The organism is Bradyrhizobium sp. S3.12.5 (genome assembly GCF_040548225.1).
Classification (GTDB): Bacteria; Pseudomonadota; Alphaproteobacteria; order Rhizobiales; family Xanthobacteraceae; genus Bradyrhizobium; species Bradyrhizobium cytisi.
In genome coordinates, this window is the sequence record NZ_JBEPRF010000004.1 from 340,013 (window position 1) to 397,683 (window position 57,671).

48 protein-coding genes (2 of these 48 running past the window's edge) are annotated in these 57,671 nt (G+C 64.3%); 27 read left to right on the forward strand and 21 right to left on the reverse strand.

Annotation, left to right across the window (positions count from 1 at the left end; translation table 11 throughout):
• From ABIC09_RS07640 to pqqA, 11 genes are all read right to left on the reverse strand, one after another.
• On the reverse strand, positions 1-777 hold the 5' portion of the coding sequence (locus tag ABIC09_RS07640) for an adenylate/guanylate cyclase domain-containing protein (RefSeq protein WP_354108886.1). Its footprint begins 555 nt before the window's first position; the window shows 777 of its 1,332 coding nt (coding positions 1-777); it begins with the start codon at positions 775-777; its stop codon lies beyond the left edge, outside the window.
• A gap of 124 nt (positions 778-901) precedes the next feature.
• A complete protein-coding gene (locus ABIC09_RS07645; RefSeq protein ID WP_354108887.1) occupies positions 902-1,957 on the reverse strand; it encodes a 2-oxoacid:ferredoxin oxidoreductase subunit beta in 1,056 nt (351 codons plus the stop codon).
• The gene (locus tag ABIC09_RS07650) at positions 1,954-3,801 is read right to left on the reverse strand and encodes a 2-oxoacid:acceptor oxidoreductase subunit alpha (protein WP_187435262.1); all 1,848 of its coding nucleotides are present in this window, start codon (positions 3,799-3,801) and stop codon (positions 1,954-1,956) included. The genes ABIC09_RS07645 and ABIC09_RS07650 overlap by 4 nt, the downstream gene beginning before the upstream one ends.
• A complete protein-coding gene (locus tag ABIC09_RS07655) occupies positions 3,771-5,570 on the reverse strand; it encodes an FAD-dependent oxidoreductase (protein ID WP_354108888.1) in 1,800 nt (599 codons plus the stop codon). The genes ABIC09_RS07650 and ABIC09_RS07655 overlap by 31 nt, the downstream gene beginning before the upstream one ends.
• A 240-nt stretch (positions 5,571-5,810) precedes the next feature.
• Positions 5,811-6,488 (reverse strand): hypothetical protein, encoded by a 678-nt coding sequence (locus ABIC09_RS07660; protein WP_354108889.1) that lies wholly within the window; start codon positions 6,486-6,488, stop codon positions 5,811-5,813.
• A 25-nt stretch (positions 6,489-6,513) separates the two neighbouring features.
• Positions 6,514-7,500: a prolyl aminopeptidase gene (pip, locus tag ABIC09_RS07665; RefSeq protein ID WP_354108890.1), complete on the reverse strand. Its 987-nt coding sequence runs from the start codon at positions 7,498-7,500 to the stop codon at positions 6,514-6,516.
• Positions 7,490-8,683, reverse strand: a complete 1,194-nt coding sequence (gene pqqE, locus ABIC09_RS07670) for a pyrroloquinoline quinone biosynthesis protein PqqE (RefSeq protein ID WP_354108891.1) — start codon at positions 8,681-8,683, stop codon at positions 7,490-7,492. Before pqqE ends, pip begins: the two co-directional genes overlap by 11 nt.
• Positions 8,680-8,991, reverse strand: coding sequence for a pyrroloquinoline quinone biosynthesis peptide chaperone PqqD (gene pqqD, locus ABIC09_RS07675; RefSeq protein WP_354108892.1), 312 nt, complete (start codon positions 8,989-8,991; stop codon positions 8,680-8,682). Before pqqD ends, pqqE begins: the two co-directional genes overlap by 4 nt.
• Positions 8,992-9,003: 12 nt before the next feature.
• Positions 9,004-9,771 (reverse strand): pyrroloquinoline-quinone synthase PqqC, encoded by a 768-nt coding sequence (gene pqqC / locus ABIC09_RS07680; RefSeq protein ID WP_430640196.1) that lies wholly within the window; start codon positions 9,769-9,771, stop codon positions 9,004-9,006.
• 20 nt (positions 9,772-9,791) lie between these two features.
• Entirely contained in the window at positions 9,792-10,721 is a 930-nt protein-coding gene (gene pqqB / locus ABIC09_RS07685; protein ID WP_354108893.1) for a pyrroloquinoline quinone biosynthesis protein PqqB, read from the reverse strand.
• Positions 10,722-10,840: 119 nt separating this feature from the next.
• Positions 10,841-10,921 carry a pyrroloquinoline quinone precursor peptide PqqA gene (gene pqqA, locus ABIC09_RS07690; RefSeq protein WP_007595659.1) on the reverse strand — a complete coding sequence of 27 codons (81 nt, stop codon included), beginning with the start codon at positions 10,919-10,921 and terminating at the stop codon, positions 10,841-10,843.
• Positions 10,922-11,184: 263 nt separating this feature from the next.
• Here pqqA and ABIC09_RS07695 point away from each other — a divergent pair, with 263 nt between their 5' ends.
• The 5 genes from ABIC09_RS07695 to ABIC09_RS07715 all read left to right on the forward strand — a co-directional run bounded on the left by ABIC09_RS07695 (position 11,185) and on the right by ABIC09_RS07715 (position 14,601).
• Positions 11,185-11,442, forward strand: coding sequence for a DUF6894 family protein (locus ABIC09_RS07695; RefSeq protein WP_187435261.1), 258 nt, complete (start codon positions 11,185-11,187; stop codon positions 11,440-11,442).
• A 179-nt stretch (positions 11,443-11,621) separates the two neighbouring features.
• On the forward strand, positions 11,622-13,022 hold the full coding sequence (locus tag ABIC09_RS07700; RefSeq protein WP_354108894.1) for an amidase family protein: 1,401 nt from the start codon (positions 11,622-11,624) through the stop codon (positions 13,020-13,022).
• Between the two features lie 2 nt (positions 13,023-13,024).
• A complete protein-coding gene (locus ABIC09_RS07705; RefSeq protein ID WP_354108895.1) occupies positions 13,025-13,501 on the forward strand; it encodes a glutathione peroxidase in 477 nt (158 codons plus the stop codon).
• The gene (locus tag ABIC09_RS07710) at positions 13,498-13,755 is read left to right on the forward strand and encodes a DUF3297 family protein (RefSeq protein WP_354108896.1); all 258 of its coding nucleotides are present in this window, start codon (positions 13,498-13,500) and stop codon (positions 13,753-13,755) included. Before ABIC09_RS07705 ends, ABIC09_RS07710 begins: the two co-directional genes overlap by 4 nt.
• A 558-nt stretch (positions 13,756-14,313) precedes the next feature.
• Positions 14,314-14,601 (forward strand): GIY-YIG nuclease family protein, encoded by a 288-nt coding sequence (locus tag ABIC09_RS07715; protein ID WP_354108897.1) that lies wholly within the window; start codon positions 14,314-14,316, stop codon positions 14,599-14,601.
• Between the two features lie 391 nt (positions 14,602-14,992).
• Here ABIC09_RS07715 and ABIC09_RS07720 read toward each other — a convergent pair whose 3' ends face one another.
• Together ABIC09_RS07720 and ABIC09_RS07725 are read right to left on the reverse strand one after the other, a co-directional pair.
• On the reverse strand, positions 14,993-16,342 hold the full coding sequence (locus ABIC09_RS07720) for a malonyl-CoA decarboxylase (protein WP_354108898.1): 1,350 nt from the start codon (positions 16,340-16,342) through the stop codon (positions 14,993-14,995).
• A 276-nt stretch (positions 16,343-16,618) separates the two neighbouring features.
• A complete protein-coding gene (locus tag ABIC09_RS07725) occupies positions 16,619-17,419 on the reverse strand; it encodes an AraC family transcriptional regulator (RefSeq protein ID WP_354108899.1) in 801 nt (266 codons plus the stop codon).
• 59 nt (positions 17,420-17,478) lie between these two features.
• Here ABIC09_RS07725 and ABIC09_RS07730 point away from each other — a divergent pair, with 59 nt between their 5' ends.
• Positions 17,479-18,651, forward strand: coding sequence for an MFS transporter (locus ABIC09_RS07730; protein WP_354108900.1), 1,173 nt, complete (start codon positions 17,479-17,481; stop codon positions 18,649-18,651).
• 410 nt (positions 18,652-19,061) lie between these two features.
• Positions 19,062-21,320, forward strand: a complete 2,259-nt coding sequence (locus ABIC09_RS07735; RefSeq protein ID WP_354108901.1) for a cation:proton antiporter domain-containing protein — start codon at positions 19,062-19,064, stop codon at positions 21,318-21,320.
• Here the strand turns inward: ABIC09_RS07735 and ABIC09_RS07740 are convergent.
• Positions 21,317-24,475 carry an efflux RND transporter permease subunit gene (locus ABIC09_RS07740; RefSeq protein ID WP_354108902.1) on the reverse strand — a complete coding sequence of 1,053 codons (3,159 nt, stop codon included), beginning with the start codon at positions 24,473-24,475 and terminating at the stop codon, positions 21,317-21,319. The two genes, ABIC09_RS07735 and ABIC09_RS07740, sit on opposite strands and share 4 nt — an antisense overlap.
• A gap of 10 nt (positions 24,476-24,485) precedes the next feature.
• On the reverse strand, positions 24,486-25,679 hold the full coding sequence (locus tag ABIC09_RS07745; protein ID WP_354108903.1) for an efflux RND transporter periplasmic adaptor subunit: 1,194 nt from the start codon (positions 25,677-25,679) through the stop codon (positions 24,486-24,488).
• Positions 25,680-25,923: 244 nt separating this feature from the next.
• Here ABIC09_RS07745 and ABIC09_RS07750 point away from each other — a divergent pair, with 244 nt between their 5' ends.
• The 5 genes from ABIC09_RS07750 (at position 25,924) to ABIC09_RS07770 (ending at position 31,356) form a co-directional block, all read left to right on the forward strand.
• Entirely contained in the window at positions 25,924-26,715 is a 792-nt protein-coding gene (locus tag ABIC09_RS07750) for an ABC transporter substrate-binding protein (RefSeq protein WP_354086185.1), read from the forward strand.
• Positions 26,716-26,755: 40 nt separating this feature from the next.
• The gene (locus tag ABIC09_RS07755) at positions 26,756-26,977 is read left to right on the forward strand and encodes a hypothetical protein (protein WP_354108904.1); all 222 of its coding nucleotides are present in this window, start codon (positions 26,756-26,758) and stop codon (positions 26,975-26,977) included.
• The gene (locus ABIC09_RS07760; RefSeq protein WP_354108905.1) at positions 26,955-28,004 is read left to right on the forward strand and encodes an alpha/beta hydrolase family protein; all 1,050 of its coding nucleotides are present in this window, start codon (positions 26,955-26,957) and stop codon (positions 28,002-28,004) included. The genes ABIC09_RS07755 and ABIC09_RS07760 overlap by 23 nt, the downstream gene beginning before the upstream one ends.
• A 266-nt stretch (positions 28,005-28,270) precedes the next feature.
• Complete coding sequence (locus tag ABIC09_RS07765; protein ID WP_354086187.1) at positions 28,271-29,983, forward strand: alkaline phosphatase family protein; 1,713 nt, start codon at positions 28,271-28,273, stop codon at positions 29,981-29,983.
• 17 nt (positions 29,984-30,000) lie between these two features.
• A complete protein-coding gene (locus tag ABIC09_RS07770; protein WP_148754625.1) occupies positions 30,001-31,356 on the forward strand; it encodes a cytochrome-c peroxidase in 1,356 nt (451 codons plus the stop codon).
• Between the two features lie 16 nt (positions 31,357-31,372).
• On the opposite strand, the gene ABIC09_RS07775 is transcribed toward ABIC09_RS07770, so the two are convergent.
• The 4 genes from ABIC09_RS07775 to ABIC09_RS07790 form a co-directional block, all read right to left on the reverse strand.
• The gene (locus ABIC09_RS07775) at positions 31,373-32,446 is read right to left on the reverse strand and encodes a hypothetical protein (RefSeq protein WP_354108906.1); all 1,074 of its coding nucleotides are present in this window, start codon (positions 32,444-32,446) and stop codon (positions 31,373-31,375) included.
• A gap of 84 nt (positions 32,447-32,530) precedes the next feature.
• A complete protein-coding gene (locus ABIC09_RS07780) occupies positions 32,531-32,980 on the reverse strand; it encodes a cupin domain-containing protein (protein WP_354035176.1) in 450 nt (149 codons plus the stop codon).
• A 69-nt stretch (positions 32,981-33,049) separates the two neighbouring features.
• Positions 33,050-34,888 (reverse strand): ATP-binding protein, encoded by a 1,839-nt coding sequence (locus ABIC09_RS07785; protein ID WP_354108907.1) that lies wholly within the window; start codon positions 34,886-34,888, stop codon positions 33,050-33,052.
• Between the two features lie 139 nt (positions 34,889-35,027).
• Complete coding sequence (locus ABIC09_RS07790) at positions 35,028-35,663, reverse strand: cupin domain-containing protein (RefSeq protein WP_354108908.1); 636 nt, start codon at positions 35,661-35,663, stop codon at positions 35,028-35,030.
• Positions 35,664-35,867: 204 nt separating this feature from the next.
• Between ABIC09_RS07790 and ABIC09_RS07795 the strand changes: the two genes are divergently transcribed.
• The 8 genes from ABIC09_RS07795 to ABIC09_RS07830 all read left to right on the forward strand — a co-directional run bounded on the left by ABIC09_RS07795 (position 35,868) and on the right by ABIC09_RS07830 (position 48,246).
• Entirely contained in the window at positions 35,868-37,559 is a 1,692-nt protein-coding gene (locus ABIC09_RS07795; protein WP_354108909.1) for a peptide ABC transporter substrate-binding protein, read from the forward strand.
• A gap of 27 nt (positions 37,560-37,586) precedes the next feature.
• Positions 37,587-38,537, forward strand: a complete 951-nt coding sequence (locus tag ABIC09_RS07800) for an ABC transporter permease (protein WP_354108910.1) — start codon at positions 37,587-37,589, stop codon at positions 38,535-38,537.
• Between the two features lie 3 nt (positions 38,538-38,540).
• Positions 38,541-39,416: an ABC transporter permease gene (locus ABIC09_RS07805; RefSeq protein WP_354108911.1), complete on the forward strand. Its 876-nt coding sequence runs from the start codon at positions 38,541-38,543 to the stop codon at positions 39,414-39,416.
• A 43-nt stretch (positions 39,417-39,459) separates the two neighbouring features.
• Positions 39,460-40,788, forward strand: a complete 1,329-nt coding sequence (locus tag ABIC09_RS07810) for an NAD(P)/FAD-dependent oxidoreductase (protein WP_354108912.1) — start codon at positions 39,460-39,462, stop codon at positions 40,786-40,788.
• A gap of 7 nt (positions 40,789-40,795) precedes the next feature.
• Positions 40,796-41,722, forward strand: coding sequence for a 2-hydroxyacid dehydrogenase (locus ABIC09_RS07815; protein ID WP_354108913.1), 927 nt, complete (start codon positions 40,796-40,798; stop codon positions 41,720-41,722).
• A gap of 9 nt (positions 41,723-41,731) precedes the next feature.
• Positions 41,732-43,600: an ABC transporter ATP-binding protein gene (locus ABIC09_RS07820; RefSeq protein ID WP_354108914.1), complete on the forward strand. Its 1,869-nt coding sequence runs from the start codon at positions 41,732-41,734 to the stop codon at positions 43,598-43,600.
• A gap of 503 nt (positions 43,601-44,103) precedes the next feature.
• Positions 44,104-44,619 (forward strand): hypothetical protein, encoded by a 516-nt coding sequence (locus ABIC09_RS07825; RefSeq protein WP_148754614.1) that lies wholly within the window; start codon positions 44,104-44,106, stop codon positions 44,617-44,619.
• 258 nt (positions 44,620-44,877) lie between these two features.
• Entirely contained in the window at positions 44,878-48,246 is a 3,369-nt protein-coding gene (locus ABIC09_RS07830) for an adenylate/guanylate cyclase domain-containing protein (RefSeq protein ID WP_354108935.1), read from the forward strand.
• Positions 48,247-48,374: 128 nt separating this feature from the next.
• Here the strand turns inward: ABIC09_RS07830 and ABIC09_RS07835 are convergent, their stop codons facing one another.
• Positions 48,375-49,598: a polyhydroxyalkanoate depolymerase gene (locus tag ABIC09_RS07835; RefSeq protein WP_354108915.1), complete on the reverse strand. Its 1,224-nt coding sequence runs from the start codon at positions 49,596-49,598 to the stop codon at positions 48,375-48,377.
• 178 nt (positions 49,599-49,776) lie between these two features.
• Here ABIC09_RS07835 and ABIC09_RS07840 point away from each other — a divergent pair, with 178 nt between their 5' ends.
• Entirely contained in the window at positions 49,777-50,433 is a 657-nt protein-coding gene (locus tag ABIC09_RS07840; RefSeq protein WP_354108916.1) for a glutathione S-transferase family protein, read from the forward strand.
• Positions 50,434-50,714: 281 nt separating this feature from the next.
• Here the strand turns inward: ABIC09_RS07840 and ABIC09_RS07845 are convergent, their stop codons facing one another.
• Positions 50,715-50,939, reverse strand: coding sequence for a hypothetical protein (locus tag ABIC09_RS07845; protein ID WP_148754610.1), 225 nt, complete (start codon positions 50,937-50,939; stop codon positions 50,715-50,717).
• A gap of 400 nt (positions 50,940-51,339) precedes the next feature.
• Here ABIC09_RS07845 and ABIC09_RS07850 point away from each other — a divergent pair, with 400 nt between their 5' ends.
• The 6 genes from ABIC09_RS07850 to ABIC09_RS07875 all read left to right on the forward strand — a co-directional run.
• Positions 51,340-52,173: an AraC family transcriptional regulator gene (locus ABIC09_RS07850; protein ID WP_187435245.1), complete on the forward strand. Its 834-nt coding sequence runs from the start codon at positions 51,340-51,342 to the stop codon at positions 52,171-52,173.
• 137 nt (positions 52,174-52,310) lie between these two features.
• On the forward strand, positions 52,311-53,237 hold the full coding sequence (locus ABIC09_RS07855; RefSeq protein WP_148754608.1) for an SMP-30/gluconolactonase/LRE family protein: 927 nt from the start codon (positions 52,311-52,313) through the stop codon (positions 53,235-53,237).
• Positions 53,238-53,346: 109 nt separating this feature from the next.
• A complete protein-coding gene (locus ABIC09_RS07860) occupies positions 53,347-53,940 on the forward strand; it encodes a GNAT family N-acetyltransferase (RefSeq protein WP_148754607.1) in 594 nt (197 codons plus the stop codon).
• Between the two features lie 14 nt (positions 53,941-53,954).
• Positions 53,955-55,601, forward strand: a complete 1,647-nt coding sequence (locus ABIC09_RS07865; protein ID WP_354108917.1) for a GMC family oxidoreductase — start codon at positions 53,955-53,957, stop codon at positions 55,599-55,601.
• 744 nt (positions 55,602-56,345) lie between these two features.
• Positions 56,346-56,900, forward strand: coding sequence for a TetR/AcrR family transcriptional regulator (locus ABIC09_RS07870; protein WP_354108918.1), 555 nt, complete (start codon positions 56,346-56,348; stop codon positions 56,898-56,900).
• A 67-nt stretch (positions 56,901-56,967) separates the two neighbouring features.
• On the forward strand, positions 56,968-57,671 hold the 5' portion of the coding sequence (locus tag ABIC09_RS07875; protein WP_354108919.1) for an MFS transporter. 490 nt of this gene lie beyond the right edge of the window; only the first 704 of its 1,194 coding nucleotides appear in the window; its start codon is at positions 56,968-56,970; its stop codon lies off the right edge, out of view.

The window sequence follows — 57,671 nt, forward strand, 5'->3', positions numbered from 1 at the left end:
GTCGTCGGCGTTCTCGCCGACATAGAAGAGGTGATCGCTCCCGGGAAATTCCGCCAGACGCGCTCCGGGAATTTTCGCGGCGACGTCGCGCCCGCCCGCGACGTTGACGACTTGGTCCCCGGTCCGGTGGATGACGAGGGTTGGCACACGAACTGCCGGCAATACGCCGCCGATCTCGATCTGGCTGTTCATGCGCATCAAGGCCGTCACTGCGGCCGGGCTGGCGCCCAGTCGCTCGTTGCGCCCCCACCAGCGCTGAAACGCGGCGTCGTTCGCCCGCGACGGCGCGAACTTCTGGATGCTGCCGCCGGTGCCCCAGGCTTTCTCGACATAGTCGAAGAATGCCGCAAGCGCCTCGTCGGTCGCAAACCAATAGGAGAAGCGCGAAAAGCTGCCGTAAAGCACGAGCGCGCGGCACCGATGCGGATAGGTGGCCGCAAACAGAATGGAGAGTGGCGCGCCCTCTGAGATCCCGAGCAGGGCAGCCTGCTCGATGCCAGCCGCGTCCATCACCGCACGCAGATCGTCCATGCGCACGTCGAGGCCCGGGAGTTCGCTGACGCGATCGGATCCGCCGGTACCTCGCTTGTCGAAGGTGACGACGCGCGCGTAGCTCGCAAGGCGGGTCAGGAAGCGAGCGAGGTCGGGTTGGTCCCAGTAGTTCTCGACGTTGGACACGAAGCCCGGCACCAGAACAAGATTGATCGGACCGTCGCCGAACGCCTGGTAGGCAACGTGGACGTCTCCGCTCCTGGCGTACTGCGTAACCGGCTGCATACGTGATCCCTGCCTGCAGGCTGACCATAGCAAACAAGATTTGCAGACGGAAAGCCGTCACTTTGGTCCAAAAGGCTAAGGCGCGCTCGGGGACGAACGCGCCTCGGAATCGCGACGCCGGTGTTTAACGCAGGCTGGCGTTGAACTTGTCCAGCGCCGCCGAGCCCGGGCAGAGCGTATCCGCTTCCAGCGTGTTGAGCGGCGTCTCGACCGTGTTGAGATGGCTGTGCAGATCTTCCGCGTCGGGATCGACGTACAGCAGCCCGGTGACGATCTGGCCCTTGGCGGCGTGCCTTGCAAGGAAGGTCTGGGCGCCGAGCCGGTCATGCGGATCGTAGTCGGCGTCGATCTTGCGCAGCGCGATCTTGCTGCCGTCATGCTGCTCGACCACCTGCACCGTGCCCGGCGCATAGTCCACTGCAATGGGATCGCGGCCGACCAGCACGTCGAGCCGGTTCACGGCGTCGTTGTGCTCGCGGACATAATCAAAGCTCTTGGTCGAGCCGGCGTGGTTGTTGAAGGCGATGCAGGGGCTGATGACGTCGATGAAGGACGCGCCCTTGTGGCCGATCGCAGCCGCGATCAGCGGCACGAGCTGGGCCTTGTCGCCGGAGAACGAGCGCGCCACGAAGGTGGCGCCGAGCTGCAGCGCGATCGCGACGAGATCAATCGCGTTGTCGGTGTTGGTGACGCCCTTCTTCGACTTCGAGCCACGGTCGGCGGTGGCCGAAAACTGGCCCTTGGTGAGGCCGTAGACGCCGTTGTTCTCGACGATATAGGTCATGTTGACGGCGCGCCGGATCGAATGCGCGAACTGGCCGAAGCCGATCGAGGCGGAATCGCCGTCGCCGGAAACGCCGAGATAGATCAGATCGCGATTGGCGAGATTGGCCCCGGTCAGCACGCTGGGCATGCGGCCGTGCACGGAGTTGAAGCCGTGCGAATTGCCGAGGAAGTAATCCGGCGTCTTCGACGAGCAGCCGATGCCGGAGATTTTTGCCACCCGATGCGGCTCGATCGAGAGCTCGTAGCAGGCTTCGATGATCGAGGCCGTGATCGAGTCATGGCCGCAGCCGGCGCACAACGTCGAGATTTTTCCTTCGTAGTCGCGATGCGTGTAGCCGAGCTCGTTCTTCTTGAGGCCCGGGTGATGAAATTTCGGCTTGGCAATATAGGTCATGACACGGCCTTGCGGAGCGGGGTCACCTTGAGGTGATCCTGGTGGTCGCCAATGGCTTTTGCGATGTAGCGGGCGGTGATCGGTGAGCCGTCGTAATGCACGATCGGCACGAGGCGGATCGGGTCGATGCCGTTCTCGTTGACGATGAGCTGACGGAGCTGGCTATCGCGGTTCTGCTCGACGACATAGACGAAATCGTGCTCGGCGAGGAAGCTCGCCACGCTCGAATGGAACGGGAAGGCGCGGATGCGCAGGCGGTCGAGCTGATGCCCGCGTGCCTCAAGCAATCCGATCGCCTCGTCCATCGCCGGCGAGGTCGAGCCGAAATAGATCACGCCATATTTGGTAGGCCGCTCCGCATTGGCCTGGAGTGGCCGCGGCACCAGGTCCTGCGCGGTCTCGAACTTGCGCACCAGACGCTGCATGTTGTCCGCATAGACCGAGCCTTCCTCGGAATAACGCGCATAGCGATCACGCGACGTGCCGCGGGTGAAATAGGAGCCCCTGGTCGGATGCGTGCCGGGATAGGTGCGGTAGGGAATGCCGTCGCCGTCGACGTCGAGGTAGCGTCCGAAGTCACGGCCTTCTTCCAGCATCTCCGCCGTCATCACCTTGCCGCGGTCATATTGCTTGGAATCGTCCCATTTCAGCGGGCGGCAGAGCCGGTGGTTCATGCCGATGTCGAGATCGAGCATCAGGAAGATCGTGGTCTGGAGCCGCTCGGCGAGATCGAACGCGGCGGCCGCGAACTCGAAGGCCTCGGCCGGATCTTCCGGGAACAGCAGCACGTGCTTGGTGTCGCCGTGCGAAGCATAGGCGCAGGCGATGATGTCGCATTGCTGGGTGCGGGTCGGCATGCCCGTGGAGGGACCGGCGCGCTGGATGTTCATGATCACGGCCGGGATCTCGGCAAAGTAGGAGAGGCCGATGAACTCGGTCATCAGGGAGATGCCGGGGCCGGATGTGGCGGTGAAGGCGCGTGCGCCATTCCAGGAGGCGCCGATGACGATTCCGATCGAGGCCAGCTCATCCTCGCCCTGCACGATCGCGTATTTCGCCTTGCCGGTCTCCGGATCGTGCCGATACTTCTTGCAATGGGCGGTGAAAGCCTCCGCCACCGACGAGGACGGCGTGATCGGATACCAGGCGCAGACCGTTGCGCCGCCATAGACGGCGCCGAGCGCGGCCGCGCTGTTGCCCTCGATGAAGATGCGGTCACCGACCGTGTCGGACTTCTTCACCCGCAGCCCGATCGGGCATTTCAAATTTTGCAGTGCCCAGTCGCGCCCCAAATGCAGCGCGTGGACGTTGGAGGAGAGCAGCTTCTCCTTGCCTTTGTATTGCTCGCCGATCAGCTGCTCGATCAGCTTCGGGTCCATGTCGAGCAGCGCCGAGAGCGCGCCCAAATAGATGATGTTCTTGAACAGCTGGCGCTGGCGCGGATCGGTATAGGTCGAGTTGGTGATCGCGGTCAGCGGCACGCCGATCACGGTGATGTCGTCGCGGAATTTGGTCGACGGCATCGGCTTGGTGGAATCGTAGAACAGATAGCCGCCGGGCTCGATGCCGGCGACGTCCTTGTCCCAGGTCTGCGGGTTCATCGCCACCATCAGGTCGACGCCGCCGCGGGCGCCGAGATGGCCCTCTTCCGTCACCCGCACCTCATACCAGGTCGGCAGGCCCTGGATGTTGGAGGGGAAGATGTTGCGTGGGCTAACCGGCACGCCATGACGCAGGATCGCGCGCGCAAACATCTCGTTGGCGCTGGCCGAGCCGGAGCCGTTGACGTTGGCGAAGCGGACGACGAAGTCGTTTACGCTGCTGATCGGCTTTTTGTCGGACATGCTGAACCTGCGTGGGTCATTTCGATGAGATATTTCTGCATGTCCCAGGCTCCGGTGGGACAACGCTCGGCACAGAGCCCGCAATGCAGGCAGACATCCTCGTCCTTCACCATCACGCGCCCGGTCTTGAGGTCGGAGGAGACGTAGAGGTCCTGGTCCGGATGCGGCGAGGGCGCCTTCAGGCGCTGGCGCAGATCGGTTTCCTCGCCATTCTCCGTGAAGGTGATGCAATCCATCGGGCAGATATCAACGCAGGCATCGCATTCGATGCAGAGCGAGGTCGAGAACACGGTCTGGACGTCGCAGTTCAGGCAGCGATGCGCCTCGCCGAGCGCGAGCTTGACGTCGTAGCCGAGCTCGACCTCGGTGCGGATGTCCTTCAGCGCGATCACCTTGTCGCGATGCGGCACCTTGAAGCGCTTGTCGTTGGAGATGTCGTTGTCATAGCTCCATTCGTGGATGCCCATCTTCTGTGACGAGACATGCACCTCCGGCAGCGGGCGCTCGGTGATGTCCTCGCCCGACAGTAGCTTGTGGATCGACAGCGCGGCGTCGTGACCCTGCGCCACCGCCCAGATGATGTTCTTGGGCCCGAACGCGGCGTCGCCGCCGAAGAACACCTTCGGGTTGGTCGAGACGAAGGTCTTCGGATCGACCTTGGGCATGTGCCATTTGTCGAACTCGATGCCGCAGTCCTGCTCGATCCAGGGGAAGGCGTTCTCCTGGCCGACCGCGACCAGCACGTCGTCGCATTCGAGGGTCTGGTCCGGCTCGCCCGAGGGGACGAGGTTGCGGCGGCCCTTGGAATCGTATTCGGCCTTCACCTTCTGGAACGTGATGCCGGTGAGCTTGCCGTTGTCGTGGATGAAGGCGACGGGGACGAGGAAGTTGAGGATCGGAATGTCCTCGTGGATCGCGTCCTCCTTCTCCCAGGGCGAGGCCTTCATCTCCTCGAAGCCGGAGCGCACGATGACCTTGACGTCCTCGCCGCCGAGGCGGCGCGCGGTGCGACAGCAATCCATCGCGGTGTTGCCGCCGCCGAGCACGATCACGCGCTTGCCGATCTTGTCGGTGTGGCCGAACGAGACCGAGGACAGCCAGTCGATGCCGATATGGACGTGAGCGGCGGCCTCTTTCCGGCCCGGAATGTCGAGCTCGCGGCCGCGCGGCGCGCCGGAGCCGACGAAGATCGCGTCGTATTTCTCCGCGAGCAGCGCCTTCATGCTCTCGATGCGGTGCCCGCCCTTGAACTCGACGCCGAGATTGAGGATGTAGCCGGTCTCCTCGTCGATGACCGAATTGGGCAGGCGGAATTTCGGGATCTGGGTCCGCATCATGCCGCCGGCTTCGGGATCGCCGTCGAACACGGTGCAGTCATAGCCGAGCGGCGCCAGATCGCGCGCCACCGTCAGCGAGGCCGGTCCGCCTCCGACGAATGCGACGCGCTTGCCGTTCTTGGCTGAAGGCTTCGGCAGGCGGTGCTTGATGTCGTCCTTGAAGTCGGCGGCAACGCGCTTGAGGCGGCAGATTGCCACCGGCGTTTCCTCGACGCGTCCGCGGCGGCACGCCGGCTCGCATGGACGATCGCAGGTGCGTCCCAGAATTCCGGGAAACACGTTCGATTTCCAATTGATCATGTAGGCGTCGCTGTAGCGGCCTTGTGCGATCAATCGGATGTATTCGGGAACCGGGGTGTGCGCAGGACAGGCCCACTGGCAATCGACCACTTTGTGAAAGTAGTCGGGGGCCGCGATATCGGTCGGTTTCATTCCTACCCTGTCCGCGCAGGCTCAAAGACCCGGCGGCCTTTTCTTGAGCTTGTCGGACGCTTAACGCGCGGCGATCTGGTTTCTGAATGACGTCATTGGGTTAGCTTATTAGAACCGGTCCGAAGTACAACGGCAAATTTGGGTGAATCACCCGCTTTCATGGGAGCTGCGCGCAGACAGCATTAATGGCCGTCCGCAGGCAATGCGGCGGTGCAATATGTTGCGCTGCATGCCGGTGCGTCAGCCGTGCGTGATGTCGCTCTTCGCGAGGTCCCACATCAGCGCATAGGTGCCGACGGAGACGGGCAGCGGGAAGGGCGCGGCCGCAGGACCGGTGAAGCGTTCGGCGATGACAGCCGAGACCGCGCCGACGCGCGTGCCGTCGATCAGCACGAACCAGTCGCGCGCGCCTTCGTTGCGCACCGCCGGAATATCCGCCGTTGCGCCCGACAATTCCGGTTCGCTCTCGAGCAGATGCATCGAGATGATGCCCTCGCGCTCTCCGGGTGCCAGCTTTTCTTGCAGTGCATCACGCCACGCGCCGGCATTGCCGGCCGTGGGGCGCAGCCGCACGAGCCCCAGCGCAGCACCGCGTCCAGTGCCCTTGCTGATGGTGATGCGCGCTACCACGCGCAGCATGTTCTTGAAATGCGCCATGGTCCGCCGCGACCATTCGGTCTGGTTGGCGAGCCGCGTCCGGTAGGCGGGACTGTCGAGCACGTCGAGCGTCGACGTCGAATACAGCGAGAGATATTTGGGATTGGCGGCGTGCGCGACATAGCGCCGCGCCTCCAGGAAACCCTCGATCGCGACGCGCTCTTCCAGATGCTCGCGATCGTACCAGCGGTTGAAATCAGGTTCATCTGCGGCGTCGATGTTCATCGACGTCAGCAGCATGCCTTTCCCGGCGAGCGGCATTTTCTTGTTGTCCTTGCTTCGCGTGTTATCGCGCGGCCTTCGACGCGAGGTCGGCGATCGACTTCATCACCGCGTCCCGCACGCCGGCATCATAGAGCGAATGTCCGGCTTCTTCCACGATCCGAATCTCGGAACCCGGCCAAACTTTCGCGAGCTGCGCGGATGTCTCAGGAGGGCACAACAGATCGTAGCGGCCCTGCACGATGATGCCGGGGATGCCGGCGAGCCGGCCGGCGTTTTGCAGCAGCTGGTTCTCGGTCATGAAGCTGTCATTGATGAAGTAATGCGCTTCCATGAACGGTGTCGCCGGCAATGTGCGCCAGACGTTCAGCGAGGCGAGGTCGATCCGCGTCTTGGCCGGCTTGTGCTCCGATAGAGCGCGTTCGGTGTCATGCCAGGCGCGCGAGGCCGGTCCGTGCACGGCCGGATCGGCATCGAGGATGCGGCGATAATAGGCGTCCACCGGTTGCGCGCGTTCCTCCGGCGGCAGCACGCTCAGAAAATCGTCGTGCAGCGCTGGATAGAATTGCGGCAGGCGCGAGGTGAAGGCCGTCGCCACCTCTGCCCGCGTGCCCAGGAAGGTTGCGCGCAGCGCAATGCCGGAGACGCGCTCGGGGTGGGCCTGCGCATAAGCCAGCGCCAGCGTCGCGCCCCAGGAGCCGCCGACCACCATCCAGCGGTCGAAGCCGAACTTTTCGCGGATCTTTTCCATGTCCGCGATCAGATGCGCCGTCGTGTTGTGCTCGCGCGAGCCCTTGGGACGGCTGCGGCCGCAGCCGCGCTGGTCGAACAGAACCGCATGCAAACGCTCGGGATCGAACAGGCGGCGATGATCCGGCTGGCAGCCGCTGCCGGGGCCGCCATGCAGATAGATCGCAGCAATGCCGCCAGCACGGCCGACGCTCTCGACACAGAGCTCGTGGCCGTCGCCGACGTCGAGCATGTCGGAGGTCAGCGGCGCAAAGGGATCGGCACGTCTGGCCGCTGCGGCCGCGTCGGCGTCAGGCATCATTCCCGGATTCCAGAGTGCCGCCGGCGAAGTTGCGATAGAGGAAGCGGTTGGTTTCGCCCTCGGCCTCGTGTTCGGCCTGCTTGAAGATGGTCTCGTGCAGCGGCGACAGCGCGCAGGCAGGGTCTGTGTTGGCGGCATCGCCCGTCAGTGCAAAGGCCTGGCAGCGGCAGCCGCCGAAATCGATCTCGCGGAACTCGCAACTCTTGCACGGCTCCTTCATCCAGCCGGTGCCGCGATAGCGGTTGAAGGCGTCCGAGTTCTGCCAGATCCAGGCGATCGAATGGTTGGAGCGCACCGATTCGAAATCGAGCCCGGTGATGCTCTCGGCGGCATGGCAGGGCAGCACCTTGCCGGCCGGCGAGATGTTGAAGAACTGCCGGCCCCAGCCGCCCATGCATTTCTTCGGCCGCAGCGCGTAGTAGTCGGGCACGACGTAGTCGATCGCGAGCGTACCCTTCAGCCGCTCGCGCGCCTCCTCGACGAGGCGGGTGCACTCATCTAATTGCGCGACCGTCGGCATCAGCGCGGCGCGGTTCTTCAGCGCCCAGCCGTAATATTGCACATTGGCGACCTCGAGCCGGTCGGCGTCGAGATCGATCGACATCTGGATGATGTCGGGGAGCTGGTGCAGGTTCTGCCGGTGCATCACCGCGTTCACGGTGAGCGGCAAATCGAGCTCGCGCGTCCACTTTGCGACCTCGAGCTTCTTGCGGTGGGCGTTCTTGTAGCCGGCGACGCGGTCGGCAAGGCCCTCCTCGACGCCCTGGAAACTGATCTGCACGTGGCACAGCCCGGCGTCGGCGAGGTCGCTCAGCCGCTCGCGCGTCAGCAGCACCGCCGAGGTGATGAGGTTGGTGTAGAGGCCGACGTCGCTGGCATGCTTGACCAGCTCGACCAGGTCCTTGCGCGCGGTCGGCTCGCCGCCGGAGAAATGCACCTGGAGCACGCCGATCTCGGCGAGCTCGCTCAGCACCTTCTTCCACTCATCCGTCGTCAACTCCTTGCCGGCGCGGTCGAGCTCGACGGGGTTGGAGCAATAGGGGCATTGCAGCGGGCAGCGATGGGTGATCTCGAGCAGCACGGCGAGCGGAATGCCAAATGTCTCCGCCGTCGAGCGGCTCTTCTCCAGCACCGCGAGGCTGTCGCTGGCATCAGGCGGGATGGTTGGGAGCACATCGCTCATGGCGTCTTCTCCCGGGCTTCGGTCAGAAAGCCCTTGTCGGCGAGATCCTGCAGCATGACGACGACGTCGGCGAGGATCGCCTCGCGCGGTGCGGCGTATTTTTCCGCCAGCAGGTCGGACACGTCGCCGACACTGCGCTTGCCGTCGCAAAGCTGCAAGACCTCGACCGCGATCTCATCAGGCGCCAGCACGCGTTCCGGCGCCAGGATCACCCAGACTTTTCGCGTCTCGTCATACTTCAGCCTGGCATGCCGCGGCAGCACGGGGCGGCTTGCCTCGCTGACGCTGATGTTCCGCGGCCCGGCCATTGCTCTCGTCCCTCAACTCGCTTTTTTAGTTTCCTGGGGCACGAACGCGCCCGGCGGAATGTTGCCCTCGACATAGGCGTGCTGGAGCGCATCGAGCTGCACCCACAAGACGTTGGTCTTGAAGATCAGCGCGTTGCACACCTGCGCGCGCTGCTCCGGCGTCGTCGCATGCGCCTTGACGTAGTCGAGCGCGAAGCCGGCATCGCGCGGCGCCTGTGCGAGGCGGCGCTTGAAATAGCTCATGATGTCAGGATTGACGAAGTCGTAATGCTCCAGCATGCCGGAGATGCGTTCCTCGTGCAGGTTCGGCGCGAACAGTTCGGTCAGCGAGGAGGCGATCGCCTCCAGCGGGCTCTTCTCGCGGCAGTAGTGGACGTAAGCCTCCACGGCGAACCGCGTCGCCGGCAGGATGCCTTCGGTGGATTCCACGTAAGATGTGTCAAGGCCGAGGCCTTCGGTCAGCTTCAGCCAGCGCTCGATGCCGCCCTCGCTGCCGACATCGCCGTCATGGTCCTCGATGCGGTGGCGCCATTCCAGCCGCGTAGCGCGGTCGCGGAAGCGCGAGATCACCACCGCGTCCTTGATCGGGATCGTGCTCTGGTAATAGTAGCGGTTCAGCGCCCAGGCCTGCACCTGGCCCTTGTTCAGCTTGCCGCCATGCAAGAGCTTATGGAACGGATGCAGGCTGTGGTAGCGCGTAGCGCCAATGTGGCGCAGCGTCGCCTCCAGCTCCGCGGCCGAATTGAGCCTGATGTCCTTGCCGACCGAGAGCGCAGTCATTCCAGTCATGGACGCGGCATTCACAGCACGATCTCCGTTCCGTCGGCAGGTATCTGCCAGCCCGCCGCTTCAGCCGTCTTGCGTTCAGGCGAGGAGGGCAGCAGCGCCGGGTTCGAGTTGTTGATATGGAGAAACATCTTCCTGTCGATAGTGAGATCGGCCAGCCGCGCGATCGCGCCATCGTCACCGGACATCGCGACATGGCCCATGCTCTTGCCGGTCTTGTGGCCGAGCCCGGCCTTGATCATCTCGTCATCCCGCCAGACCGTGCCGTCGAAGAACACCAGTGCGGCGCCGTCGATCTCGGCCTTGAGCGCGTCGGTGATTTCGGCGCAGGCGGCGATGAAGTAGAAGCATTTTCTGGTCGACTTGTCGGTGATCTTCAGACCCAGCGTATCGCCGTCGCCGCTCTCGCCGCCCGGATGCGCCTTGCCTTCGAGATACCAGGCCGATTTGCCCGGCACCGCGAAGGGCCGCACCTCTAACCCCGAGCGCGCACCATCGGTGAGACGCGGCTCGAACGGCTCACCGATACCGATCGGCTGCCGCCGCACGTTCTTTTCGTTGAGCACATTGAAGATGGTGTTGCTGTTCAGGATCGCCAGCACCTTCTCATGCGCATAGACCGTGAACGGCGAGCCCTCGCGCATCGAGAGCAGGCCCGCGACCGCATCCACTTCGCTGTTGGTCAGGATCACGCCTGCGATCGGCGTGTGGCGCAGCGCGCCTGCCTTGGGATGCAGCTGCGGCGTGGCATTCAATTGCTGGCGCAGATCAGGGGAGGCGTTGATCAGGAACCAGTGCTCGCCGTCGCCGCTGAAGGCAACCGAGGCCTGGGTCCGATAAAGCTCATGGCCGTGGTGACGCGCCGCCCGGCAGCCCTCGCAACCGCAATTCCATTGCGGGACTCCGCCGCCGGCCCCGGCGCCCAGGACGACGACGCGAAGCATGATCCGTCTCCTGGAAGCAACGTCGCCAGGTGGATCCTAGGCCAACACAGTTTCCATCGTCCGGAAACCGATCGTGACCGGCAAGACCCACCTGCGCAGAACGCCTACTCACCAACCGCTTACTTGCGGGTGGCGCTCACATACATGTTGATTTCCATGCCGCAGGGCACTTCAACGATCTTGGGGGCTTTCCAGGCCATTTTGGCGCTCCATTCTTGAGATTTCGGACGTATCCGCCCGGGGGCTAAGTTACTGCGGGCGCAAAAGTTCGCCAGTGAAATTTTCCCGAGAACGGCATGTTGCGCCGCGAAAAATGATGGTGGAACATCACTTCTGACGATGCTGCCTTGCGGCAGGCGCATTCGGTCGCGAACCCTGCCCTGATAAAGCAGTTGTGAGTGCAGTGCAGCTTTCAATCCGGTACAGGCGCCCCAAGTGGAATCGCCCCAAGTGGAATTCGGTGATGCCCAGATATTTCTTCAACACCCGTATCGGCGATGAGTTGATCGTGGATCCCGATGGCGAGGATCTGCGCAATCCCGATCGCGCCTGGGAGGTCGCCCGCCAGATGATCCTGGAGGTGCTGAAATCCGAGGGGACCCAGCCGGCGCTCATGGAGGCGGTGATCGAGGTCACCGACGTCGAAGGCGAGATCGTGCTGGAATTTCCCTTCACCGAGGCCCTGCTGGACATCCCGGACCAGTCCGCGACGCGGCATTAGGGCCCGGCTCTCTCCGCCGTCATTGCGAGAAGCCCTTGCGACGAAGCAATCCAGACCGCCCCCGCGGAGGGATTCTGGATTGCTTCGCTTCGCTCGCAATGACGGTGGTAACCCCGCGAAATCCGCATGGCTTTGCCGCGTTCCCGGCGCTAAAAGACGCCGGTTAAACGGAGCACGTCATGCAAGATCTCTGGCGCCTGTCGGCCGCCGACCTCGCCACCCTCGTCAAATCCAAAAAGGTGTCCGCCCGGGAGGCCGCCAAGGCCGGGCTCGCCCGCCTCGACGCCGTCAACCCCCAGCTCAACGCCGTGATCGACCACCGGCCCGAGGACGTGCTCAAGCAGGCCGACGCCGTCGATACCGCCATTGCCCGGGGCGAGGACCCCGGTGTGCTGGCCGGCGTGCCCGTCACCATCAAGGCAAATGTCGACCAGGAAGGCTTTGCCACCACCAACGGCCTCAAGCTCCAGCGCGACCTGATCGCGCGCGAGGACAATCCGGTGGTCGCCAATTTCCGCAAAGCGGGCGCCATTCTCCTGGGGCGCACCAATTGCCCCGCCTTCTCCTACCGCTGGTTCACCACCAACCTGGTCCATGGCGACACCAAGAACCCCCGTGACGCCTCGCTGACACCGGGCGGCTCCTCCGGCGGCGCCGGCTCGGCGGTCGCGGCGGGTATCGGCCATATCGCCCACGGCACCGACATCGCCGGCTCGATCCGCTATCCCGCCTATGCCTGCGGCGTGCACGGCCTGCGCCCGACCTTGGGCCGTATCCCCGCCTTCAACCCGGCGCTGCCGGAGCGGCCGATCGGGCCGCAGATCATGGCGGTGTCGGGCCCGCTGGCACGCACCGTGAATGACCTCCGCATTTCGCTCGCGGCGATGTCGGCCCGCGATGCGCGCGATCCCTGGTATGTGCCGGCGCCGCTCGATGGCCCGGCCGTGCCGAAGCGCGCCGCGCTCTGCCTCAATCCGGACGGTCTTGCGACCACGCCTGAGGTGAAGGCGGCCGTGACCGACGCCGGCAAGCGGCTCGAGCGGGCGGGGTGGACCGTCGATGTGATCGAGAACACCCCGCCGATGCGCGAAGCCGTCGCATGGCAGCGCAAGCTCTGGCTTGGCGATGGCTACGAGGCGCAGCTGGAAATGGCCGAGCGCGAGGGCGATCCCGGCGCGCTGGCGTGCCTGCGCGGCATCCGCGCCAAGGTCACGCCGATGGATCAGGCCAACTACGCCCAGGCGCTGACCCGCCGCGCCACGCTGACCCGCGACTGGATGCTGTTCTTCGAGAAATACGCCGTCGTGCTGACGCCGGTCTCCGGCGAGCTGTCATTCGCCGATCATCTCGACTGCAAGGACGCCGCCTCCTTCGAGCGCGTCTGGGAAGCGCAGCTGCCGCAGATCGCGATCCCGTTCATGGGACTGCCGGGCCTCGTGGTCTCGACCGGCCTCGTCGGCAAGTCCCCGGTCGGCGTGCACATCGTCTCCGGCCGCTATCGCGAGGATCTGTGCCTGCTCGCCGGCGAAGCGATTGAGGCGGGCGGCGTGCCGCCATCGCCGATCGACCCCGTGGGTTAGCGATGGCTGCGATCTACGATTTCAAGGCCAATTCGCTTGCCGGCGAGGAGGTCGCGCTGCGACAGTTCGAGGGCCAGGTGCTCTTGATCGTCAACACCGCGAGCAAATGCGGCTTCACGCCGCAATATCGCGGACTCGAGGATCTGCATCGCGATCTGGCGCCGCGCGGCTTCTCGGTGCTGGGCTTTCCCTGCAACCAGTTCGGCGCGCAGGAGCCGGGGCAGGCCGCCGAGATCCAGGCGTTCTGCTCGACCAATTACGACGTCACGTTTCCGCTGTTCGAGAAGATCGACGTCAACGGCGCCCACGCGCATCCCTTGTACGAGTACCTGAAACACCAGCAATCCGGCCTGCTGGGCGCCTCCATCAAATGGAATTTCACCAAATTCCTGGTGGACCGTGCCGGCCAGGTGATCGCGCGCTATGCGCCGACCGCGCGGCCGGAAGGATTGCGGCAGAAGATCGAGACCCTGTTATGAGCGAGACAATCATGAGCGACGAATTTCCGGACCGCCTCTCGGTCGACCCCAACAGCCCCCATTACAACGCCGACATCCTGTCGCGCGACGTCGGCATCCGCTTCAAGGGCGTCGAGAAGACCAATGTCGAGGAGTACTGCATCAGCGAAGGCTGGGTCCGCGTCACCGCGGGCAATGCCAAGGACCGCTACGGCAATCCCCTGACCATCAAGGTGCATGGTCCGGTCGAGCCGTATTTCCGGGACAAGAAGTAAGCGCGACGCGCTCTCTCCTCGTCAGCGCACTCTCTTTCCTCGTCATTGCGAGGGACGCATTCTCCCTCCTCGTCATTGCGAGGAGCCCTTGCGACGAAGCCATCCAGAGTCTTTCCGCGAGTAGCAGACTGAAAGGCGCTGGCGGAGTAGCCTCCGCTGGCGCAACCAACTCCGTCATTGCGAGCGCAGCGAAGCAATCCAGAATCTCTCCGCGTAGGCAGTCTGGATTGCTTCGTCGCAAGAGCTCCTCGCAATGACGGTGGAGAGGGCGGTGTCGGTTACCGGCGGCCCCCGTCTGCGATGCACGGTGGTACGGAATTGCGCGAGGTGCTGCCACACACTCCGTCATTGCGAGCGCAGCGAAGCAATCCAGAATCTTTCCGCGAAGGCAGTCTGGATTGCTCCGTCGCATCAGTGCAAATTGCTTCGCAATCCTGTCGCGGGCTCCTCGCAATGACGGTGTGGCGACGTCACGTTTTTTTTGCTCCTGTCTCAAGCGTCGCTCGCAATTTCCTTCAGGTTGTGTTATCGTAAAGGCTCTCCTGGCCGAGCACAATCATGAAGCAGCCCTGCGTGTACATGTTCGCCAATCGTCGTAACGGGACGATCTACACAGGCGTCACCTCGAATCCGCCGCGCCGCGCGTTCGAGCATCGCGAGGGCCTCGTGAAGGGCTTCTCGTCGCAGTACGGCTGCAAGCTCCTCGTCTGGTTCGAGCTGCCCGCGACCATGACCGACGCGATTACGCGCGAGAAGCAGATCAAGGGCGGCAGCCGGGCGAAGAAACTTGCGCTGATCGAGAGTGTCAATCCGGACTGGACCGATCTGTACGAGACGCTGATCTGATTGTCGGACGAATTTCAATCAGGCGCGAGGTGCCGCCACACACTCCGTCATTGCGAGCGCAGCGAAGCAATCCAGAGTCTCTCCGCAGAGGCGGTCTGGATTGCTTCGTCGCAAGAGCTCCTCGCAATGACGGCGGAGGGAGCTGGGTCGTCTGCTGGTGCCTTCGTCTGCGATGCGCGGTGGTGCCGAATTGCGAGGTGCCGCCACATTCTCCGTCATTGCGAGCGAAGCGAAGCAATCCAGAATCTTTCCGCGGAGGCAGTCTGGATTGCTTCGTCGCAAGAGCTCCTCGCAATGACGGTGGACGGAGCGGTGCAGCCGTAAAGTTTCATTCAGCGCGCGTCGGCTCCTCAAGCCGATCCCAACTCGCAATGAGACGCGAGCGTCTCCGCTACGACAGCCGCATATCCAGCAGCCGCCGCCCCTCACCCTTGAGCAGCTTCTTCACCGCGCCGGACGCCACGACTTCGCCGTCGTTGGCATACGCTTCGTGGTTCTTCTCGATGTCGTCGAGGCGGTAGAGGTAGTTCACCATCACGCCGGCGGATTCGCGCACGCCCTTCGGCGAGAGGTCGCCGAGCCAGTTGATGCGCTCGAGGCGCGCGCCGTTGCCGAGATGGAAGCGGGCGACGGAATCGATCAGCTTCCCCTTCGGCGTGCGCGCCTTCAGGAAGTAATGGGCGGCGAGCGGCTCGATCAAGGCACGCAGTTGCGCAGCCGTCTCGGGGTTCTCGAACCATTTGGAATCGTCGAGGCGCTTCAGGATCTCGCGATCCTCGTCCGACAGCGGCAAATCCTTGTCCTGCTTCAGCCACGGCATGAAGCCCGGCACCGGCGACAGCGTCACGAAGGTGTCGAGCTTCGGCGTCTCGCGGCGCAGCTCCTCGACCACCTGCTTGATCAGGAAGCTGCCGAAGGAAATGCCGCCGAGACCACGCTGGGTGTTGGAGATCGAGTAGAACACGGCGGTGCGCGCCTTCTCGATCGGAAGGTGCTGCCGGTCGACGGCCAGCAGCGGCGCGATCGCACCGGGAATGGTCTCGGTCAGTGCGACCTCGACGAAGATCAATGGCTCGTCGACCATCGCGGGATGGAAGAAGGCGTAGCAGCGGCGATCGACCGGGTCGATGCGGCGGCGCAGATCGTCCCAGTCGGAGATCTCGTGGACGGCTTCATAGCGAATGATCTTTTCGAGGATGTTGGCCGGGGTCGACCAGTCAATCCGGCGCAGCACGAGAAACCCCCTGTTGAACCACGAGGAGAGAAGATGCGAGACGTCGCGGTCGAGCGCGGCGAGATCGGTGTGTCCGTTCATCATGCCGAGCAGGTCGGCGCGCATGGCGACGAGATCGCCGGTGCCGCCCGGCGCGCGGTTGAGACGGCGGATCAGCTCCTGCCGCCGCGGTTCGGAGGCGAAATGCAACGCGCTTGCGTCCTCGTCTGCCGGCTTGGCGCGCCATTTCTCGATTGCCTGTGCCAGCCGTTCCCGGTCCGGGCCGAAGTCGCGCACCAGCGCCTCGAAGAAGGCGCGGCGTCCTGCCGCATCCAACTCCTGGTAGATGTCGAGCACTTCACGCGCCATGGCGGTGCCGGAGGCTTCACCCCGGCCCGACAGCAGCGCGTCGCAGAGCTCGATCAGCCCGTCGGCGTCCTGTTTGGTGTCGGCAGAATCGCGGCGCAACAGCGTGCGGCCGCGCTCGGAGATGGTGGCGAGCAGGTCGGAGAAGAAGGCGTTAGCCATCTGGGCCTTTCGAAACCGGGTTTGTGCGGTGCGGAAGCTTACACGGGATTTAGGCGGAAGCCGATCACAATCAAGCAGGCGAATTTGCCAACTTTAGCTGGGCCGTGCGTTTCGAGAAGGCTGTCATGCCCGGCGAGGGCGGAGGCATCAGGCGGCATTTAGGCAGCGAGGGGGCGGCCTCACACGCCGTCATTGCGAGCGCAGCGAAGCAATCCAGACTGCCGCCGCGGAAGGATTCTGGATTGCTTCGCTGCGCTCGCAATGACGAGGTTGGGGCTAACTCTTCCCCGCAAACTCCGTCGGCGTACGCCCGGTCACCTGACGGAACGCGGCCGAGAACGCCGGCACGCTGGCATAACCAAGCTGCGTCGCGAGCTGCTTCACCGAGACACTCGCATCCGTCGATAGCCGCTGGATCGCCGCCGCAATCCTCGCGCGCTGGCACCAGCTCTTGAAGCTCAGTTGCGTCTCGCTCGAGAACAGCCGCGACAGCGTGCGCGCGGAGGTTCCGACATCGCGCGCCAGGGTGTCGATGTCGTGCAGGCCGGTCGGATCGTCGAGCACGATCATCGCGGCGCGCCGGCAGCGCGGCTCGTGCGGCAGCGGCACGAAGGTTGCGGAATCCTCGGCCTGGTGCAATTCCAGCATCACCAGACGCACCAGCAGCTCGGTGCGCTCCTCGGTGTTGCGCGCGTCGAACAGCGCGAGGATCGCCTGATTGAGCAGCGGCGACACCCGCACCACGAATTCCCTGGTCAATCCGTCGTAGCGCTTCTCGCGCTTCAGCCAGGCGAGGTCGAAATACAGCGTACGCATCTCGATGTCGGCGAGCACGTCGATGGCGTGCTCGAGCCCGGCCGGCACCCAGACCGCGCGATCCGGCGGCACCAGCCAGCGTCCCCCGGGTGTCGTCACCTGCATGGTGCCGCGTGCCGCATAGACCAGCTGCGCCTCGCGGTGCATGTGCGGGTCGAGCCGCAGGCCCTTGGGATAATCGCGCGCGACCAGGTGCACGCCCGCGGTGGAGCGGTGGTTGCCGCGAACCTCCCTGAGGATTGGCGTTTCGACGACACTCATTGGCAGCATCCCGTCATGGCTCCGACATATAACTCATTTCGGAGCAGGAGAGGATTCGCATGAACAGCCCCAGCCGGGTCATCAGTTTCGTCAATGCCGGCCATTTCATCGACCATTATGCGATGCTGATCTTTGCCGCCGCCGTGATCATCATGGGGCCGGCGCTCGGCATGGCCTATTCGGAACTGTTGCCCTACGCGACCCCCGGCTTCATCGCCTTCGGCGCCGGCTCGCTGCTCACCGGCTGGCTAGGGGACCGCTGGAGCCGCCGCCACATGATGCTGATCTTCTTCATCGGAATCGGCCTTGCCATGATCTCGGTCGGCTTCGTGCAGACGCAGGTCGAGCTCGGCGCCGCGCTGCTTGCGATCGGCGTGTTCGCCTCGATCTATCATCCCGTCGGCACCGCGATGATCGTGTCCTATGCCGACAGGCTCGGCCGCGAGATGGGCATCAACGGCGTCTGGGGCAATCTCGGCGTCGCCTCGTCCGCGTTGGTCACCGGCGTGATCGGCCAGTATCTCGGCTGGCGCTTTGCCTTCATCGTCCCCGGCATCGTCACCGTCCTGATCGGCATCGGCTTTGCGATGATGGTCGTGCATGAGGATCGCAAGGGCTCGAAGCAGGCGGCGGCGCAGGCGCGTGTCGCCAAGCAGGACATGTGGCGCGTGGTGCTGTCGCTGCTGATCGTGGTGATCGCGATCTCCACCACCTTCAATGCCGTCACGGTGGCGCTGCCAAAGCTGTTCGCGGAGCGGCTCGCCGATCTCACCAAGAGCCCGGCGCTGCTCGGGGTCATCGCGGCCTGCGTCTATGTGTTCGGCGCGATGACGCAGTACACGATCGGCCGGCTGCTCGACCGCTACTCGCTGAAGACGGTGGCGCTGCCGCTGTCCTTCATGCTGGCGCCGTTCCTGTATCTTGCCGCGAGCCTGTCCAACCTGCCGCTGATCCTGGTGTCGATCGGCATCGTCATGGGCGCCTTCGGGCAGGTCACGGTGAACGACGCCATGGTCGGCAAATACACCAGCGAGGAATGGCGCTCGCGCGCCTACGCCGTGCGCTATTTCATCGGCTTCACCGCGGCGGGTGCCTCGGTCGGCCTGGTTGCCTGGCTGTATGAGCAGGGCGGCTTCGTCACCATGCTGCACGCGTTCGCCGCCCTCTGCCTGCTTGCGATTGCAGCGGCGATCATCCTCCCGCGCGAGATCCGAACGCCGGCTGCGGCGTGAGGTCTCGTGTCCCGGACAAGCTGCAACGCGTGAGGCCGGGGACTCCTTCCACTCGTCGTTGCCAGTTCCACTCGTCATTGCGAGCGCAGCGAAGCAATCCAGAATCTTTCCGTGGAGGGACTCTGGATTGCTTCGCTGCGCTCGCAATGACGGGGAGGCGGGGTCGCACCGCGCCGCGCGCACCACCCATGATGCCATCATGCCGGTGTTTTGCCCGACGGAGCAAGCGATTTCGGCAAGGCCGAAATTTCTCGGGCCTTTTCAACCTCATATCTACTGTGCATGGGGTTGTTTTCGACTTTCGCCTCTAGCTGACCGTGAATGCCGCGGGAACCCGCTCCACCTCCCGCGGGTTCTATCCCCGTGGCTCCGGCACCTTGCCGGGGCGGGTGAAGGGGGAAGACACCTGCATGCGGTGGAGCCTGCTCCGACCGGTCGGCCTTGTCCCCGCGGCGCTTGTCCTCACGACCATTGCGGCCAGCGCCGAGGGCGGCAAATCGGCCGGCCCATCCGAATTCCTGCTGGTGGCGCAGATCGTGCTGCTGATCGCGGTGGGGCGCGGCCTCGGCGAGATCATGCAGCGGATCGGCCAGCCCTCGGTGATCGGCGAATTGCTCGCAGGCATTCTGCTCGGGCCGTCGCTGTTCGGCTGGATCTGGCCCGAAGCGCAGCACGCGATCTTCCCTGCGACGCCCGAACAGAAGGCGATGATCGACGGCATCGCCCAGTTCGGCATTTTGCTGCTGCTCCTGCTCACCGGCATAGAGACCGACCTCAAGCTGGTCAGGAAGGTCGGCAAGGCCGCGATCGCGATCTCGATCGCCGGCATCCTCGTGCCCTTCGCCTGCGGCTTTGCGCTCGGTGAGTTCCTGCCCGATGCGCTGTTGCCCAAACCGGAGCAGCGCCTGGTGGCCGCGCTGTTCATGGGCACGGCGCTGTCGATCTCCTCGGTGAAGATCGTCGCGGTGGTCGTGCGCGAGATGAATTTCATGCGCCGCAATGTCGGCCAGATCATCGTCGCGACCGCCGTGATCGACGACACCATCGGCTGGATCATTATCGCCGTCATCTTCAGCCTGGCCTCGCAAGGCACGTTGGATATCGCCTCGGTGGCGAAGGCCGTGCTGGGCACGCTCGCCTTCCTCGCCATCAGCTTCACCATCGGCCGGCGGCTGGTGTTCCAGCTCATCCGCTGGGCCAACGACAACCTCGTCAGCGCCGCGGCGGTCGTCACCGTGATCCTGCTGTTGATGGGCGCGATGGCGCTGATCACCCATGCGATCGGCGTCCACACCGTGCTCGGCGCCTTCGTCGCCGGCATCCTGGTCGGGGAGTCGCCGATCCTGACGCGGCAGATCGACGAGCGCCTGCGCGGACTGATCTCGAGCTTCTTCATGCCGGTGTTCTTTGGTCTCGCCGGCCTGAGCGCCGACCTCTCGGTGCTGCGCGATCCGAACCTTTTGATGCTCACCGCCCTCCTCGTCGTGATCGCCAGCGTCGGCAAGTTCGGCGGCGCCTTTGTCGGCGGCACATTGGGCGGCCTGCGCACGCGGGAATCGCTGGCGCTCGCGAGCGGCATGAACGCGCGCGGCTCGACCGAAGTGATCATTGCAACCATCGGCCTGTCCATCGGCGTGCTCAGCCAGAACCTGTTCACGATGATCGTGACCATGGCAATCGTGACCACAATGGCGATGCCCCCGATGCTGCGCGCGGCGCTCGCGAAGCTGCCGATGAACCGGGAGGAGCAGGAGCGCCTGGAGCGCGAGGAATTCGAGAAGCGCGGCTTTGTCGCCAACCTCGAACGTCCGCTGCTGGCGGTCGACGAGAGCGTCAACGCTACCTTCGCCTCGCACATCATGGGCCTGATGGCCGGCATGCGCGGCCTGCCCATCACAGTGCTGCATATCGGCACGCACGCCAGGGAGCAGGAGAAGGTCCGCGATGAGGAGGAGAGCCACGAGGCCGTGGTGAGGAAGGCAGCCGTCTCCGCCAATGGTGGCGGCGACGCCGGCAGCGTCGATGTCGTCACCCGTGCCAGGCGCGCGGAGCTCGGCGAGACCATCGCCGATGAGGCGCGCAAGGGTTTTGATCTCCTGATCGTCGGGGTCGACAAGGTCACTGCGGCCAACGATCGGTTCGATCGGAAGATCGAGGACATCGCCGCAAGGTTCGACGGACCGCTCGCGATCGTGGCCGCCAGGGGCAAGCACCTCAAGCAGCCGATGCCGGATGCGCTCAACATCCTCGTTGCCGTCTCCGGCAGTGGCGTCTCCAAGCGCGGCGCGGAGGTTGCGGTCGCGCTGACGCAGGCCGGATCGGGCTCGCTGCGCGTGATCTATGTCGCGACGACGCGGGACAAGGGCGCGCAGCGCGGTGCCTCCCGCGGCCTGAGCCAGGAGGCCGGCATCCTCAAGGACGCCGGCGATCTCGCTGCCCGCTACGACGTCGACATCACCACCACGCTGCGTGTGAACCGGGCGCCGGAAGCTGCGATCCTGCGCGAGATCGACACCACCGATGTCGATCTCGTCGTCATGGGCGTCGACCGCATCCAGGCCGATCACCTCTCCTTTGGCGGCGTTGCGGACGCCGTGCTCAGGCAGTCAAAGGTCTCGGTGCTGCTGGTCTCGAGCGGCGAGGCGCGGCAGGCGCCAAGCGAGGCCTAGGACTTCACCTCCGCGACCGGCTGCGCCTTCGGCGCCTTCTTCGACGCGCGCCAGTTCTCGAACCGCTGCACCACCACGAAGAATGCCGGCACAAACAGCACCGCGAGGCAGGTCGAGGCCAGCATGCCCGAGAACACCGTGATGCCGATCGACTTGCGGGCGCTGGCGCCTGCGCCGGTCGCGATCACCAGCGGCACCACGCCGAGGATGAAGGCGAACGACGTCATCAGGATCGGGCGGAAACGGGCGCGCGCCGCCTCGATAGCACTTTCCAGCACCGGCTTGCCGTCGCGCCCGTGCAGCTCGAGCCCGACCTCGACGATCAGGATCGCGTTCTTGGCCGACAGCGCGATCAAGAGGATCAGGCCGATCTGGCAATAGAGGTTGTTATCGATCTTCAAGCCGTTGAGGATCAGCATGGGCCCGATCAGCGACAGCGGCACGGCGAGGATCACCGAGATCGGCGCGTACCAGCTCTCGTACTGGCCGGCGAGCACGAGATAGACCAGCAGCATGGCAAGACCGAACACCCAGTAGATCTGGTTCGAGACCGCCTTCTCCTGATACGACATCGCAGTCCATTCGAATCCGGTGCCCGGCGGCAGCGTCTTGTCGCCGATCTCCTCCATCAGCTTCAGCGACTGGCCGGACGAATAGCCCTGTGCCGGTAGGCCGACGATGGTCGAGGACGGATAGAGATTGTAGAGGCTGATCAGCGACGGGCCGGTGACCGGCGTGATCGTGGCGACGGTGCCGATCGGGATCATGTCGCCATTCTGGTTGCGCACCTGCATGTTGGCGATGTCGCGCTCGGTGACGCGGAACGCCGGATCGGCCTGGGTGTAGACCTGGAACACGCGGCCGAACTTGTTGAACTGGTTGACGTAGGACGAGCCGAGATAGGTCGACAGCGCCGAGAACACGGCGTCCGTGGTCACGTGCAGCGTCTGGGTCTTGACGCGGTCGATCTCGACGTTGAATTGCGGCACCGCCGAACGAAACGAGGACGAGACGCGCTGCAGCGCGCTCTGGCTCTGGGCGTTCGAGACCATCGCGCCGGTGATGGCCTGCAGCTTGGCGAAATCGCTGTTGCCGTCGCGCAGCTCGACCTGCATCGAGAAGCCGGCGGCGTTGCCGATGCCTTGAATGGGCGGCGGCGGCAGCACTAGCGTGCGCGCCTCCATGATGGTCGCGACCTTGTCGTTCAGGCCGTAGACCAGCGAGCGCAAATCCTCGCCGGGGCCTTTGCGCGCGTCCCAGTCCTTCAGGATGATGTAGGCGACGCCGGCATTGGCAAGGCTCGCGCTGTTGTCGAGCGCGGAGATGCCGGCAATCGTGATGACCTGCTGAACGCCGGGCGTGTCCTTGATCATATCGGCGGCCCTGTCGAGCACCTTCTGGGTTCGCTCCAGCGAGGCGCCGTCGGGCAGCTGAACCGCGGCGATCAGATAGCCCTGGTCCTCAATCGGGAGGAAGCCGGTCGGCACCCGCGACAGGCCGTAGCCGCCGATCCCGATCAGGACCAGTGCGATCGCAACCGAAATCGTACTGTTCCTGCACAGCACGCCAATCAGCCGGATGTAGCCGCGCTCGACGCGGTTATAGACGGCGTTGAAGCCACGGTAGAAGAAGTTGCGCTGCTCCGGCGGCACCGTCGGCCGCAGCCAGAGTGCGCACTGGGTCGGCTTCAGCGTCGCTGCGTTGATGGCGGACAAAAGCGCGGTCGCCGCGATCACCAGCGCGAATTGCGAGTAGATGCGGCCCGTGAGGCCGGCGAGGAACGACGCCGGCAAGAACACCGAGATCAGCACCAGCGTGATGCCGACGATCGGCGCGAACAGCTGGTCCATCGCCTTGATCGCGGCGTCGTGGCCGTTCATGCCCTGCTCGATATTGTGGGCGGCACCTTCCACCACGACGATGGCGTCGTCGACCACGATGCCGATCGCGAGCACGATCGCAAACAGCGTCGACATGTTGATGGTGAAGCCGAGCGCCGCCATCGCGGCGAAGGCGCCGATGATGGTGACAGGCACGGTCGTTGCCGGCACCAGCATCGCGCGCCAGTCTTGCAAAAATACCAGGATCACGACCAGCACCAGCAAGCCGGCCTCGATCAGCGTCATGTAGACCTCGTGCACCGAGGCCTGCACGAACTTGGTGGTGTCGAACGGCGTGTCGTATTTGATGCCTTCCGGGAAGCGCCTGGCGAGCTCCGTCATTTTCTTCTCGACGGCCTGCTCGACCTCGAGCGCGTTGGCGCCGGGCGACTGGAATACGCCGATGCCGACGGCGGGCTGCTTGTTGAGCGAGAAGATCTGGCTATAGGTCTGCGCACCCAGCTCGACCCAGCCGACGTCGCGCACACGCGTGACGTCGCCGCTGGTGCCGGTCTTGACGATGATGTTCTCGAACTGCGTGGTGTCGTCGAGCCTTCCGTTGACGTTGAGCGTGTACTGGAACGCTTGCCCCGGCGGCGTCGGCGGCGCGCCGACCTGGCCGGCCGAGACCTGCTGGCTCTGCTGCTGGATCGCCTGGATCACGTCCTGCGGCACCAATCCGCGCGCTTGCAGCTTGTTTGGATCGAGCCAGATCCGCATCGAATACTGGCCGGCGCCGAACACCGTGACGTTGCCGACGCCGGGCAGTCGCGAGAGCTCGTCGCGTAGGTTGATCGTCGCGTAGTTGCTCAGGTAAAGGCTGTCGAACCGGGAGTCAGGCGAAGTCAGCGTCACGAACAGCAGGATCGAGGTCGATCTCTTCTGGACGGTGACGCCCTGGTTCTGCACGGACGACGGCAGCTGCGACAGCGCGCTGGAGACGCGGTTCTGCACCAGCACCTGCGCGAAGTTGAGGTCGGTTCCGATCTTGAACGTCACCGTCAGCGTATAGGTGCCGTCGGAGCCGCTGTAGGACTGCATGTAGAGCATGTCCTCGACGCCGTTGACCTGCTGCTCGATCGGCAGCGCGACGGTGTCGATCACGGTCTTGGCGCTGGCGCCGGGGTAGCGCGTCGTCACCTGCACCGTCGGCGGCACCACGTCGGGATATTGCGCGATCGCGAGGTTGAACAGCGCGACGCCGCCGATCAGGATCATCAGGAGCGCAATGACGTTGGAGAGGACAGGCCGCTCGATGAAGAATTTTGAGATCATGACCGGCGCCTCATTTGTTCGAGGCCTGTGGCTGCTCGATCTTGGTCATCTGCGGGTCGATCTTCTGGCCCGGGATCACGCGCAGCAGCCCTGCGATCACGACGCGGTCGTCTGGCTTCAGGCCGCTCTCGATCACGCGCAGGCCGTTGTCGACGGCGCCGACCTGCACCTTGCGCTGCTCGACCACATTGTCCTTGTTGGCGACCAGGAGATAGCGCCCGCCCTGGTCGCTGCCGAGCGCGGTGTCGGGGACGAGGAGGGCGTTCTTGTCCTGGTCGAACGGCACGCGGACGCGGACGAAATAGCCGGGCAGCAGCACCCGCTTGTCGTTGGGCACGAGCCCGCGCACGGCAAGCGTGCCGGTTGATGAATTGATGGTCGGCGCGACGTAGTCGAGGTGGCCTTCATGCGGATAGCCGGTCTCGGTCTGGAGGCCGACTTCGATCGGGAATTGCTTGAGGTCGGCGGCGGTCAGTCCGCGGCGCTGAGCCTCTGCCCGGATCCGCAGCACGTCCTGCTCGTTGACGGTGAAATTCACCCAGATCGGGTCCATCGCGACGATGGTGGCGAGCTGGGTCGGGGAGGAGACGCCGACGAGCTCGCCGATCGAGACCATATGCGCGCTGACGATGCCGTCGAACGGCGCGCTCACCTTGGTGTAGCCGTAGTTGACCTCGGCGAGCCTCGTATTGACCTGGGCCTGCTGGAGGCTGGCCTGGGCGTTGTCGCGGGTCGATGTCGAGGTGTCGAGTGTCGCCTGCGAGACCGCCTGGCGCTGCACCAGATCGGCCTGCCGCTTGAAGTCGGCTTCGGCCTGCTTGAGCGTGGCCTGCGCGCCGGTCTCGGCAGCTTGCGCCTGTTCGAGCTTGAGCTTGTAGGTCTCGGGCTCGATCGTGAACAGCTGGGTGCCTTGCTTGACGAAGGTGCCGTCCGTGTAGTCGATCGATTGCAGGAAGCCCTGGACGCGCGCCACGAGATCGACGCTCTTGACCGGCGCGGTGTTGCCGGTGGCCTCGACATAGCGCGTCACCGACCGTTGTACGGGTGTGGCGACGTCCACCTTGGGCGGCGGCGGCGCGACGAAGGCGTTCTTGTCCTCGCAGCCGGCGAGCGCAATCACGACCGCCGTGGCGGCCAGGGCCCGCCCGACATGCCTCCATGCGCCACGAGATTGTGCGGAATGGACGGGATACGCTGAGGTCATTCGGTGGCCCCCGATGGCTAGCTGTCGGTGCGGCAGGCTAGCAACAAATGACCCGCCGTGAAACACCATAGCCATGGCAGGCGCAGCCCTTGCACTGCAAACAGCGGCGTGTCTTCGACATTTTGGTCGTGACAAATCGCTTTTCACCGGGCGCACGATCGACCAGAATTGTGTCAAAGGCAGCGCGATCGGCGCGAGGCTGGCGGAAAGAAGCGGACAAGAAGAAACGTGAGGAGAACATGACATGTCTACGCCATTCTGGTCAGCCTGCGCCGGCCTCGTCCTCGCAGCGGCGGTCGCCATGCCCGCACTAGCTGATGGCCTGAAGGACGAGATCGCACCGACCGGCAAGCTGCGGGTCGCGATCGCGATCAGCCCGGCGGGCGGGGCGTTCTGGTCGACCAAGACCGAAGCCGGTTACGCCGGCGTCCCCGTCGATCTCGGCAAGGACATGGCGGCGCAAATCGGCATCCCCGTCGAGTATGTCGTGTACCAGAATTCCGGACAGATCACCGACGCGGCCGGCAAGGGCAGCTGGGACGTCAGCTGGTTGCCGAAAGATCCCGAACGCGAGACCAGGATGATGTTCGGCCCGATCTACGAGGTCGCGGACGCCACCTATATCGTCAAGGCGGGTTCGACCGTCACCAATTTCGCCACGCTCGACCAACCCGGCATCAAGGTCGCGGCAGTCAACGCCACGACCACGATGCGCGGCGCCGTTGCGCATCTGAAGAATGCGAAGGTCACGGGCTATCAGACCTACGATGAGATCTTTGGCCTCCTGAAGAGCGGCGAGATCGACGCCTTCGCGCTGTCGCGCGACCAGCTCAACAAGATGGCACAGAAGATCCCGGGCACGAAGGTGCTGGACGAGACGTTCAAGAAGACGGTGACCGCCGTTGCGGTCCCGCTCGGCCATGGCCAGTCGCTGGCGTTCGTCACCAGGTTCATGACCGAGGCCGTGACCAACGGCACCTTGCGCAAGGCTTATGATAATAACGGGCTGAAGGACACGCCGATCCGCACCGAATAGGTTTATCCTGCCGGCCACATTGGATTTCGACTGGGCGCACATGCTTGGACGTTGGATTGCAGCCGCGGTGGTGTCGCTGGTCTTGATGATGCAGAGCGCTCTGGCCCAATCGCTGAGGGTCGATCCCGAGACCATCGTCCCGCTGCCGCCCGGGTTCGACATGGAGCCGCCGGCCTCCGACGTGCCGCCCGAGATCGCGCGCTTCCAGCGGGACCTGGAGCGACGACAGGCACATCCTCGTGGTCGAGCGCGTCAGGGCTGACGGACATGCAGACGTCGTCTTCGCCAGGTCGGACTCGGCCTTCAACGGCATGAATCGCGAATGGTGGCGCGACCAGGCGACGGTCGTGGACGGCGTGCTGACCATGACGGGGTTTCGCATCTTCCGTTATGCCTTTGATGGCCCCGACCGATTATACGTGACGGCCACGCTCAAGAATGGCGTCGTCACCTCCGGAGCGCTGGTCCGCGCCGATCCTGCGCGTCTTGCTGCGGGCGATCGGCCGAACGACTGGCCGTGGCCCGGCGCGCGCGTCCGGATTCCGCATCTTGCGGTTCGCACGCCTGATGGCACGCGGCCGATCACGCTCGAGGGCACTTTCTACCCGCCGTCGGGGCCGGAGCCGGCACCGCTCGCGATCGTCACCCATGGATCCGACGTCGGTCGGAATCAGCTGAGATCCTGGTCGTTCTCGACCGAAGCGCATTGGCTGCGCGACAACGGATTTGCAGTGCTGGTGCTGATGCGCCGCGGACGCGGCAGCTCCGAGGGCATCAACGGTGAAGAGACTTTCGGCCGCGATCACGACGGCAGCCTGATCGACGTCTCGGCCGGTGTCGCTGAAGCCGTCGAGGATATCGAGTCCGCGATCGCCTATGGCCGGACGCTGCCCGGCGTCAAGCCGGGCAAGGTGCTGCTCGCCGGCCAGTCGCGTGGTGGCTTCCTCGCCATGCACTATGCCGGCCTCAAGCCCGGCGAGGTCTTGGGCGTGGTGAATTTCAGCGGCGGCTGGTACCCGTATGGACCGGTGACCACGCCGTACTATGCCAATGCGGGCCGCGGCGCAGCCGCCAAGGTCCCGCAGCTCTGGCTCTATGCCGACAACGACCGCCTCTACAAGGAGGATCTTATTCGCGAATATCACGAGGCGTTCGCAGCCGCCGGCGGCAGCGCGCGCTTTGAGATTCTACACGGCGTCCCCGGCGATGGCCATCTGCTGCGGCTTTATCCCGAACGCTGGCGAGCGATCGCCGACAAATTCCTGGCTTCGCTCGATCGCGAGCATTAGTCGCCGCGGACAGCCGCGGCAATCTTGCCATGCAGGATTTGTTCTTGTTCCGCAAAGCCAAATGCAGGGCTGCGATTTTTTTATCTCCACGCGTGGAATAATTGCCGATGGCGCATTCCGGCAGAAGACCCGCCTTTGTCGCCAGCACGAGCACGTAAAAATCTCTTTCTGATTGGCTGCGCGAAGTGTCTCACGCGTCAAACTGACACAGCTCTGTCAAATGTGAACGCTAGGGTCGCGGCGTCATTCCTTCGGGGCAAACAGAGATGAAATCCAAATTTTTGACGACGGCTGCGATTTTCGCGGCCGCGACCGCACTTGCGTGCGCCATGCCGGTTCTCGCAGACGATTTCGGCCGGGACCGGGATCATGACCACGATCGTGATCATGACCGGCATCCGCATGAGATCCATACGGAAACGCCGATCAAGCATCTCGTCATCATCTTCAACGAGAACCGCTCGTTCGACCATTATTTCGCGACCTATCCGAACGCGGCCAATCCCTCGGGCTCGATCCCCTTCGTGCCGAAGCCGCATACGCCCCGGGTCAACAACCTCGCCAACGCCAGTTTGCTGGTGAACAACCCGAACAACAATCCGGCCAACGGCACCGGCGCAACGGACCCGTTCCGCCTTGACCGCACCCAGGCCAACACGCGTTCGCAGAACCACGCTTATACGCCCGAGCAGCAAGCCGTCGACAACGGCAAGGAAGACCTGTTCCCGAAATTCACCGGTCGCGGCACCGCCGGCGGCGCCGGCGCGTTCGGCACCAATGGTCAGGTGATGGGCTATTTCGACGGCAACACCGTCACCGGATTCTGGAACTACGCCCAGCATTTCGCCATGACCGACAACAACTGGACCGACACGTTCGGTCCGTCGACGCCGGGCATGCTGGAAGTGGTCGGCGGCCAGACCAACGGCGTGCAGCCGGTCATCGGCACCACGGCGTCGATCGCGGACGGGCAGGGCGGCCTGACGCTGACCGGCGACACCGATCCGGGCAACGATGCCTGCTCCAGCAAGACCAGCACCATGCTGATGGGCGGCAAGAACATCGGCGACCTGCTCACCGCCGAGCGTATCAGCTGGGGCAGCTTCATGGGTGGCTTCGATCTGACCCTCAAGAACGCCAACGGTACCACCGGTTGCGCCCGCAGCACGTTCTCGACCAACGTCAACGGCACCATCGTCGACTACATCCCGCACCACGCCTTCTTCCAGTATCACGCGTCGACGGCGAACCCGACCCACGCGCGGCCGAGCTCGGTGCACGCGATCGGCCATACCCATGACTTCAACGGCAAGGTCGATCCGGCCAACCACAATTACGACCTCGAAGACCTCTATGCGGCGATCAAGGCCGGCAATTTCCCGGCCGTGTCCTACGTCAAGATGCCGGCCTTTCAGGACGGTCACGCCGGCAACTCCGACCCGCTCGACGAGCAGGCCGGCAATGTCGAGCTGATCAACTTCCTCCAGAAACAGCCGGAGTGGCGCGAGACCGCCGTCATCATCACCTATGACGACTCCGACGGCTGGTACGATCACCAATACGTTGCACCGAAGAACGCCTCGTATGACGCGACCGCCGATCAGGTCAACGGTCCCGGCCTGTGCGGCCTCGGCCCGACCAAGCAGCCGGCGCCGAACGGTCTCAGCGGCAAGCCGGTCAACGGCCGTTGTGGTCCGGGCACCCGCGTGCCCCTGATCGTGGTCTCGCCTTACGCCAAGACCAACTATGTCAGCCACACCTATACGACCCAGGCTTCGGTGGTTCGCTTCATCGAGGACAACTGGCTGCATGGCCAGCGCCTCGGCGGCGGCTCGTTCGACGCCACCACCGGATCGATCATGGACCTGTTCGATTTCGACCATGATCATAGCCATGACTTCCGCACCGACGCGCTGTTCCTCGATCCGACCACAGGCACGGTGATGGTCAGCCCGCCGGACGAGCACCACCACCACTAGTCCAACGGGACGTCATAATGAACAGCCGCACTTTGTGGCTCCTCGGCGCCGGCCTGCTCGTCCTGGCCGGCGCCGTCTTTGCAGCCGAGACGCAAGGACTCGCGCAAGGGCTTGCAGAGGCGAATACGGCGGGCACCAACCCGAACCCGGTTCGCCTCATGCGTCCGTCCGTTGCCCCGTTGTCCGCGATGGCGCAGCTCGGCAAGGAGATTTTCTACGACGCCTCGCTGTCGTCGTCCGGCTCGCTGTCTTGCGCATCCTGTCACAGCCCGGATCACGCCTACGGCCCGCCCAACGATGGGCCGGTGATGCTCGGCGGCGCCAGTCTGTCGCGTCAAGGCGCACGCGCGGTGCCGTCGCTGACCTATCTCGATCGCCAGCCGAATTTCAGCATCGGCCCTGACAAGGGCGACGACGACAACATCATCGACCTCGCGCAGATGGCTATGCTCGGCCAGCAGGCCGCGCGCACGACCAAGACCGCGGGCGGCACCGGCGCCTCGGCCAACATCGTGCCGCAGGGCGGCCTGTTCTGGGACGGCCGCGCCGACACGCTTCAGGACCAGGCGCTGTTTCCGCTGCTCGACGCCAACGAGATGGACGGCGGCAGCGCGGAGATCGTGGCCGACAAGCTGCGCCGCGCACCTTATGTCAACCGCTTCGTCGAGCTGTTCGGCGCCGGCGTGCTGAGAAACCAGCGGCTGCTGATCGCGGAGGCGATGTTTGCGGTTGCGCGCTACCAGGTCGAAGAGCCGAGCTTCCATCCCTACACCAGCAAGTACGATTACTGGCTCGAGGGTAAGGCGCGGTTGTCGGAGAGCGAATTGCGCGGCCTGCAATTGTTCAACGATCCCGACAAGGCGAACTGCGCCGGCTGCCATACCTCGGCGCCGGCCCGCGACGGCTTGCCGCCGATGTTTACCGATCATCAATATGAAGCGCTCGGCGCGCCACGGAATGCCGCGCTCGCGGGCAACAAGGATTCCGGCTATTTCGATCTCGGCGTGTGCGGTCCGCATCGGACCGACATTCCCGAGCAGACGCAGTATTGCGGCATGTTCCTGACGCCGACGCTGCGCAACACCGCGACGCGTCGCGCCTTCTTCCACAACGGCGGCTTCAGAACCCTCGAGCAGGTGCTCGACTTCTACAATTTCCGCGACACCAATCCGGAAAAGGTGTTTCCGCGCGCAGCCGACGGCACGGTGCGGAAATACGACGACCTGCCTGAAAAATATCACGCCAATGTCGACGTCACCGATCCCCCGTTCGATCGTCACTCCGGCGACAAGCCGGCGATGACCGATCAGGACGAGGCTGACATCATCGCCTTCCTGAAGACGCTGACGGACGGCTACAAGGCGGAGAACTAGGGCGCGTCCAACAGGGCTAGTGCGGTTTGATCTCCGCGTATTTCACCATCGCCTTCTCGAACTTCCGCTTGAACAGCCACATCGCGCCGAGAATCTCACGGAAGCTGGCCGAGCTTCGCGCCCGGTCGGCCTTGCCGAAGGCGAAGATGCTGTTGTTGCGCAGGTGCTTCATGATGGTGGGATCGGATACCCGGTAGTTCAGCAGGTCGCCCGACTTGAGCGCCGAGCGTGTCGGTGTCGGGATGATCTGGATCAGCTCGAACAGCTTCATCTGGTCGATCGGATCGGGCAGCGTCTTCACGATCGCCGGGATCTCGGCGAACAGCTCGGCATGCGCGTTCATCAGGCCGTCGCGCACATTGGTCCAGTGATTGAAACGGCGATCGGTGCCGCGGGATCGTGCCTCTTCCTTGTCGTCACGCGCGTTCAGCGCGGGATCGGTCGCCGCGATCGCACCCTTGATCGCCTCCCATTTGCGCTGGCCGTTGCGGTCCTCGGACGGGCCGGTCTGCAGGCTGCCCATATAGGTGTTCGAGCGCGCATTCCGGACGTTCTGCTTGCCGTTGGTCTCGGCAAAGAACAGCCCGAGGCTGATGCGGCCCGCCGCGTCGGCAAGAACAGGCGCAAGCCCCTTGGCGCGCGCAATCGCTGCGGCGAGATCGACGACATCCTTGAACGGCGTCGCCGAATTCTGTGCGCTCGGCGGCGGCGCCTCCATGATCTCGAACAGATCAGCATATTCGTCGACCAGCGGCTCGATTGCGGCATCGAAATAAGCCGGGGGAATTTCGAACTTGTTCGGTTTGCCGATCCGCGACGGTACGGCGTCGGTGAGATCCTTGTACGCGCTGATCACGGCGACGCGCGCGAGATAAAGCGCCTGGCCGGGCAGGTTGGGCAGCGGCTGCTTCGCCTCGATCTGGCGACGACGCTCGCTAAGGATCGATTTGAAATCGCCGAGTGCGCGATCGTAGGCGGCTTGCGCGTCCGATTGTGTTGGCGGGAGCGATTGCGCCTGGCTCGCGGTGAGCGTCGCCAGGATCAGCCCGAGCCCCGCGATGGCTGCGATGGCATGACGTCGTGCACGCATGGCTGGTTCCCCCAACGATTCGTCGGTCAAGGGATCGTAAGCATCAGATGTGAGGGCTGGCGAGATGAAATCCGGTCCGCCCGCCTAGTCGTTGGCCTCGGGCGGCAGGAAGTCGACCTCGTGCTGGGCCGAGATACGCACGACCTCGGCGGGGTCAGTCAGATTGTGGAGCTGGTTGAACAGCGCCTCCAGCTTTTGCATCGGCGAGACCCAGAACAGCGCGCGGGCCGGCTTGTCGGATTTGTTGAAATAGCCGTGCGGAATGCCGCGCGGCAGGCGCACGAGGTCGCCGGCATGGGCCTTCACCCATTTGCCGTCGAGCTTGAGGTCGAGCGTGCCTTCCTGCACCAGGATGAACTCGTCCTGAGTCGGATGGATGTGCACCGGCACGAACTGGCCGGGCTCGCTGTTGGTCTCGAACGCGAAGCTGGACTCAGTGACGGCCTTGGGGAAATAGACCTGGCCCAGGATGTTCCAGGTCTTGCCGCCAAAACCCGTGCCGTTCGCGGTGATGCCTTTTTCAAGTGACGCCATGGCTCGCCTCCATTGGGAATTCCGGCCGTATCGGAGTGTTGCCCAGGTGTGGAGCGGAGTCCATCCGCCCTAGCCGTCGCGGTCGGACGCATTTTTCCGCAAGAACCCTTCGACCTCGGCCTGCACCGAATAGGGCGTCGGGATCGGGTCGCCTGCCGCATCGACGGCGGTGTCGAGCGAGCGGCGCAGCATGCGTGCGAGCTCGGCCTTGCGGTAGGGTTTTGTCAGAAGTGGCGCACCCCTGGTGGCGTGTCCCGGCCCATGCGGGGCGTCGTGCGCATAGCCCGACGTGAACAGCACCCGTAAGGAGGGCCGCGTGGCCACCATCTCGTCGGCGAGCTCCCGTCCGTTCAAGGCGCCGGCCATCACGATATCGGTGAAGAGCAGATCGAAGGGCGTGCCCTGGGCCGCGATGGCGAGCGCGTCGCTCGCGTTGGCGGCGGGGATGACCTTGTAGCCGAGGCTTTCGAGCTGGACCGTGACGTAGTGACGGACATCGCGGTCGTCCTCGACGCAAAGGATGGTTTCCGTTCCGCCCACGATCTTGCGCTCGTCATAGCCGGTCGGGCGAAGCGCACTGGTCTCGGCCTTCGGCAGGTAGATCGTGAATGTCGTGCCGCTGCCTTCGGCGGATTCGACCTTGATGCCGCCGCCCGACTGCTTGACGAAGCCGAACACCATGCTGAGCCCGAGGCCCGTGCCCTTGCCGACCTCCTTGGTCGAGAAGAACGGATCGAAGATGCGTTCGAGGATCGCCCGCGGAATGCCCATGCCGGTGTCGGCAATCTGGATCTCGACGTAGTCGCCGGCATAGCCGGCACCGACCGCGACGGCCTCGCGCACGCCGAAGACCACATTGCGCGTCGTCAGCGTCAGCCTGCCGCCGTCAGGCATCGCGTCGCGGGCGTTGATCGCGAGGTTGAGCAGCGCCGAAGAGAGCTGTCCGCGGTCGGCGAAGGCGAGCCAGATGGTGCCGTCGAGCCTCCTCACGATCTCGATCTTCTTATCGAAGGTCGCCAGCAGCAGCTTTGCGAGCTCTTCGAGCAGGTCGTTGACGTCGATATCGGCCGGCTGCAGCGCCTGCTTGCGCGCAAAGGACAGCAGGCTCGAGGTCAGTGCCGCGCCGCGATCGGCGGCCTCGCTGATCAGCTTGGTGATGGTGGCGAGCGGCGTGTTATCCTTCACGGCCTCGGCGAGGATCTCGATCGTGCCCGTGATCACCGTGAGCATGTTGTTGAATTCATGCGCGATGCCGCCGGTGAGCTGGCCGACCGCTTCCATCTTCTGCGCCTGGATCAGCTGCTCCTCGGCGGCGCGCTTCTGGGTGACGTCCTTGACGAAATTGTTGATGACGGTGCGCCCGCCGAGCTGGAGCGTGGTGCTCGACGCCTCGATCAAGATCTCGTCGCCTTCCCGGTGCAGCAGGGTCGCCTCAAACCGGATGCCGATCGGCGCATTCGAGAGCTCGGGCAGAAGGCGCATCATGCGTTGCCTGAAACCGTCGCGGAGCGGCTCGGCGATGAGAAGGCTGACGACGTCAGCGCCGAGCGCCTCCTTGCGCGTCCATCCGGTCAGCGCCTCCGCCTGAAGGCTCCACTCCAGGATGATCCCGTTCGCGTCGGTCTGGACGAAAGCATCCAGCGCAGTCTTGATGACAGCCTGGGTCATCTGGGCACTCGACTGCGCCTGCTCGGCCAGTTGTGCGGCAGTGCGCTTCTGCTGGGCCGCCTCGATCATGCGCGTGCAGAGCCGCGCGATCAGCACCGCGACGGCGCCGCTTGCGAGCAGGGCAATGATCTCCGCAACGCCGAACCCGGGTCCGGTCACGGCATACGAGACGAGGAGAGCCGCGGCGGTCACGACGACCTGCGCGGCCATCGCGAGTGTCAGAAGCCCCCTGAGTTTCATGCTTTCGCACCAACGACGTCAGTCGCGAACCCCCAAAGTCCGCTTTGTCAAATGAGTCCGGCTCCATGTGAGCTACAGACTCCCTGCGGCGGCGTCGAGGGCAATTTCCGGCGGTATCGGGGCGAGGCGTTCCTTTGGGTCAACCTGCGGGCGAATCGGTCTGGCGCAGCGTTGTGACCCAGATCACGCGCGCGGCCTGCTGGGTTGGGTTGTCGAACATGTGCGGCACGATGCTCGGAAAACGAAAACTGTCGCCGGCTTCCAGCACATGGGCCTCGTTGTCGAGCCACAGGCGCAGGCTGCCAGAGAGGATGTACCCGGCCTTCTCGCCGGTGTGCTGCAGGAAGTCGGTGCCTGACGAGGCGCCGGGATTGAGCGTGAGCTCGTAGAGCTCGAGCTGGCCCGTGCCTTCCGGCGTCAGCGCTTCCTTGACGACGCCGCTGGCGGTGAGCCGCAGCAGGCGCCGGTTGTTCTTGCGCACGATGTAGCGCTGCACGTCGGCGGCGGGATCGCTGGTCTCGAAGAAATAGGAGATGGGCACGTCGAGCGCGATGCTGAGCAGGCGCAGCGTGCGGATCGACGGCATCGCGCGTGCCCGTTCGAGCTGGCTGATCATGCCGTTGGAGAGGCCGGTCTTGGTGGCGACGTCCTGGATCGAGAGGCCGGCGCGCTGGCGCAGCAGCCGCACGGTCTCGCCGAGCCGCTGGTCGACCGCATCGTCGGTTTCGGTCGTCGGCGCGTCCTTCGGACCGTTCGTGTTGCCGCGACCATCCATGTCGCTCTCCCGTGCATGACCTCACCGCCGGAATGGGCCGGCGGTGTGAAAAGGTCGCGCATCCTAGCAATCCGATTGACAGCTGTATTTAGTCATGATGAACTTTTGATCGAAAAATTTAGAAGCACTAAAGCCCACTCCTGTCCCTTTGCCGGGGTCTGGGGGCGCGGGAGACGGTGCCGGGTGCGACAACGGAGAGTGGTCATGGCAGACGACACCGGCAAGTTCGGCGTTGGGGCACTGCATCTCGGCATTCCGAATCGCCGTCAGTTCTTCCAGCTCGGCGCGGGCGCGGCGGCGGGATGGAGCCTTGCCGGTAACGCCTTCGCCCAGACCGAGCGCTCGGGCAATCCGCCGGACAAGCCGCGCGGGCAGGTGATTGCGGCGCTGTCGCAGGAGCCGACCGTCTTCCATCCGCTGATGCCCAGCATCGAGGTCGACCAGGGCGTCTGGTGGCAGGTGTTCTCGCCGCTCTGGTTCATCGATCCCGATGGCAGGTTCATCCCCGACCTCGCGCGCGAAGTCCCGACCATCGAGAATGGCGGCCTGTCGGCCGACGGCCTGACCTGGAAGATCAAGCTGCGCAGCGACGTGAAGTGGCACGACGGCACGCCGTTCACGGCGGACGACGTGAAATTCTCGCTCGAGCTGAACAACAATCCCGACTTTCGTGCGCGCAGCCGCGTCGGCCATAGCCTCGTGAAGGATATCAAGATCGTCGCGCCCGACGAGATCCACTGGCGAATGGAAGCTCCCTATTCGCCCTACATGTCGATCCTGGGATCGCTGACCTTCATCGTGCCCAAGCACATCCTGGAGAAGGTGTCCGATCCGAATGCCTCGCCGTTCCACAACGCGCCGGTCGGGACCGGACCGTTCCGCTGGGGCGAGCGCGTGCCCGGCGACCATATTCAGTTGAATGCCTACACCGGCTATCACGGCAAAGGACCTTACGTCGAACGCGTGGTCTTCAAATATATCCCTGATCTCACCGTCCTCTACACCCAGTTCCGCACCGGTCAGGTCGACTACACCGGCCTGCAAGGCATCTTGCCGAACTTCGTGCAGGAGGCAAAGACGCTGAAGGGCCGCAAGATCTTCGTCTCCGCGACGTCCTCGGTCGAGCACATCGCGCCCAATCTGGAGTTCGGGCCGCTCGCCGACCGCACTGTGCGCGAAGCGCTGTATCTTGCGATCAACAAGCAGGCGATCATCGATGCGCTGAATTACGGCCTGCCGACGCAGACCGAGAGCTTTGTGCCGCAGCAGGCCTGGTCGTTCCAGCAGGGGCTGCCGCAGCACAAATATGATCCCGCAAAGGCCAACGCGCTGCTCGATGCCACCGGATGGGCTCGCGGCTCCGGCGGCGTGCGCGAAAAAGGTGGCGTGAAGCTCGAATTCACCAATTCGACCACGTCAGGCAATGCCGTTCGCGAGCAGACCCAGCAACTCCTGATCCAGGACTGGCGCGCGATCGGCGCGACGATGCGCGTCAACAACATGCCGGCGGCCGTGATCTGGGGTGATTTCTGGCAGCAGTCGAAATTCAACTCGGTGATCGTGGGGGTGAACTTCATGCTGGGCAGCGACCCCGACGTGACGCCGCGCTTCGGCTCCGGCGCCATTCTCGCCAAGGGCGGCCGCGGCTACAACACCTATCAATACCAGAGCGCGGAAGCCGACCGGCTGCTTGCCGAAGGCGCCAGGCAGTTCGATCTCGCCCAGCGCAAGATCACCTATGGCGATCTGCAAAAGCTCGTCCGCAACGACCTCGCCATCCTGCCGCTGTTCCAGGGCTTCATCGCCGAAGGCGTGAAGGAAGGGCTGCAAGGGTTCCGCCCCAACATCAACATGTCGATCAACTGCTGGAACATCCGCGAGTGGTACTGGGCCTGATGCATTCGATCCGCGGGATCGCCTGAGATGGCCCGTTACGTCGCCAATCGCCTGGCGCAGGCGATGATGCTGCTGGTGATCGTCTCGGCGATCGGCTTTGCGATTCTGCATCTTGCGCCTGGCGGCCCGCTGTCGCAGTTTGCCGTCTCCGGGCAGATGACGCAGGAGGATCTCGCCCGCGTCACCAGGCAGCTCGGGCTCGATCGTCCGCTGCCGATCCAGTATCTCGACTGGTTCGGCCGCATGCTCAGGGGTGATTGGGGCAGGTCGTATCGCGACGGCGAGACGGTGCTGTCGGTGATCTCCTCGCATCTCGGCGCCACGCTGGAGTTGATGACGACGGCGACCATCATCGCGGTGCTGCTCGGCTGCTGGATCGGCATACTCGGCGCGCTCCGGCGATATTCGCTGTTCGATTCGCTTGCCACCGTCGGCGCCATGATCGCTCTGTCGATCCCGACCTTCTGGTTCGGCCTCATCACCATCTACGTTTTTTCAGTGACGCTGGGCTGGCTGCCGGCCGGAAACCGCGAGACCGTTGGCGACGGCTCCTTCTTCGACCTGCTGCATCATCTGACCGCCCCGGCCTTGGTGCTGGCGCTGGTCGAGACCGCGATGTGGGGCCGCTTCATGCGCTCCTCCATGCTGGAGGTCATCAACCAGGACTACATCCGCACTGCGCGCGCCAAGGGCATGCCGGAATGGCGGATCCTCACCGTGCATGCCTTGCGCAACGCGCTGCTGCCGATGATCACGGTGGCCGGTCTTCAATTTCCGACGCTGCTCGGCGGCGCGCTGGTCGCCGAGACCGTTTTCACCTGGCCCGGCATGGGCCGGCTGTTCCTCGATTCCATCGGCTATCGCGACTATCCCGTGGTGATGGGCATTCTGATGTTTTCGGCAATCATGGTGCTGATCGGCTCGCTGCTGGCCGACATCTTCTATGCCGTCGTCGATCCGCGCATCAGGGTGGGCTAGGCGATGACGATCGCGACCCTTTCCACGGACCAGCCCGCGCCCGGCCAGGCGGCGTGGCGGAGATTCCGCCGACATCGGCTCGCGCTCGCCGGAGCTGTGATCATTCTGGTTCTCGTGCTCGGTTCGGCATTCGGTCCTTATCTGCTGCCTTTCGACGACACTTATATCGACATCATGAAGCGGTTCGCGCCGCCGTTCTCGGGCGCGCACATCCTTGGCACCGACGAACTCGGCCGCGACGTGCTGGCGCGGCTGATGATGGGCGGTCGGGTGTCGCTTTCGATCGGCATCGTCGCGATGGTGATGGCGATGGCGGTCGGCATCGTCGTCGGCGCCTTCGCCGGCTTCTATGGCGGCGTGGTCGGCGCGGTGCTGATGCGGCTCGTCGATGCCGTGCTGTGCTTCCCGACGATCTTCCTGCTGCTTGCACTCGCCGCGCTCACCGAGCCCGGCCCCGTCGCCACCACCGTGCTGATTGCTGCTACCGCATGGATGAGCGTTGCCCGCATCGTCGAGGCGCAGGTCCGTTCACTGCGGGAGCGCGAATTCGCGGTCGCAGCTCTCGCGTTCGGTTCGTCGAACCTGCGGATCATGTTCCGCGAGCTCGTGCCCAACGCGATTGCGCCGATCGTGGTTGCGGCAACGCTGAACGTTGCCCAGGCGATCCTGCTCGAATCCTATGTCAGCTATCTCGGCTATGGCATCCAGCCGCCGGCCGCGAGCTGGGGCAATATGCTCAACAACGCGCAGATCTATCTCACCAGCGCGCCCTGGCTTGCGATTGCGCCGGGCCTCGCGATCACGCTGGCGGTGACGAGCTTCAACTTCCTTGGCGATGGCCTGCGCGATGCGCTCGATCCGCGGATGAACATACCATGACGAGCCGACCTGCTTCGATCGAACTGAATTCCAGGAGTGTCCGATGTCCCCGCCGCTCAACCGTATAAGCAGCGACGAACGCCTGCCGGCGCAGGTGGACGTCGTCGTCATCGGCGGCGGCGTCATCGGCGTCTCCGCGGCCTATCATCTGGCGAAGAAGGGGCTTTCCGTTGCGGTGGTCGAGAAAGGGCATGTCGGCGGCGAGCAGTCGAGCCGCAACTGGGGCTGGTGCCGTCAGCAGGGCCGCGCCCGTGAGGAGATTCCGCTCGCACGCGAAGCGTTGCTTCTGTGGGAAGACATGCAGAACGACGCCGGCGTCGATGCCGGCTTCCGCCGCACCGGCGTGCTGTTCCTGACCAAGAGCAAGGACGAGCTTGCGAGCTGGGAGCGCTGGGCGGCGGTCGCGCGCGAGATGCAGGTTCACTCGACCGTGCTGACGCCGGCCGAGGTCGCCGAGCGCATGCCGGGCAATACCGACAAATGGGTCGGCGGCCTGCACACGCCGAGCGACGGCCGCGCCGAGCCGTCGATGGCCGTGCCGGCGCTGGCGACGGCTGCGCGAAAACATGGCGTCACCATTCACCAGGGCTGCGCTGCGCGCGGGCTGGAGACACAAGGAGGAAGGGTCAGCGCCGTCGTCACCGAGAAGGGCACCATCCGTACGCAAGCCGTGCTGCTGTCGGGCGGCGCATGGTCGTCGCTGTTCTGCCGTCGTCATGGCATCGAGCTGCCGATCGGCCTCGTCAACGCCACCGCGTGCCGGACCACGCCAGCGCCGGAGATCACCTCGGGCGCGCTCGGTACCGATCTCTATTGCATCCGCCGCCGCCTCGATGGCGGCTTCACGCTGGCGCTGCGCAACCGCGGCACGGTGGAGCTGTCGCCCGACCTGTTCCGCTACGCCCGCACGTTCTGGCCGACCTATCTGCATCGCAAGAACGGACTGAAGCTCTCGTTCGGCAAGTCGTTCTTCGACCAGGTCATGCGCGGCACCAGCTGGAGCCTTGACAAGCCGTCGCCGTTCGAGACCGAGCGCGTGCGCGATCCCGAGCCCGACATGTCGCTGGTCAATGCCGCGCTGGCGTCGTTGATCAAGGCGAATCCGGAATTGAAGGACATCGAGATCGCGGAGGCCTGGGGCGGGACCATCGACTGCACGCCGGATACGATCCCCGTGATCTCGCCGGTCGATGCGCTGCCCGGCTTCTTCCTCGCGACCGGCTTCTCCGGTCATGGTTTCGGCATCGGCCCTGCGGCCGGCAAGCTTGCCGCCGACATCGTGACCGGCGCGACGCCGCTGGTCGATCCTGCCGCCTACAGCCACAAGCGCATGATCGACGGCCGGCGGCTCGCGCCGGTCAGCCCGTTCTGAGGGCGACATGACGGTTCTCTACAAGGCCAACATGGTGCGCGGCGCGGAGTGGGCGACGTTCTTCGCCGAGCGCGCGCCTGACATGCCGTTCCGGCTGTGGCCCGACATCGGTGATCCCGCAACGGTGCGCTATCTCGTGGCTTGGCAGCCGCCGGACGATATCGCGGCGGCGTTCCCCAATCTCGAGCTGGTGTTCTCGGTCGGCGCCGGCGTCGATCAGTTCGACATCACAAAACTTCCGCCGCATGTTCCGCTGGTCCGCATGATGGAGCCCGGTATCACCGAGCGCATGGTCGAATATGCCTGCATGTCGGTGCTCGCGCTGCATCGCGATCTCGTGCAGTTCATCGGCCAGCAGCGCGATCAGGTCTGGCGCGAGCTCTCCGTGACGCACACGAGCGAACGGCGTGTCGGTGTGATGGGACTCGGTCTGCTCGGCCAAGCCGTGCTCGAGCGGCTCAAATCGTTCGACTTTCCGCTGCTCGGCTGGAACCGTTCGCCACGCAGCATCGCGGGCGTCACCTGTTATGCGGGTGCGGACACCCTGCCGGATTTCCTGGGGCAGACCGACATTCTCGTCTGCCTGCTGCCGCTGACATCGGAGACGCACGGCATTCTGAACGCAAATCTGTTTGCGCGTCTGCCCCGCGGCGCGCGGCTGCTCAATGTCGGGCGCGGCGGGCATCTGGTCGAGGCCGACCTCATCGCGGCACTGGATGGGGGCGTGCTGTCGGCCGCCATGCTCGACGTCGCCGAGCCCGAGCCGCTGCCTGCGGGCCACCCGTTCTGGGGCCATCCGCGCATTCTTCTGACCCCGCACATCGCCAGCACGACGAAGCCGGAAACGGCGGTCGACTACGTGCTCGACACTATCGCGCGCCACCGCCGCGGCGAGCCCCTGCCGGGGCGTGTCGACCGTGATCGCGGCTACTAGGATCCTCGCATGAGCATCGGCGCAAACGCACCTGACCAAGTCGTTGCCGAAGCTCCGGCGCCCGTGCTGTCGGTTGCGGGCCTCACCACGTCGTTCATGCGCGAGCGGCAATGGATCCCGGTCGTTCGCAACGTCTCCTTCGAGATCGCGCCCCGCGAAACCGTCGCGATCGTCGGCGAGTCCGGTTCGGGCAAGAGCGTCACCGCGCTCTCGATCATGCGGCTCATTCCCAAGGAGAGCGGCCAGAGCGAGGGCAGTATCATGCTTTCCGGCCGCGATCTGCTGACGCTACCCGAAGCGAGCATGAAGGACATCCGCGGCAACGATGTCGCGATGATCTTCCAGGAGCCGATGACGAGCCTCAATCCGGTGCTCACCATCGGCTTCCAGATCGCGGAAGCGTTGATCCAGCATCGCGGCCTGTCGCGCGCGGCAGCGGAAGCCGAGACCATCCGCCTGCTCGACCGCGTCCGTATCCCAGGGGCAAAATCGCGCTTCCACGAGCATCCGCATCGTTTCTCCGGCGGCATGCGCCAGCGCGTGATGATCGCGATGGCGCTGGCCTGCAAGCCGAAGCTCCTGATCGCGGACGAGCCGACAACCGCGCTCGACGTCACCATCCAGGCCCAGATCCTGCAACTGTTGAAGGAGCTTCAGCAGGAGGAGGGAATGTCGATCCTCTTCATCACCCACGACATGGGCGTGGTCGCGGAGATCGCGGATCGCACCGTGGTGATGTATGGCGGGCAGGCGGTGGAAACCGGCGCGACGTCGCGCATCTTCGCTGCACCCTCGCATCCCTATACGCGCGCGCTGCTCGCGGCCGTGCCGCGGCTCGGCTCGATGGACGGCCGGACGCGGCCGATGCGCTTTCCGATCGTCGACAAGGTGACGGGCACCTCGGACGAGCCGGCGGAGACGCCCGACACGGTGTCGAGCGCCGAGCGTCCGCTGTTAGAGGTGTCAAATCTCACCACGCGCTTTTCGATCCGCTCGGGCCTGTTCGGCAAGGTCTCGGGCCGTGTGCACGCGGTCGAGAACATCTCCTTCACCTTGCGCGGCGGCGAGACGCTGGCGCTGGTCGGCGAATCCGGCTGCGGCAAGTCGACCACGGGACGCTCGATCCTCAAGCTGACCGAGCCCGACGCCGGCACGGTCCTGATCGACGGCCAGAACGTGCTCGCCATGAACGGCCGCACCTTGCGCGATTTCCGCAAGCACATGCAGATCGTGTTCCAGGATCCGTTCGCGAGCCTCAATCCGCGGATGTCGGTGGGAACGGCGATTGCTGCGCCGCTGCTGGCCAATGGTCTCGCGACAGCGTCGCAGGCGCGCGACAAGGTCGCCGACCTCCTCGAGCGCGTCGGTCTCACCGCCGACATGGCCGCGCGTTTTCCGCACGAATTCTCCGGTGGCCAGCGCCAGCGCATCTGCATCGCGCGCGCACTCGCGCTCGGGCCAAAACTGATCGTCGCGGACGAGGCGGTCTCCGCGCTCGACGTCTCGGTCAAGGCGCAGGTCGTCAATCTGATGCTCGACCTGCAGGCCAGCATGGGGCTGGCCTATCTCTTCATTTCCCACGACATCGCGGTGGTCGAGCGGATGAGCCATCGGGTCGCGGTGATGTATCTCGGCGAGATCGTCGAGATCGGCCCGCGTGCTGCTCTGTTCGGCAACCCGCAGCATCCCTACACCAGGAAGCTGATGGCGGCCGTTCCCGTGCCAGATCCGTCACGCCGCGGCACCAGGCGCGACGTCGCCAATGACGAGATCAGAAGTCCGGTGCGCGCGGCCGACTACCAGCCGCCGGCCCGGCAATATCGTGAAGTCTCGCCGGGCCACGTCGTCCAGGCCTGGGGCGAGGAGTGGTCGGCCTGACGCGCGCAGGGTGCGGTGCGCTTTCGGTGACGCGGCCGAACCCATGAGTTGACGTGCGCGAAACAGGCAAGCGTGGATAGGTCTGACGTCGGCGAAACGCGGGACAGCTTGTGAACTAACCGCGCCTTTCAGCTTCCGCTCCTGCGCTCCCGAGTATCGCGACAATGCAGACCTGTCCTCCGGAAATTGTGACCAGATCGAACGACAAGGAACTGCGGTATGTGAACTGCCTCATATTCCATCACTCCCTTTTCGAGCTATCACGCCCGCAAGAAATTGCCGCACCCGGACCCAACTGACAGACACGGGTGAGATGCAATGCCTGCGAAGCCGCGTGCTCGCAGCTTTGGATTGGCCCTCGTCTTGCTCACGAGCAAGTCAGCCCCATCACTCAGCACAGATTTTTCAGAAATTGGAATCAAGGGAATCGCAAAACGCGTCCACGAGGCTGCTCTCTATTCAGGGGCGGCCGGTAGGTCGCTTATTACCTGAGGAGTTCCCCAATGAAGATAAGCAACGCAGTTTCCAGCGCATTATCCGTAACAGGATACGTCGGCAATCTTCGGATTGCTCGTTCTGACCTGATCAAAGCGGCCCATCTTCTTGAAAGAATTGGGCTCGCAGCCATCGGGGCATCTTGTGGCCTCTATGTGGGTGCGACCTTGTTGCGTCAGAGAGGTGGACTGTTTGAAAGCGGCTGGATCGTGCTGCTAATGATGCTCTACGGAGCTCTTAGCTGTTATGTCGGAATTGATTTGTCTGGCAGCGTCGCGCGGAAGTCGATTTCGAGCATCTCGGAAGAGTGGAATGGTTCCGAGGTGGCAGAGATCATGAGCGCTGCAGGAACGTTCGGCGCTGCGATGGCAGCAACTCTCTCCGTCAGCATCCTTGTCCTTGATCAAAACCTGCCCAATGGCCTGATAGGCTTTGTTGCCGGCTCTTGGGTGGTTGGCTCTTCGCTTCAAGTTGCGGCGGGCACGATGGCTCGTACCCGCGGAGTCCCCATGGACAAGGAATGATGACGTGCTCACGGAAGACATCTGTTTGGATGCTAGTGTTTGGCTTCGGCTTCAGTCTGAAAGCGAGGAGCTGGCGATCTTTCGCAACCTCAGTAGTCAAACGTTTGCGTGCCGGCGATTTTAGTGGTGCAACCGTTCGCATCGAGCACTATCCATGGAAGTGGTATCGGCACTGAGCAGCCTAATTTGTCGCACGACAAACAAGGCGTGCCATCGTGGTCACGTTGGGATATCGTCCCCGCGCCGTGGTCCAAAATTCTGCGAAACCGCCAACCACACGATCGGTGGGAGCCAATGCAGATTGCGGAGTGGCTCGAGAACCTTGGACTTGGACAATACGCGGAGCGTTTTGCCCAAAATGGGATCGACGTGGACGTCCTTCCCGAACTGATGAGCGAGGACTTCGATAAGCTCGGAGTCCTGCTCGGCCATCGCCGTAAAATGCTGCGTGCTATTGCTGACCTCGATCCGGCCGCGTTGATCGCATCGCCGGCTCCTCCTCCTCAGGACGCCGAGCGGCGCCACCTCACCGTTATGTTTTGCGATCTGGTCGGCTCGACTGCACTCTCGGCGCGTCTCGATCCCGAGGATATGTGGGAGGTGATCCGGGCCTACCGCGCCGCCTGCGCGAGCGTCATTGCTGCCTATGACGGCAAGATAGTCAGGTTCGTCGGTGACGGAATACTCGTCTATTTCGGCTATCCCCGCGCCCACGAGGATGATGCGGAGCGCGCAGTGCGAGCGGGCCTGGACGCCATCTCAGCGATTAGTCGGCTCAAAACAGGCGCCGACGAGCGGGTTGAACTGCGGATCGCAATCGCGACCGGGCTTGTGGTGGTCGGCGACCTCATCAGCGGCGATGCGTCAGAAGAGCACGCAACGGTCGGCGATACACCAAACCTCGCTGCCCGGCTCCAGAGCCTGGCGGAACCGGGGGCGGTCGTCGTTGCGTCGTCGACGCGACGACTGCTTGGCGACCTCTTCACTTTTCGCAATCTCGGCCGCCGCGAGGTCAAGGGGATATCCGAACCCATCGCGGTCTGGGCGGTCGAGGGGGCGGGCGCATCGGAGAGCCGGTTCGAGGCGGTCCGTGCGGCCCGCTCGATCGGCTTTGTCGGCCGCAAGGAGGAGATTGAATTCACGCTCTCGCGCCAGCGGCTCGCATGGCAGGGGCAAGGCCAGATGGTGTTGATTTCTGGCGAAGCGGGCATCGGCAAGTCGCGCATTGTCGCAACGCTGTCCGAAAGTCCCGCCTTGGGGGCGCACCGCCGGGTGCGGTATCAGTGTTCGCCCTACCACACCAACAGCGCGCTTCATCCCTTTGTCGCGCAGATCGAGCGTGCCGCCGGCATCTGCTCGCACGACACGCCCAGGCAAAAGCTCGACAAGCTTGAGACAATGCTGGCGCTTGGAACACAGCAGGTCGCCCCAGCTACACCCCTCATTGCGGCTCTCCTTTCGATTCCAACCAGCGACCATTGTCCACCGCTCGGGTTGAGTCCAGCGCAGCAGCGACGACAGACATTTGCCGTCCTTCTCGATCAGCTTGAGGGGCTGGCGCGAGAGCAACCCCTGCTGGTTGTCTGCGAGGATATGCATTGGGCCGATGCCACGACGCTTGAACTGTTCGATCTCGGGGTCGACCGGATCAGGGGACTCCCGATACTCGTGCTCATGACGGCCCGGCCGGAGTTCGAGCCTTCCTGGTCGGGCCTTGCCAACGTCAGCTTGGTGCGGCTCGACCGGCTCGATCGGCGGGACACGCGCGCGCTGGTCGAGGAGGTGACCGTTGGTCGCCATCTGCCACGCGAAATGATGAAGCAGATCATCGACAGGACGGATGGCATCCCGCTATTCGTCGAGGAACTGACAAAGATGGTGCTGGAGTCCGGACTGCTCGTCGAAGATGCCGGGCGCTATCGCCTCGGTCGTCCGCTCCCGCCGCTCGCTATTCCGGCGACGCTGCAGGATTCTCTGATGGCGCGGCTCGACCGGCTGGCTCCAGTCAAGGAGGTGGCGCAGATAGGCGCCGCTATCGGTCGCGAGTTCTCATACCCGCTGCTGAGATATGTGGCGGGACGCGATGATTTGACGCTCAGCGCTGCGCTAGAGCAACTCGGAGAGGCCGGACTGCTGGTGCGTCGCGGGGCTCCTCCCGAAGCAGACTATAGTTTCAAGCACGCTCTCGTTCAGGAAGCGGCTTACGAGAGCCTGCTTAAGAGCAAACGGCAGGTGCTTCACGCGCGTATCGGCGATGTCCTGCGTGAGAAGTTTCCGATCGTCGCCGACACTGAACCTGAAATTATAGCACACCACTTCACGGAAGCCGGGCTGAGCGAAACCGCCATCGAGTGGTGGCGCAAGGCGGGCCAGCAGGCGTTGAAACGTTCGGCCTATTCCGAAGCGATTGCACATTTTGGCAAGGCGATTGCCACCGCCGATGAATTGCCCGATGAGCCTGGCCGGTTGATGAGCAGGCTGCATCTTCAAATCGCATATGGCCGCGCATTACGAGGCAGTCTCGGGCACAGCGCCCCGGAAACGGTGGCCGCATGGACGCGCGCCCGACGGATCGCAGCCGACATCAACGATCCGGTTGAACTTGCGCCAGTCCATTCGGGCCTCTTCAATGCCTGCCTGACACACGGCGAGTTCGCTCCGATGCGGGAGTTGGCGGATTCCATCATGAGCGCCGCTGACCGACGACCGCACTCGCCAGTGGCCGCCGTCGTCGCGCATTGGACGGGTGGAGTCACCTGCTGGTTCGGGGGTGACTACTTGAACGCGAGAGCGCATCTTGAGCAGGCACTCGATATCTATGGTGCCGAGCCGGATCCCGCGACGTTCAGGGCCTCGGCGCTGGATCTCCCGTTCGTGATCATGAGGTTTCTTGCCCTGGTGCTTTGGCCGCTTGGCGAAATCGCTCGCGCACGCCGCCTCGCCGCTGAAGGGGTGAGCGCTTCGGGCGAAAAGCGGGCGCTTTCCCAGGCCAATGCGCTTGTCCATCGAGCCGTGTTCGACGGACTATGCGGGGGCATGTTGCAGCAAACAGAGACGATCCTGGCGCTCGGTCTCGCTCGCGACCATACGATGCCGCTGTATGTGGCCGCCGGCACCTACCTGCATGGCCTGGCCAAGTGGCGCGCCGGCGATCGAACGGCCGGACTGACGGACATGCGTCGCGGCTGGGCCTTGCTGCACGAGAATGACTGCTATCTCTGTGAACCGTTTTGGGGGATGCATGTCGCGATGGCGAACGCGGAGTCCGGCCAACTCGAAAACGGGCTGGAAATCTTGAGCGAATTGATCACATCCGCAGGGCAATCCGGCCAGCATTGGCTTGATGCCGAGCTGCATCGTGTCCAGGGGGAGCTCTTGTTGCGTCACGACTCTGCGGCCGATTCCATGGCTGAAAATGCCCTCAATCGCGCGCTGGAGATCGCTCGACACCAACAGGCGAGGACTTTTGAGCTGCGCAGCGCCCTTGGACTTGCGCGCCTGCACAAGAAGAATGGCCGGGTGGGCGCAGTGTCCGTGGCGCTGGCTCCCGTGCTCGCTGGATTCGATGCGGAGCGAGATCTTCCAGAAGTTATTGAAGCGAGGGAACTGCTCGAGAGGGAGCCTTAGCTACGTGCCGTTTCTCCAGCTGGCCCTGGCAAGAGAGGCATCTCGATCGTTCCGCCCGCATCTTCGAAGCTCGACGGCCAATTGCCTATTGGGTTCGCAGCGCGACGCGAGGGCGAGGGAATGCAGCCTCACGAATTCACGTGCACGAAGTCCCGCAGCAGTGGATAGATCTCGTTATTCCAGCGCTTGCCGGAGAACACGCCGTAATGGCCGACGCCGGCCTGCATGTGATGGACGCGGCGATAGGCGCGGACGCCGGTGCAGAGATCCTGGGCGGCGAGCGTCTGGCCGATCGAGCAGATGTCGTCCTTCTCGCCCTCGACGGTCATCAGCCCCATCCGGCCGACGGCCCTGGTGTCCACGGGACGGCCGCGATGCATCAGCTTGCCCAGCGGCAGCAGATGTTCCTGGAATACGTCGCGCACCGTCTCGATGTAGAACTCGGCCGGCAGGTCCATCACCGCAAAGTATTCGTCATAGAAGGTCTTGATGCTCGCCGCCTTCTCCTTCTCGCCCTTGGCGATGTGGTTGGCGAGATCCACGTGCTGCTTGATGTGGCGCTCGAGGTTCATCGAGACGAAGGCGGTGAGCTGCACGAAGCCGGGATAGACTTTCCGGAGCGCGCCGCGGCACTGCACCGGCACGTAGTTGATCAGGTTTTGCTCGAACCATTCGATCGGCTTGCTCTTGGCGAAGTCGTTGACCTTGGTCGGCTGGATCCGCGTGTCGATCGGTCCCGCCATCAGCGTCAGCGTCGCCGGCCGCGAGGGATGGTTGCCCTCGCACATGATCGCGGCGGCCGCGAGCGCCGAGACCGAGGGCTGGCAGATCGCCACCATATGCGGGCGCGGGCCCAATTGCCCGAGGAAGTCGACCAGATGCTCGGTATAGTCGTCGAGCCCAAAGCGGCCCTCGCTGCGCGGAATGTCGCGCGGATTGTGCCAGTCGGTGATGTAGACGTCGTGGTCCTGCAGCAGCGTCTTCACCGTGCCGCGCAGCAGCGTGGCGAAATGGCCGGACATCGGCGCCACCAGCAGCATGCGCGGCTGTTCGCCCACGCCTTCTTTCTTGAAATGCAGAAGCGAGCCGAACGGGGTGGCGTAGGCGATTTCCTCGGTTACGGCGACCTCGCGGTTGCCGACCATGACGCTGTCGATGCCATAGGCTGGGCGGTGATAGGTCAGGGTCGAGCGCGAGATCAGCTCCAGCGCCGCCGACAGCCGGCCGACGACCTGGTCGGATAGACCCTGCGGCACCAGATTGAGATATTTGAGCGCGGACGAGGCGCCCGCCCGCCACGGCGCCGTCAGGTCCATCTGGTTCTGAAAAGCCTGATAATACATCGACATCATACTGAAGCGCCCACCTGTCCGATGGTGCTATGCAATATCGGAGCCAAAAGCGCGTTGGGCCGCCCTCAAGATTGGCACGTCGCTTGCTGCTCATTCTCCAGGAAGCACAGGTGACGGGCACGCCCAGGCCGGGCGGCGTGCAAGTCACAGCAAGTCAAAGGCATGAGGGAAGAGCCCTATGGCGAAGGCGACACTGACCATCAGCAGCAAGAATTACTCGTCCTGGTCGCTGCGTGGCTGGCTGCTGACGAGGTTTTCCGGGCTCGATTTCGAGGAGATCGTCACCGCGCCGGACGATGCATCGGCGCGCGCCGAAATCCTGCTGCTGTCGTCCTCGATCCTGGTGCCCTGCCTGCGCCACGACGGCGCCACCGTCTGGGATACGCTGGCGATTGCCGAATATCTCAACGAGGCGATGCCGGACGCCGGGCTGTTGCCCGCCGATCGCGTCCAGCGCGCGCATTGCCGCTCGATCTGCGGCGAAATCCATTCCGGCTTCACCACGCTGCGCGCCTCGCTGCCGGTGAACCTGAAGGGGCATTTTCCCGGCTTCAAGATCTGGTCGCGCGCGCAGGCCGACATCGACCGGGTCTGGTTCATCTGGCGCGACTGCCTGGCGAAATCCGGCGGCCCATTCCTGTTCGGCGAGACCCGCACCGTGGCGGATGCGATGTACGCCCCCGTGGTGACGCGCTTCGTCACCTATGACGTCAAGCTCGAGCCGCGGCTCAAGGCCTATGCCGACACCATCATGGCGATGCCCGAGATGAAGGAATGGATCGCGGCCGCGAAGGAAGAGCCGGCCGAGATCGAGGAGCTCGAGGTCGAATATTAGGCAGACGCTGCACCGCTCTGCCTGTTTCCGGGGCGGCGACGGACTGCGCCCCAGCCGCCCCCTATGTCCTTGTCAATATTAACTTTTGGCGCCGGCAATTGGCGAGGGGCAGCGGTCACGTCGCGCAGATATTGTGCGCCATAGCGGGGCCTTGTCGACATCTAGCCGTGAACAGCCGCGTACAGCGCCAAACGGCTGATTCGGACGTGATTCGTTCGGGCCGCGTTCCGTTCGTTAAGGCTGAGCGCGGCCCCGTTGCATTTTGAGACAGACGAGTGCTGTCAGGCCACGCCGGAATGCTTTAAGCGCGGCACGCGCCAGCCGATGACGGTGGCTTCCACCGGGACGCCAGCTGCGTCGTTCTGCCAGCGGCCCTCGACATAGCGGCAGGCGAACGGCAGTTGATACGTTCCGCTGTGATCCTCGCACAGCACCTCGACCGGCAGGCCAGCTGGCGGCTCGCCGGCACCGTCGAATTCCGCCAGACGTCTATCGCGCGTTGCCATTCCAAAAATCTCCCCTAATCAAAGCCGCGGAAAGAGCGCCCACTTCTTCCGCGCGCGGTTCACTGCTCCCCGTCCGAGGGAACAACCAAGCTCAACGCGAGAATGCGGTACGAGTGTGGTAGCTTCGGGGAGGCGCGCTCAATCGGCGCACATTGCCGTGATTAATTTGATGAGGAACCGGAATGTCGTGTCCCGGACGCGGCGCGGCATGAAATGACGCGACGCAGAGCCGGGACCCAGGGACCACGAGATCGCGGCAATATGGGCCCCGGCTTAGCAGCGCACCCCGCCGCGAAGCGCGGCGCGTTGCACTGCATCCGGAGCACGCGAGCAATCCTGATCAAGCGGAGCGCAGAAAGCACACGCATCATCGTCCCGCTTCGAACGAGAGTCGTAACCCATGAACCCAGCCCAGCGCGCGCTCTGGTACATCGAGAGCCATCTGGCCGAGCCGATGACGCTCGACGAGATTGCTGCGATCGGGGGCGTGTCGCGGTTCCACATGGTGCGTGCGTTTGCCGCAGCAGTCGGCCTGCCGGTGATGCGTTACGTGCGCGCACGGCGGCTGAGTGAGGCGGCGCGCAACCTTGCCAAAGGCGCGCCGAATATTCTGTCGCTGGCGCTGGAGGCGGATTACGGCTCGCACGAAGCATTCACCCGCGCGTTCCGCGACCAGTTCGGCACCACGCCCGAAGCGGTGCGGGCCGCGACATGCGTCAACCATCTCACACTTCAGGAGCCGATCCTCATGGAGTCCACTATGCTCGACGATCTCAAAGCCCCGCGTTTCGAAACTGCAAAGGCCTTCCTCGTCGCCGGCCTCGCCGAGCGCATCACCTGCGACAACGGCGCCATCATTCCTGGGCTGTGGCAGCGTTTCCATCAGGAGGTCGCCGGCATTCCCGCGCGCGTCGGGAGCGTCGCCTACGGCGTGTGCTGCAACGGCGACGATGCCGGCAATTTCGATTACATCGCCGGCGTCGAGGTCGCCGACTTCTCCGATCTGCCGCGCGGGCTCGGCCGCATCCGCATCCCCGAGCAGCGCTATGCAGTGTTCACCCACACCGACCACGTCGCCTCGATCCGCCGCACCGTCAACACGATCTGGAATCAGTGGCTGCCGGCCTCGGGCCTGAAGGCCGCGGACGCGCCGAACTTCGAGCGGTACGATGAGAAGTTCGATCCCGTGACCGGCAACGGCGGCTTCGAGATTTGGGTGCCCGTAAGAGAGTAGCGCTGCAACGCTGGCATACCATCCCGCTTGCTTGGCAAGGGGGACCTACTTTGTCATAACCGCTGGCAAAACTTGCCAGCGGGGCCCGTGCCGGACATCCCGAGCAAGCCATAACAAGCAGCCGGGAGGGTCCCCCAATGTCCAACGTCCGTGTTCTCGCCACCGACCTCGAATTTCCAGAAGGGCCGGTCGTGATGCCTGATGGTTCGGTGGTGCTGGTGGAAATCCGCGGCCAGCGCCTGACCCGCGTTTATCCCGACGGCCGTAAGGAGATCGTGGCCAAGGTGCCGGGCGGTCCGAACGGTGCGGCCCTCGGCCCCGACGGCAAGATCTACATCTGCAACAATGGCGGCTTCTCCTGGATCCCGACCCGCAACATGATCATGCCGGGACCGCAGCCGGACGATTATCTCGGCGGCTCGATCCAGCGCGTCGATCTGCAATCCGGCAAGGTCGAGACCGTCGTGACCAAATGCGGCGAGCACGATCTGCGCGGGCCGAACGATCTCGTGTTCGACAAGCATGGCGGCCTGTGGTTCTCCGACCTCGGCAAGCGTCGCGCCCGCGAGATGGATGTCGGCGGCATGTACTATCTCAAGCCCGGCATGAGGGAGATCGTCGAGGTCGTGCACGGCGTGCTGCCGGCCAATGGCATTGGTCTCTCGCCGGACGAAAACACTGTCTACATCGCGGAGACGCCCACGGGCCGGCTCTGGGCCTATGAGCTCTCCGCGCCCGGCACGCTGAAGCCGCGCGAGGTGATCTATCGTGGCGAACGGGGCAACCCGATTTGCGGCCTCGGCGGCTACCAGATGTTCGACTCGCTCGCGGTGGAGGCCAACGGCAATGTCTGCGTCGCTACGCTTGTCTCGGGCTGCATCTCGGTGATCGCGCCGGATGGCACCCTGGTCGAGCAGGTCCCGACCGGCGACCGCGTCACCACCAACATCGCCTTCGGCGGCCCCGGGCTCAAGACCGCCTACATCACGCTATCAGGGAAAGGCGAGCTGGTCGCCATGGACTGGCCGCGCGGCGGTTTGCCGTTGAATTTTTTGAATAAGTGAGCCAAGCCGTCATTGCGAGGAGCGAAGCGACGAAGCAATCCAGGCTGCCTCCGCCGTAACATTCTGGATTGCTTCGCTTCGCTCGCAATGACGTAAGGAGACAACCTCAATGCCCTGGCCTGATCCCATCACCCTGCGTGGACAGCACGCCCGTCTCGAGCCGCTGTCGAAGGAGCATCGCGAGGGGCTGGTGGAGGCCGTGAAGGACGGCGAGCTCCACACGATCTGGTACACCGCGATCCCGACGCCGGAGAACGTGGCCAAGGAGATCGACCGCCGCTTGGGCCTGCAGGCCGCGGGCTCGATGCTGCCGTTCACCGTGTTCGACGCCGCCGGCAAGATTGTCGGCCAGACCACCTACATGAACATCGATGCTACCAACCGACGCGTCGAGATCGGCTCGACCTGGTATGGTAAGAGCGCGCAGCGCGGCCCGCTCAACACGCAGTGCAAGCTGCTGCTGCTGACTCATGCCTTCGAGACCCTGAACTGCATCGCGGTCGAATTCCGCACGCATTTCTTCAACCACCAGAGCCGCCGCGCCATCGAGCGCCTCGGCGCCAAGCAGGACGGCATTCTGCGCAGCCACCAGGTCGCGCCAAACGGCACGCTGCGCGACACCGTCGTGTATAGCATTACCGCGGCCGAATGGCCGACGGTGCGCACGCATTTGAATTATCAACTCAACGACAAGCCGCGCTGAGCGGCCGAGGCACTATGGATAGATTTGATTACGTGATTATCGGCGCGGGCTCCGCCGGCTGCGTCCTCACCAGCCGGCTCAGCGAAGATCCCGCCACCAGCGTCTGCGTGCTGGAGGCGGGCCCCAGCGACTGGCATCCGTACATCCATCTGCCGGCGGGTTTCATCAAGACCTTCCACATGAAGAGCATCAACTGGGCCTACCAGCAGGAGGTCGGGCCCTACACCGGCGGGCGCAGCATCTACGCGCCGCGCGGCAAGACGCTCGGCGGCTCGTCCTCGATCAACGGCCATATCTACAATCGCGGCCAGCGCATGGATTTCGACACCTGGGCGCAGATGGGCAATCGCGGCTGGGGCTATGCCGACGTGCTGCCCTATTTCCGGCGGCTCGAGAAGCGGGTCGGCGAGGGCGAGGACATCTATCGCGGGCGCGACGGCAAGCTCACCGTCACCACGATGGAGTGGCGCGATCCGCTCTGCGAGGCCTTCATGGAAGGAGCGGTCTCGCTCGGCATCCCCCGCAACCCCGATTACAACGGCGCGAAGCAGGAAGGCGTCTCCTACTGCCAGCGCACCATCGACAAGGGCCTGCGCGTCTCCGGCTCGACCGCGTTCCTCAAGCCCGCGATGAAGCGGCCGAACGTGCATGTGCACACGCATGCGCACGCCACCGAGATCATCTTTGAAGGCAAGCGTGCCGTCGGCGTGCGCTACATGAAGGGCGGCTATGGCGGCACGCCGGTCGAGGTGCGCGCCAACAAGGAAGTGATCCTCTCCGGCGGCACTTACAATTCGCCGCAGCTGCTGCAGCTCTCCGGCGTCGGCTCGCCGGAGCTGCTCGGCGCTCACGGCATCCAGGTGCGCCACGCGCTGCCGGTCGGCGAAGGCTTGCAGGACCATTACGCCCCGCGCACGGTGGCGCGCGTCAAGGACATCAGGACCATCAACGAGCTTCGTCGTGGCTTCTCGCTGTGGATCGAGGCGCTGAAATGGGCGACCGCGCGCCGCGGCCTGCTCTCGCTGTCGCCGACCATGGTCTATTGCTTCTGGCACTCCGGCGAGAGCGCCGACTCGTCCGACTTGCAGCTCACCTTCACGCCGGCGAGCTACAAGGAAGGCGTGCAGGGCCAGCTCGAGGACGAGCCCGGCATGACGGTGGCCTCCTGGCAGCAGCGTCCCGAGAGCCGTGGCTATGTCCGTATTCGCTCGAGCGATCCGTTTGCGCCGCCGATCATCCAGACCAACTATCTCGACGCCGAGCTGGACCGCCGTGTCATCGTCGGCGGCATGAAGCTCGCGCGGCGCCTGCTGAAATCCGCGCCGCTGTCGCCCTATTACGCCTACGAGGATTTCCCGGGCCCGAACATCAATACCGACGACGAGTTCCTGGCCGCCGCCACCGAACGCGGCACCACCACCTTCCACCCCGGCTGCACCTGCCGCATGGGCCCGGCGGATTCGACCTGGGCGGTGGTCGACGACCAGCTTCGCGTCCACGGCCTGGAGGGTCTCCGCGTCATCGATGCCTCCGTGATGCCGCGCATGATCTCGGCGAACCTGAATGCCTCGACCATGATGATCGCCGACCGCGCCTCGGACCTGATCCGCGGCAAAGTGCCGATGGAAGCCGCCCGCGTGCCGGATATGGCGGTGGCGTGAGCTGCGTAGGGTGGGTTTAGCCTCGCGGTTGCGCGAAGCGCAGTCCGCGCGGCGTAACCCACCACTTCTCTCGATGCGGAAACCAAAGAGGTGGGTTACGCTGACGCCAACCCCCTACGAACTGAAGGCGTCGTGGTCATTGACGCTGTGCATTTTTCCTTGCGCTACTTGCGCACAGCGGACCGTGGGTGCGAGGTCAGCACCCGGCCTTCCCTGCGCCCTCTTTCATGAGGGTGTAACGGAGAGAGCATAGCTCGGGCGAATTGCGCCGCGAGGACGCGAAGGTGTGTCTGCGATTCAAAGTGCGAACCGGAGGCGAAACAGTTGCCTCATACTCCGTCATTGCGAGCGCAGCGAAGCAATCCAGACTGTAACCGCGGAAAGACTCTGGATTGCTTCGCTGCGCTCGCAATGACGAATGGAGAGAGCGGCGAGCTCAAATCTCTCACCGTCACCCTGAGGTGGCCGCTTCTTCAGCGGCCCTCGAAGCGCGACGGCCCGGCTGCATCATCTCGGCCGTTCATCCTTCGAGGCTTGTTCAGCGGCGCATGCGCCGCCGAATGCGCGCCTCAGGATGACGGGACTGGCTGCGTCAGCATCGCAGGCCTGCCCGTCCCCATCCTCCCAATCACAACCAGGTGTCTTGATTAGGAAACGATTATTCCCTATTATGCCGCAATGCAAAAATCCGCACGTCAGTCTCAATCTTCTCCCCAGCCACCGGGCCGTCCCCGGGAGTTTGACATGGAGACGGCCCTCGACGGCGCGATCCGGGTGTTTTGCGAGCGCGGCTATCATGCCACCTCGATCGGAGAGCTGACCGCGGCGATGCGGCTTGCCACGGGCAGCGTCTACAAGGCGTTTCGCGACAAGCATGCCGTGTTCCTCGCCGCCTTCGAACGTTACGCCACGGTGCGCGGGGAGCAGACCCGCGCGGCGGCGGCGCGGGGTGCGAACGGCCGCGAAAAATTGCGCAACGTGCTGCTGTCCTATGTCGAGCACTCCCAGGGCAGCGAGGGGCGCCGCGGCTGCATCGTGGTCGGCAGTGCGGTCGAGCTGTCGGCGGTCGATCCGGTGATGCGGGCGCGCGTCACGGCGCAGCTCAAGACCAACGAGAACTTCATCGCCAGCCTCATTCGCGAAGGGCAGGCGGACGGCTCGATTCCGGACCATGTCGAAGCGGACGACACCGCGCGGCTGATGATCTGCATGACGCAGGGCCTGCGCGTCGTCGGCAAGGTGCGGCTGCCGCTCGACGGCGAGCGCCTGGCCGGAGTCGCGATGAAGCTGCTTGCCTGAACATTAGTCAAATTAGGAAATGATCGTTTCCTATATCTGGAGACTTTGACGTGCCGGAGAGTTTGGAATGACGATGAATGCCACGATCGACGCCGCACCCGAGCCGGATGCCGTGTCGCAACGACTGACCTTCGTGCTTGCCGCGGCCTGTGGCATGGTCGCCGCCAACATCTACTATGCCCAGCCGCTGATCGCCCCGATCAGCGCCGCGCTCGGCCTGTCGCATGCAGCCGCGGGCCTGATCGTGACCATGACGCAGATCGGTTACGGCACCGGCTTGCTCTTCATCGTGCCGCTCGGCGATCTCGTCGAGAACCGCATGCTGATCTGCACCGTCATCACGCTCGGTGCGGCGGCGCTGCTCGCGGCCGCGTTTGCGACCCATGCGCTGCCGTTCCTGATTGCCGCGCTGTTCATCGGCCTCGGCTCGGTGGCGGTGCAGGTCATCATTCCCTATGCCGCCCATCTCGCGCCGGAGGCCATTCGCGGCCGCGTCGTCGGCAACGTCTCGACCGGATTGATGCTCGGAATCATGCTGGCGCGGCCGGTGTCGAGCTTCGTCACGGCGGCGCTGTCGTGGCATGCGGTGTTCTTCGGCTCGGCAGCGTTGATGATCGTGCTCGCGATCGTGCTGCGTCTCACGCTGCCGAAACGCAAGCCGGTGGCTCGGATGCATTACGGCGCGCTACTGCTGTCGATGCCGCATCTGGTGCGCGCCACGCCGCTCTTGCGGCGCCGTGCGCTCTACCAGGCCGGCCTGTTCGGCGCCTT

What these genes read in the sequence shown, in the direction of transcription:
- ABIC09_RS07645 (WP_354108887.1), bottom strand. Translation starts at nt 1,957, where the DNA reads ATGACCTATATTGCCAAGCCGAAATTTCATCACCCGGGCCTCAAGAAG.
- ABIC09_RS07650 (WP_187435262.1), bottom strand. Translation starts at nt 3,801, where the DNA reads ATGTCCGACAAAAAGCCGATCAGCAGCGTAAACGACTTCGTCGTCCGC.
- ABIC09_RS07655 (WP_354108888.1), bottom strand. Translation starts at nt 5,570, where the DNA reads ATGAAACCGACCGATATCGCGGCCCCCGACTACTTTCACAAAGTGGTC.
- ABIC09_RS07660 (WP_354108889.1), bottom strand. Translation starts at nt 6,488, where the DNA reads ATGCCGCTCGCCGGGAAAGGCATGCTGCTGACGTCGATGAACATCGAC.
- pip (WP_354108890.1), bottom strand. Translation starts at nt 7,500, where the DNA reads ATGATGCCTGACGCCGACGCGGCCGCAGCGGCCAGACGTGCCGATCCC.
- pqqE (WP_354108891.1), bottom strand. Translation starts at nt 8,683, where the DNA reads ATGAGCGATGTGCTCCCAACCATCCCGCCTGATGCCAGCGACAGCCTC.
- pqqD (WP_354108892.1), bottom strand. Translation starts at nt 8,991, where the DNA reads ATGGCCGGGCCGCGGAACATCAGCGTCAGCGAGGCAAGCCGCCCCGTG.
- pqqC (WP_430640196.1), bottom strand. Translation starts at nt 9,771, where the DNA reads ATGACTGCGCTCTCGGTCGGCAAGGACATCAGGCTCAATTCGGCCGCG.
- pqqB (WP_354108893.1), bottom strand. Translation starts at nt 10,721, where the DNA reads ATGCTTCGCGTCGTCGTCCTGGGCGCCGGGGCCGGCGGCGGAGTCCCG.
- pqqA (WP_007595659.1), bottom strand. Translation starts at nt 10,921, where the DNA reads ATGGCCTGGAAAGCCCCCAAGATCGTTGAAGTGCCCTGCGGCATGGAA.
- ABIC09_RS07695 (WP_187435261.1), top strand. Translation starts at nt 11,185, where the DNA reads ATGCCCAGATATTTCTTCAACACCCGTATCGGCGATGAGTTGATCGTG.
- ABIC09_RS07700 (WP_354108894.1), top strand. Translation starts at nt 11,622, where the DNA reads ATGCAAGATCTCTGGCGCCTGTCGGCCGCCGACCTCGCCACCCTCGTC.
- ABIC09_RS07705 (WP_354108895.1), top strand. Translation starts at nt 13,025, where the DNA reads ATGGCTGCGATCTACGATTTCAAGGCCAATTCGCTTGCCGGCGAGGAG.
- ABIC09_RS07710 (WP_354108896.1), top strand. Translation starts at nt 13,498, where the DNA reads ATGAGCGAGACAATCATGAGCGACGAATTTCCGGACCGCCTCTCGGTC.
- ABIC09_RS07715 (WP_354108897.1), top strand. Translation starts at nt 14,314, where the DNA reads ATGAAGCAGCCCTGCGTGTACATGTTCGCCAATCGTCGTAACGGGACG.
- ABIC09_RS07720 (WP_354108898.1), bottom strand. Translation starts at nt 16,342, where the DNA reads ATGGCTAACGCCTTCTTCTCCGACCTGCTCGCCACCATCTCCGAGCGC.
- ABIC09_RS07725 (WP_354108899.1), bottom strand. Translation starts at nt 17,419, where the DNA reads ATGAGTGTCGTCGAAACGCCAATCCTCAGGGAGGTTCGCGGCAACCAC.
- ABIC09_RS07730 (WP_354108900.1), top strand. Translation starts at nt 17,479, where the DNA reads ATGAACAGCCCCAGCCGGGTCATCAGTTTCGTCAATGCCGGCCATTTC.
- ABIC09_RS07735 (WP_354108901.1), top strand. Translation starts at nt 19,062, where the DNA reads ATGCGGTGGAGCCTGCTCCGACCGGTCGGCCTTGTCCCCGCGGCGCTT.
- ABIC09_RS07740 (WP_354108902.1), bottom strand. Translation starts at nt 24,475, where the DNA reads ATGATCTCAAAATTCTTCATCGAGCGGCCTGTCCTCTCCAACGTCATT.
- ABIC09_RS07745 (WP_354108903.1), bottom strand. Translation starts at nt 25,679, where the DNA reads ATGACCTCAGCGTATCCCGTCCATTCCGCACAATCTCGTGGCGCATGG.
- ABIC09_RS07750 (WP_354086185.1), top strand. Translation starts at nt 25,924, where the DNA reads ATGTCTACGCCATTCTGGTCAGCCTGCGCCGGCCTCGTCCTCGCAGCG.
- ABIC09_RS07755 (WP_354108904.1), top strand. Translation starts at nt 26,756, where the DNA reads ATGCTTGGACGTTGGATTGCAGCCGCGGTGGTGTCGCTGGTCTTGATG.
- ABIC09_RS07765 (WP_354086187.1), top strand. Translation starts at nt 28,271, where the DNA reads ATGAAATCCAAATTTTTGACGACGGCTGCGATTTTCGCGGCCGCGACC.
- ABIC09_RS07770 (WP_148754625.1), top strand. Translation starts at nt 30,001, where the DNA reads ATGAACAGCCGCACTTTGTGGCTCCTCGGCGCCGGCCTGCTCGTCCTG.
- ABIC09_RS07775 (WP_354108906.1), bottom strand. Translation starts at nt 32,446, where the DNA reads ATGCGTGCACGACGTCATGCCATCGCAGCCATCGCGGGGCTCGGGCTG.
- ABIC09_RS07780 (WP_354035176.1), bottom strand. Translation starts at nt 32,980, where the DNA reads ATGGCGTCACTTGAAAAAGGCATCACCGCGAACGGCACGGGTTTTGGC.
- ABIC09_RS07785 (WP_354108907.1), bottom strand. Translation starts at nt 34,888, where the DNA reads ATGAAACTCAGGGGGCTTCTGACACTCGCGATGGCCGCGCAGGTCGTC.
- ABIC09_RS07790 (WP_354108908.1), bottom strand. Translation starts at nt 35,663, where the DNA reads ATGGATGGTCGCGGCAACACGAACGGTCCGAAGGACGCGCCGACGACC.
- ABIC09_RS07795 (WP_354108909.1), top strand. Translation starts at nt 35,868, where the DNA reads ATGGCAGACGACACCGGCAAGTTCGGCGTTGGGGCACTGCATCTCGGC.
- ABIC09_RS07800 (WP_354108910.1), top strand. Translation starts at nt 37,587, where the DNA reads ATGGCCCGTTACGTCGCCAATCGCCTGGCGCAGGCGATGATGCTGCTG.
- ABIC09_RS07805 (WP_354108911.1), top strand. Translation starts at nt 38,541, where the DNA reads ATGACGATCGCGACCCTTTCCACGGACCAGCCCGCGCCCGGCCAGGCG.
- ABIC09_RS07810 (WP_354108912.1), top strand. Translation starts at nt 39,460, where the DNA reads ATGTCCCCGCCGCTCAACCGTATAAGCAGCGACGAACGCCTGCCGGCG.
- ABIC09_RS07815 (WP_354108913.1), top strand. Translation starts at nt 40,796, where the DNA reads ATGACGGTTCTCTACAAGGCCAACATGGTGCGCGGCGCGGAGTGGGCG.
- ABIC09_RS07820 (WP_354108914.1), top strand. Translation starts at nt 41,732, where the DNA reads ATGAGCATCGGCGCAAACGCACCTGACCAAGTCGTTGCCGAAGCTCCG.
- ABIC09_RS07825 (WP_148754614.1), top strand. Translation starts at nt 44,104, where the DNA reads ATGAAGATAAGCAACGCAGTTTCCAGCGCATTATCCGTAACAGGATAC.
- ABIC09_RS07835 (WP_354108915.1), bottom strand. Translation starts at nt 49,598, where the DNA reads ATGATGTCGATGTATTATCAGGCTTTTCAGAACCAGATGGACCTGACG.
- ABIC09_RS07840 (WP_354108916.1), top strand. Translation starts at nt 49,777, where the DNA reads ATGGCGAAGGCGACACTGACCATCAGCAGCAAGAATTACTCGTCCTGG.
- ABIC09_RS07845 (WP_148754610.1), bottom strand. Translation starts at nt 50,939, where the DNA reads ATGGCAACGCGCGATAGACGTCTGGCGGAATTCGACGGTGCCGGCGAG.
- ABIC09_RS07850 (WP_187435245.1), top strand. Translation starts at nt 51,340, where the DNA reads ATGAACCCAGCCCAGCGCGCGCTCTGGTACATCGAGAGCCATCTGGCC.
- ABIC09_RS07855 (WP_148754608.1), top strand. Translation starts at nt 52,311, where the DNA reads ATGTCCAACGTCCGTGTTCTCGCCACCGACCTCGAATTTCCAGAAGGG.
- ABIC09_RS07860 (WP_148754607.1), top strand. Translation starts at nt 53,347, where the DNA reads ATGCCCTGGCCTGATCCCATCACCCTGCGTGGACAGCACGCCCGTCTC.
- ABIC09_RS07865 (WP_354108917.1), top strand. Translation starts at nt 53,955, where the DNA reads ATGGATAGATTTGATTACGTGATTATCGGCGCGGGCTCCGCCGGCTGC.
- ABIC09_RS07870 (WP_354108918.1), top strand. Translation starts at nt 56,346, where the DNA reads ATGGAGACGGCCCTCGACGGCGCGATCCGGGTGTTTTGCGAGCGCGGC.